The organism is Kribbella sp. NPDC049227, from assembly GCF_043197265.1.
In the GTDB taxonomy this organism is placed as follows: Bacteria; Actinomycetota; Actinomycetes; order Propionibacteriales; family Kribbellaceae; genus Kribbella.
This window is the reverse complement of the sequence record NZ_JBICST010000009.1, coordinates 1-55424: the sequence shown is the minus strand read 5'-3', so window position 1 is coordinate 55424 and position 55424 is coordinate 1. Positions and strand designations below refer to the sequence as shown.

Annotated in this window: 57 protein-coding genes and 1 riboswitch (1 of these 58 running past the window's edge); of the genes, 29 read left to right on the top strand and 28 right to left on the bottom strand. The window is 68.6% G+C overall.

Annotation, left to right across the window (positions count from 1 at the left end; genetic code table 11):
• The 4 genes in view from fdhF to fdhD are tightly spaced (each overlapping or abutting the next) and all read left to right on the top strand, a layout consistent with a single transcriptional unit that may run on beyond the window.
• Positions 1 to 917 carry the end of a formate dehydrogenase subunit alpha gene (fdhF, locus tag ACGFH6_RS36780; protein ID WP_393393753.1) on the top strand. Its footprint begins 1906 nt before the window's first position, so the window shows 917 of its 2823 coding nt (coding positions 1907-2823); the start codon falls outside the window, past its left edge; its stop codon occupies positions 915 to 917.
• On the top strand, positions 914 to 1132 hold the full coding sequence (locus ACGFH6_RS36775) for a formate dehydrogenase subunit delta (protein ID WP_393393750.1): 219 nt from the start codon (positions 914 to 916) through the stop codon (positions 1130 to 1132). The genes fdhF and ACGFH6_RS36775 overlap by 4 nt, the downstream gene beginning before the upstream one ends.
• Complete coding sequence (locus tag ACGFH6_RS36770) at positions 1129 to 2385, top strand: molybdopterin molybdotransferase MoeA (RefSeq protein WP_393393747.1); 1257 nt, start codon at positions 1129 to 1131, stop codon at positions 2383 to 2385. Before ACGFH6_RS36775 ends, ACGFH6_RS36770 begins: the two co-directional genes overlap by 4 nt.
• Positions 2373 to 3224 (top strand): formate dehydrogenase accessory sulfurtransferase FdhD, encoded by an 852-nt coding sequence (gene fdhD / locus ACGFH6_RS36765; protein WP_393393743.1) that lies wholly within the window; start codon positions 2373 to 2375, stop codon positions 3222 to 3224. Before ACGFH6_RS36770 ends, fdhD begins: the two co-directional genes overlap by 13 nt.
• On the opposite strand, the gene ACGFH6_RS36760 is transcribed toward fdhD, so the two are convergent.
• The 3 genes from ACGFH6_RS36760 to alr are packed head-to-tail and all read right to left on the bottom strand — an operon-like array spanning position 3167 to position 5924.
• Positions 3167 to 3829, bottom strand: coding sequence for a M15 family metallopeptidase (locus ACGFH6_RS36760; protein WP_393393740.1), 663 nt, complete (start codon positions 3827 to 3829; stop codon positions 3167 to 3169). The two genes, fdhD and ACGFH6_RS36760, sit on opposite strands and share 58 nt — an antisense overlap.
• Complete coding sequence (locus ACGFH6_RS36755) at positions 3826 to 4791, bottom strand: D-alanine--D-alanine ligase (protein ID WP_393393737.1); 966 nt, start codon at positions 4789 to 4791, stop codon at positions 3826 to 3828. The genes ACGFH6_RS36760 and ACGFH6_RS36755 overlap by 4 nt, the downstream gene beginning before the upstream one ends.
• The gene (gene alr, locus ACGFH6_RS36750; RefSeq protein WP_393393734.1) at positions 4788 to 5924 is read right to left on the bottom strand and encodes an alanine racemase; all 1137 of its coding nucleotides are present in this window, start codon (positions 5922 to 5924) and stop codon (positions 4788 to 4790) included. Before alr ends, ACGFH6_RS36755 begins: the two co-directional genes overlap by 4 nt.
• A gap of 131 nt (positions 5925 to 6055) precedes the next feature.
• On the opposite strand from alr, the gene ACGFH6_RS36745 reads away from it, so the two are divergent.
• Positions 6056 to 6598, top strand: coding sequence for a CGNR zinc finger domain-containing protein (locus ACGFH6_RS36745; protein WP_393393731.1), 543 nt, complete (start codon positions 6056 to 6058; stop codon positions 6596 to 6598).
• On the opposite strand, the gene ACGFH6_RS36740 is transcribed toward ACGFH6_RS36745, so the two are convergent.
• From ACGFH6_RS36740 to ACGFH6_RS36730, 3 genes are all read right to left on the bottom strand, one after another.
• On the bottom strand, positions 6542 to 7219 hold the full coding sequence (locus tag ACGFH6_RS36740; protein ID WP_393393729.1) for a GNAT family N-acetyltransferase: 678 nt from the start codon (positions 7217 to 7219) through the stop codon (positions 6542 to 6544). The two genes, ACGFH6_RS36745 and ACGFH6_RS36740, sit on opposite strands and share 57 nt — an antisense overlap.
• A 36-nt stretch (positions 7220 to 7255) precedes the next feature.
• Positions 7256 to 8395: an ROK family protein gene (locus tag ACGFH6_RS36735; protein WP_393393726.1), complete on the bottom strand. Its 1140-nt coding sequence runs from the start codon at positions 8393 to 8395 to the stop codon at positions 7256 to 7258.
• Positions 8396 to 8656: 261 nt separating this feature from the next.
• Positions 8657 to 9208, bottom strand: a complete 552-nt coding sequence (locus ACGFH6_RS36730; RefSeq protein WP_393393723.1) for a TetR family transcriptional regulator — start codon at positions 9206 to 9208, stop codon at positions 8657 to 8659.
• Between the two features lie 87 nt (positions 9209 to 9295).
• Here ACGFH6_RS36730 and ACGFH6_RS36725 point away from each other — a divergent pair, with 87 nt between their 5' ends.
• The gene (locus ACGFH6_RS36725) at positions 9296 to 10126 is read left to right on the top strand and encodes an oxidoreductase (protein WP_393393720.1); all 831 of its coding nucleotides are present in this window, start codon (positions 9296 to 9298) and stop codon (positions 10124 to 10126) included.
• A 2-nt stretch (positions 10127 to 10128) separates the two neighbouring features.
• Here ACGFH6_RS36725 and ACGFH6_RS36720 read toward each other — a convergent pair whose 3' ends face one another.
• Positions 10129 to 10833 (bottom strand): GAF and ANTAR domain-containing protein, encoded by a 705-nt coding sequence (locus ACGFH6_RS36720; RefSeq protein WP_393393717.1) that lies wholly within the window; start codon positions 10831 to 10833, stop codon positions 10129 to 10131.
• A 152-nt stretch (positions 10834 to 10985) separates the two neighbouring features.
• On the opposite strand from ACGFH6_RS36720, the gene nhaA reads away from it, so the two are divergent.
• Positions 10986 to 12869, top strand: a complete 1884-nt coding sequence (nhaA, locus tag ACGFH6_RS36715; protein WP_393393714.1) for a Na+/H+ antiporter NhaA — start codon at positions 10986 to 10988, stop codon at positions 12867 to 12869.
• A 94-nt stretch (positions 12870 to 12963) separates the two neighbouring features.
• Positions 12964 to 13431, top strand: a complete 468-nt coding sequence (locus ACGFH6_RS36710; protein ID WP_393393711.1) for a rhodanese-like domain-containing protein — start codon at positions 12964 to 12966, stop codon at positions 13429 to 13431.
• A 6-nt stretch (positions 13432 to 13437) separates the two neighbouring features.
• Here the strand turns inward: ACGFH6_RS36710 and ACGFH6_RS36705 are convergent, their stop codons facing one another.
• Genes ACGFH6_RS36705 through ACGFH6_RS36695 form a run of 3 tightly spaced genes read right to left on the bottom strand, consistent with a single transcriptional unit; the run spans position 13438 to position 15614 of the window.
• Positions 13438 to 13938 carry a tetratricopeptide repeat protein gene (locus ACGFH6_RS36705; RefSeq protein WP_393393708.1) on the bottom strand — a complete coding sequence of 167 codons (501 nt, stop codon included), beginning with the start codon at positions 13936 to 13938 and terminating at the stop codon, positions 13438 to 13440.
• 7 nt (positions 13939 to 13945) lie between these two features.
• Complete coding sequence (locus ACGFH6_RS36700; RefSeq protein ID WP_393393706.1) at positions 13946 to 14311, bottom strand: DUF1622 domain-containing protein; 366 nt, start codon at positions 14309 to 14311, stop codon at positions 13946 to 13948.
• Positions 14312 to 14327: 16 nt separating this feature from the next.
• On the bottom strand, positions 14328 to 15614 hold the full coding sequence (locus ACGFH6_RS36695; protein ID WP_393393704.1) for an FAD-binding oxidoreductase: 1287 nt from the start codon (positions 15612 to 15614) through the stop codon (positions 14328 to 14330).
• Positions 15615 to 15688: 74 nt separating this feature from the next.
• On the opposite strand from ACGFH6_RS36695, the gene ACGFH6_RS36690 reads away from it, so the two are divergent.
• Together ACGFH6_RS36690 and ACGFH6_RS36685 are read left to right on the top strand one after the other, a co-directional pair.
• Positions 15689 to 17098: a PLP-dependent aminotransferase family protein gene (locus tag ACGFH6_RS36690; RefSeq protein WP_393393702.1), complete on the top strand. Its 1410-nt coding sequence runs from the start codon at positions 15689 to 15691 to the stop codon at positions 17096 to 17098.
• Between the two features lie 52 nt (positions 17099 to 17150).
• On the top strand, positions 17151 to 17900 hold the full coding sequence (locus ACGFH6_RS36685) for a GNAT family N-acetyltransferase (protein ID WP_393393700.1): 750 nt from the start codon (positions 17151 to 17153) through the stop codon (positions 17898 to 17900).
• Here ACGFH6_RS36685 and ACGFH6_RS36680 read toward each other — a convergent pair.
• Positions 17890 to 18816, bottom strand: coding sequence for an MBL fold metallo-hydrolase (locus ACGFH6_RS36680; protein ID WP_393393697.1), 927 nt, complete (start codon positions 18814 to 18816; stop codon positions 17890 to 17892). The genes ACGFH6_RS36685 and ACGFH6_RS36680 overlap by 11 nt on opposite strands.
• 117 nt (positions 18817 to 18933) lie before the next feature.
• Between ACGFH6_RS36680 and ACGFH6_RS36675 the strand changes: the two genes are divergently transcribed.
• A complete protein-coding gene (locus tag ACGFH6_RS36675; protein ID WP_393393695.1) occupies positions 18934 to 19815 on the top strand; it encodes a LysR family transcriptional regulator in 882 nt (293 codons plus the stop codon).
• Positions 19812 to 20690, top strand: coding sequence for a serine hydrolase (locus ACGFH6_RS36670; protein ID WP_393393692.1), 879 nt, complete (start codon positions 19812 to 19814; stop codon positions 20688 to 20690). Before ACGFH6_RS36675 ends, ACGFH6_RS36670 begins: the two co-directional genes overlap by 4 nt.
• Positions 20691 to 20799: 109 nt before the next feature.
• Here ACGFH6_RS36670 and ACGFH6_RS36665 read toward each other — a convergent pair whose 3' ends face one another.
• A complete protein-coding gene (locus ACGFH6_RS36665; RefSeq protein WP_393393689.1) occupies positions 20800 to 21189 on the bottom strand; it encodes a RidA family protein in 390 nt (129 codons plus the stop codon).
• A gap of 29 nt (positions 21190 to 21218) precedes the next feature.
• Positions 21219 to 22250 (bottom strand): hypothetical protein, encoded by a 1032-nt coding sequence (locus tag ACGFH6_RS36660; protein WP_393393687.1) that lies wholly within the window; start codon positions 22248 to 22250, stop codon positions 21219 to 21221.
• A 119-nt stretch (positions 22251 to 22369) separates the two neighbouring features.
• Here ACGFH6_RS36660 and ACGFH6_RS36655 point away from each other — a divergent pair, with 119 nt between their 5' ends.
• On the top strand, positions 22370 to 24250 hold the full coding sequence (locus tag ACGFH6_RS36655) for a DUF6807 family protein (protein WP_393393685.1): 1881 nt from the start codon (positions 22370 to 22372) through the stop codon (positions 24248 to 24250).
• On the opposite strand, the gene ACGFH6_RS36650 is transcribed toward ACGFH6_RS36655, so the two are convergent.
• The 4 genes from ACGFH6_RS36650 to ACGFH6_RS36635 all read right to left on the bottom strand — a co-directional run bounded on the left by ACGFH6_RS36650 (position 24247) and on the right by ACGFH6_RS36635 (position 27125).
• Entirely contained in the window at positions 24247 to 25023 is a 777-nt protein-coding gene (locus tag ACGFH6_RS36650; protein WP_393393683.1) for a thiazole synthase, read from the bottom strand. The two genes, ACGFH6_RS36655 and ACGFH6_RS36650, sit on opposite strands and share 4 nt — an antisense overlap.
• Position 25024: 1 nt before the next feature.
• Positions 25025 to 25231, bottom strand: a complete 207-nt coding sequence (gene thiS, locus ACGFH6_RS36645) for a sulfur carrier protein ThiS (protein ID WP_360442968.1) — start codon at positions 25229 to 25231, stop codon at positions 25025 to 25027.
• Positions 25222 to 25338, bottom strand: a riboswitch (TPP riboswitch). (Overlaps the previous gene by 10 nt.)
• A gap of 35 nt (positions 25339 to 25373) precedes the next feature.
• On the bottom strand, positions 25374 to 25886 hold the full coding sequence (locus tag ACGFH6_RS36640) for a YceI family protein (RefSeq protein WP_393395083.1): 513 nt from the start codon (positions 25884 to 25886) through the stop codon (positions 25374 to 25376).
• Positions 25887 to 25931: 45 nt separating this feature from the next.
• Positions 25932 to 27125 (bottom strand): MFS transporter, encoded by a 1194-nt coding sequence (locus ACGFH6_RS36635; protein ID WP_393393680.1) that lies wholly within the window; start codon positions 27123 to 27125, stop codon positions 25932 to 25934.
• A 75-nt stretch (positions 27126 to 27200) separates the two neighbouring features.
• Between ACGFH6_RS36635 and ACGFH6_RS36630 the strand changes: the two genes are divergently transcribed.
• Positions 27201 to 28157 (top strand): DUF5937 family protein, encoded by a 957-nt coding sequence (locus tag ACGFH6_RS36630; RefSeq protein WP_393393677.1) that lies wholly within the window; start codon positions 27201 to 27203, stop codon positions 28155 to 28157.
• Between the two features lie 85 nt (positions 28158 to 28242).
• Here ACGFH6_RS36630 and ACGFH6_RS36625 read toward each other — a convergent pair whose 3' ends face one another.
• Positions 28243 to 28737, bottom strand: a complete 495-nt coding sequence (locus tag ACGFH6_RS36625) for a hypothetical protein (protein WP_360442980.1) — start codon at positions 28735 to 28737, stop codon at positions 28243 to 28245.
• Positions 28738 to 28832: 95 nt separating this feature from the next.
• Positions 28833 to 30236: a PLP-dependent aminotransferase family protein gene (locus tag ACGFH6_RS36620; protein WP_393393674.1), complete on the bottom strand. Its 1404-nt coding sequence runs from the start codon at positions 30234 to 30236 to the stop codon at positions 28833 to 28835.
• Between the two features lie 76 nt (positions 30237 to 30312).
• Between ACGFH6_RS36620 and ACGFH6_RS36615 the strand changes: the two genes are divergently transcribed.
• The 5 genes from ACGFH6_RS36615 to ACGFH6_RS36595 all read left to right on the top strand — a co-directional run bounded on the left by ACGFH6_RS36615 (position 30313) and on the right by ACGFH6_RS36595 (position 36673).
• Positions 30313 to 31059: a DinB family protein gene (locus ACGFH6_RS36615; protein WP_393393671.1), complete on the top strand. Its 747-nt coding sequence runs from the start codon at positions 30313 to 30315 to the stop codon at positions 31057 to 31059.
• A 44-nt stretch (positions 31060 to 31103) separates the two neighbouring features.
• The gene (locus tag ACGFH6_RS36610) at positions 31104 to 33845 is read left to right on the top strand and encodes an AAA family ATPase (protein WP_393393668.1); all 2742 of its coding nucleotides are present in this window, start codon (positions 31104 to 31106) and stop codon (positions 33843 to 33845) included.
• A gap of 168 nt (positions 33846 to 34013) precedes the next feature.
• Positions 34014 to 35282, top strand: coding sequence for an alpha/beta fold hydrolase (locus ACGFH6_RS36605; protein ID WP_393393665.1), 1269 nt, complete (start codon positions 34014 to 34016; stop codon positions 35280 to 35282).
• A 112-nt stretch (positions 35283 to 35394) separates the two neighbouring features.
• Positions 35395 to 36132, top strand: a complete 738-nt coding sequence (locus ACGFH6_RS36600) for a class I SAM-dependent methyltransferase (protein WP_393393660.1) — start codon at positions 35395 to 35397, stop codon at positions 36130 to 36132.
• A gap of 79 nt (positions 36133 to 36211) precedes the next feature.
• Positions 36212 to 36673, top strand: coding sequence for a VOC family protein (locus tag ACGFH6_RS36595; RefSeq protein ID WP_393393657.1), 462 nt, complete (start codon positions 36212 to 36214; stop codon positions 36671 to 36673).
• Between the two features lie 22 nt (positions 36674 to 36695).
• Here the strand turns inward: ACGFH6_RS36595 and ACGFH6_RS36590 are convergent, their stop codons facing one another.
• Together ACGFH6_RS36590 and ACGFH6_RS36585 are read right to left on the bottom strand one after the other, a co-directional pair.
• The gene (locus ACGFH6_RS36590; protein WP_393393655.1) at positions 36696 to 37484 is read right to left on the bottom strand and encodes a hypothetical protein; all 789 of its coding nucleotides are present in this window, start codon (positions 37482 to 37484) and stop codon (positions 36696 to 36698) included.
• A gap of 99 nt (positions 37485 to 37583) precedes the next feature.
• Positions 37584 to 38030 carry a hypothetical protein gene (locus ACGFH6_RS36585; protein ID WP_393393652.1) on the bottom strand — a complete coding sequence of 149 codons (447 nt, stop codon included), beginning with the start codon at positions 38028 to 38030 and terminating at the stop codon, positions 37584 to 37586.
• Positions 38031 to 38166: 136 nt separating this feature from the next.
• Between ACGFH6_RS36585 and ACGFH6_RS36580 the strand changes: the two genes are divergently transcribed.
• Positions 38167 to 38736 (top strand): dihydrofolate reductase family protein, encoded by a 570-nt coding sequence (locus ACGFH6_RS36580; protein WP_393393650.1) that lies wholly within the window; start codon positions 38167 to 38169, stop codon positions 38734 to 38736.
• A 314-nt stretch (positions 38737 to 39050) separates the two neighbouring features.
• Here the strand turns inward: ACGFH6_RS36580 and ACGFH6_RS36575 are convergent, their stop codons facing one another.
• Together ACGFH6_RS36575 and ACGFH6_RS36570 are read right to left on the bottom strand one after the other, a co-directional pair.
• Positions 39051 to 39674: a hypothetical protein gene (locus ACGFH6_RS36575; RefSeq protein ID WP_393393647.1), complete on the bottom strand. Its 624-nt coding sequence runs from the start codon at positions 39672 to 39674 to the stop codon at positions 39051 to 39053.
• 171 nt (positions 39675 to 39845) lie between these two features.
• Entirely contained in the window at positions 39846 to 41108 is a 1263-nt protein-coding gene (locus ACGFH6_RS36570; RefSeq protein WP_393393644.1) for an alpha/beta fold hydrolase, read from the bottom strand.
• 311 nt (positions 41109 to 41419) lie between these two features.
• Here ACGFH6_RS36570 and ACGFH6_RS36565 point away from each other — a divergent pair, with 311 nt between their 5' ends.
• A complete protein-coding gene (locus ACGFH6_RS36565; RefSeq protein ID WP_393393642.1) occupies positions 41420 to 42289 on the top strand; it encodes an LLM class flavin-dependent oxidoreductase in 870 nt (289 codons plus the stop codon).
• A gap of 13 nt (positions 42290 to 42302) precedes the next feature.
• Here the strand turns inward: ACGFH6_RS36565 and ACGFH6_RS36560 are convergent, their stop codons facing one another.
• Positions 42303 to 43082: a BTAD domain-containing putative transcriptional regulator gene (locus ACGFH6_RS36560; protein WP_393393640.1), complete on the bottom strand. Its 780-nt coding sequence runs from the start codon at positions 43080 to 43082 to the stop codon at positions 42303 to 42305.
• A 148-nt stretch (positions 43083 to 43230) separates the two neighbouring features.
• Complete coding sequence (locus tag ACGFH6_RS36555) at positions 43231 to 43458, bottom strand: hypothetical protein (protein WP_393393637.1); 228 nt, start codon at positions 43456 to 43458, stop codon at positions 43231 to 43233.
• Between the two features lie 226 nt (positions 43459 to 43684).
• Between ACGFH6_RS36555 and ACGFH6_RS36550 the strand changes: the two genes are divergently transcribed.
• From ACGFH6_RS36550 to ACGFH6_RS36530, 5 genes are all read left to right on the top strand, one after another.
• Positions 43685 to 43876 (top strand): hypothetical protein, encoded by a 192-nt coding sequence (locus tag ACGFH6_RS36550; RefSeq protein WP_131366020.1) that lies wholly within the window; start codon positions 43685 to 43687, stop codon positions 43874 to 43876.
• A gap of 74 nt (positions 43877 to 43950) precedes the next feature.
• Positions 43951 to 44148, top strand: coding sequence for a hypothetical protein (locus ACGFH6_RS36545; protein WP_360443025.1), 198 nt, complete (start codon positions 43951 to 43953; stop codon positions 44146 to 44148).
• Positions 44149 to 44212: 64 nt separating this feature from the next.
• A complete protein-coding gene (locus tag ACGFH6_RS36540; protein ID WP_393393632.1) occupies positions 44213 to 46522 on the top strand; it encodes a MinD/ParA family protein in 2310 nt (769 codons plus the stop codon).
• Positions 46519 to 47205 carry a hypothetical protein gene (locus ACGFH6_RS36535; protein WP_393393629.1) on the top strand — a complete coding sequence of 229 codons (687 nt, stop codon included), beginning with the start codon at positions 46519 to 46521 and terminating at the stop codon, positions 47203 to 47205. The genes ACGFH6_RS36540 and ACGFH6_RS36535 overlap by 4 nt, the downstream gene beginning before the upstream one ends.
• Positions 47206 to 47218: 13 nt before the next feature.
• Positions 47219 to 47629 carry a hypothetical protein gene (locus ACGFH6_RS36530; RefSeq protein WP_393393627.1) on the top strand — a complete coding sequence of 137 codons (411 nt, stop codon included), beginning with the start codon at positions 47219 to 47221 and terminating at the stop codon, positions 47627 to 47629.
• Here ACGFH6_RS36530 and fes read toward each other — a convergent pair.
• Together fes and ACGFH6_RS36520 are read right to left on the bottom strand one after the other, a co-directional pair.
• A complete protein-coding gene (fes, locus tag ACGFH6_RS36525) occupies positions 47614 to 48855 on the bottom strand; it encodes an enterochelin esterase (RefSeq protein WP_393393624.1) in 1242 nt (413 codons plus the stop codon). The genes ACGFH6_RS36530 and fes overlap by 16 nt on opposite strands.
• A gap of 96 nt (positions 48856 to 48951) precedes the next feature.
• Positions 48952 to 49911 (bottom strand): helix-turn-helix domain-containing protein, encoded by a 960-nt coding sequence (locus ACGFH6_RS36520; protein ID WP_393393621.1) that lies wholly within the window; start codon positions 49909 to 49911, stop codon positions 48952 to 48954.
• Positions 49912 to 49966: 55 nt separating this feature from the next.
• Between ACGFH6_RS36520 and ACGFH6_RS36515 the strand changes: the two genes are divergently transcribed.
• Positions 49967 to 51217: an MFS transporter gene (locus ACGFH6_RS36515; RefSeq protein WP_393393618.1), complete on the top strand. Its 1251-nt coding sequence runs from the start codon at positions 49967 to 49969 to the stop codon at positions 51215 to 51217.
• 95 nt (positions 51218 to 51312) lie between these two features.
• Entirely contained in the window at positions 51313 to 52266 is a 954-nt protein-coding gene (locus tag ACGFH6_RS36510) for a cyclase family protein (protein ID WP_393393615.1), read from the top strand.
• Between the two features lie 96 nt (positions 52267 to 52362).
• On the opposite strand, the gene ACGFH6_RS36505 is transcribed toward ACGFH6_RS36510, so the two are convergent.
• A complete protein-coding gene (locus ACGFH6_RS36505; RefSeq protein WP_393393612.1) occupies positions 52363 to 53337 on the bottom strand; it encodes a PrsW family glutamic-type intramembrane protease in 975 nt (324 codons plus the stop codon).
• Between the two features lie 202 nt (positions 53338 to 53539).
• On the opposite strand from ACGFH6_RS36505, the gene ACGFH6_RS36500 reads away from it, so the two are divergent.
• Positions 53540 to 54523: an aldo/keto reductase gene (locus ACGFH6_RS36500; RefSeq protein WP_393393609.1), complete on the top strand. Its 984-nt coding sequence runs from the start codon at positions 53540 to 53542 to the stop codon at positions 54521 to 54523.
• Positions 54524 to 55424 lie beyond the last annotated feature (901 nt).

Here is a 55424-nt window from a genome sequence, read left to right as displayed (position 1 = left end):
GGGGTCTGTTCGTGCAGGGTGAGGACATCGCGCAGTCCGACCCGAACACGCAGCATGTGTTCGCGGCGCTCGGTGCTCTGGACCTGCTCGTCGTCCAGGACCTGTTCGTCAACGAGACCGCGAAGTTCGCGCACGTGCTGTTGCCGGGGACATCGTTCCTGGAGAAGGACGGCACGTTCACGAACGCCGAACGGCGGATCAACCGAGTTCGTCCGATCATGGCCCCGGAGACCGGCAAGCAGGAATGGGAGATCATCTGCGAGATCGCCCAGGCGATGGGCTACCCGATGCACTATGACTCGGCGAGCCAGATCATGGACGAGATCGCGCAGACCACGCCGACGTTCATGGGCGTCTCGTTCAAGAAGCTGGACGAGGTCGGGTCGATCCAGTGGCCGTGCAACGTGGACTTCCCGAACGGGATGCCGATCATGCACGAGGAGGAGTTCACCCGCGGCAAGGGACGGTTCATGGAGACCGTGTACGTGCCGACGACGGAGCGGTCGACGCGGAAGTTCCCGCTGATCCTCACCACCGGGCGGATCCTGTCGCAATACAATGTCGGCGCCCAGACCCGTCGTACGGCGAATGTCGCCTGGCACCCGGAGGACATCCTGGAAATGCATCCGCACGACGCCGAGGTCCGCGGGATCGAGGACGGCGACCAGGTCGCGCTGTCGAGCCGGGTCGGACGGACGGAGCTGCGGGCCAAGCTGTCCGACCGGATGCCGGTCGGGGTCTGCTACACGACGTTCCACCACCCGGTCACCGGGGCGAACGTGATCACCACGGACAACTCCGACTGGGCCACGAACTGCCCGGAGTACAAGGTGACCGCGGTCCAGGTCGACCTGCTGCCCGACAAGGTGGACACCCGGGCCGAACGCGAGCCTGTCGTTGCCGGCGGCAACCAATGAGCGCCGGACTGCCCCCGCACGTCCGGCTGGCGAACGAGATCGCGGCCCAGTTCGCCCACCGCTCACCCACGGACGCCGCCACCGCGGTCGCCACCCACATGAACGCCGTCTGGGACCCGCGCATGAAGGCGGCCCTGATAGCCCACGTCCAATCCGGAGCCGAAGACCTGGACCCCATCGCCGCCCTGGCAGCCCAACAGCTGGCCACCAAGTGACCACAGACCATGACCCAGCCCTCCAAGAAGTTGGAGAGGACAGGGCTGCGGCATCGGATCCCGGCCGTTTGCTTCGGGCGCGGCGGGCTGAGGTTTCTTGGGATTTTGCTCGGCAGGTGGCTCATGCTGCGGGGACGCCACTGGGGGCGGTCTCGCGGAGTCTGAGTGACGCGGACGGGCTCACGCTGGCCGCGCCACTGGTTTCTACGGTTGCAGTACCGCCCGTGGATCGCTCGGCCATGGACGGGTTCGCGGTGCGGGGCACCGGACCCTGGCGCGTGGTCGGACAGGTAGGCATCGGGTGCGCCGACCCCGTGAGGTTGGAGGAGGGCGAGGCCTGCGGCATCGTGACGGGAGCCGCGGTGCCGGCGGACGCGACCTCGGTGATGCGGTCCGAGGACAGCGTGTTGCTCGGCGACCGCCTCGACGGCCCAGGTGAAGAAGGCAAGCACATCAGGCGGGCCGGAGAAGAATGCAAGGCCGGTGAACAACTCCTGCCGGCCGGCGTGACCGTCGACCCGGCCGTCCTCGGCCTCGCCGCAACCGTCGGGCTCAACCGCCTGACCGTCATCCCGAAACCCCGCGTAGCCGCCCTCGTCACCGGCGACGAACTCGTCCACCGCGGCCCGTCCGGACCGGGCCGGGTCCGCGACGCCATCGGCCCCATGCTCCCGGGCCTGATCACACGCGCCGGCGCCGTACCCGCACCGGTCAGGCACCTCCCCGACTCCGGCGCCGACCTGATCAACGCCCTCGACACAACAGACGCCGAGCTCATCCTCGTCTCCGGCTCGTCCGCCTCCGGCCCAGCCGACCACCTCCGCCCGGCGCTGTCCGCCCTCGGCGCCGAGCTGATCGTCGACGGCGTCGCCTGCCGCCCCGGCCACCCCCAAGCCCTTGCCCAGTTGCCCGACGGCCGCCTGGTCATCGGCCTCCCCGGCAACCCCTTCGCCGCCCTCGTCGCGTTCCTCACCCTCGGCGTCTCGGCCCTCCTCCGCATGCGCGGCCTCCCGCTCCCGAGCCTCACACTCACCCCCATCCCCGGCGGCCTCCAGTGCCACCCCCGCAGCACCCGCCTCGTCCCGGTCCGCCTCGAGCCGTACGGCGCCGTACCGGTTGGGCATGGCGGATCCGCAATGCTCCGAGGTCCAGCCGCAGCCGACGCACTGGCCGTTGTCGACCCCGGACCAGCCGAAGCGATCGCCGCAAGGCTGCTGCCGCTCGATCCAGGAGCACGCCCATGGGCCGTGTGATCGCACGCCGTCCGGTACTGCGTCTCGGCCCGGGAGGCGAGCGGAAGCGCCCGGACTCGATCGCCGTCGAGGAACCGCTGGAGATCCGCGTCGACGGCAAACCTCTCGCCGTCACCATGCGAACGCCCGGACACGACGTCGAGCTCGCACACGGGTTCCTGCACACCGAAGGTGTGATCGGCAGCGTCGACGACATCCGCGAAGCGCGGTACTGCGACTCCTTCGACGACGAAGGCCGCAACACCTACAACGTCCTCGACCTCGGCCTCGCGCCCGGCGTACCGCCGCCCCTCGCCGGTGTAGAGCGCAACTTCTACACCACCTCGTCCTGCGGCGTCTGCGGCAAGGCGTCCCTGGACGCGGTCCGGGTGAAGACACGGTTCTCTCCGGCAGACGATCCGATGACCGTGCCATTCGACGTACTGGCCGGACTGCCCGACGCGTTGCGGGCCAAGCAGCAGGTGTTCGACCGGACCGGCGGCCTGCACGCGGCCGGCCTGTTCACAGCAACCGGCGAGCTGCTGGTCGTCCGCGAGGATGTAGGCCGCCACAACGCCGTCGACAAGGTCGTCGGCTGGGCCGTCCTCGGCGGCATGATCCCGGCCACCGGCTGCATCCTGGTCGTCTCCGGGCGTACGTCGTTCGAGCTCGCGCAGAAGACTGTGATGGCAGGCATCCCGGTCCTCGCCGCCGTCTCCGCGCCGTCGTCCCTCGCAGTCGATCTGGCGGAGGAGGCCGGGATCACCCTGGCCGGCTTCATCCGCAACGGCAGTATGAACGTCTACACCCGCCCGGACCGCATCACGACCGCGGCCGAAAGGCTCACCTCACCAGCCTGAGCCGGTCCGTAGAGCGCCTCTCCGCGCTCTTCGAGGAATGCCCAGTAGCGGTCGCCGAAGGACCAGTGCCACCACTCGGTCGGGTAATTCACCAGCCCGGCAGCGGACAGTACGTCGGCCAGCAACGCCCGGTTGGTCCGCGCCTCCCTGCTGATGTTGGTCGCGTCGAAGAAGCACGCGCCGTTGCTCTGCTCGGGTGTCGCGTCGATCGGCGTACCCAGGTCGAGCGGGCCGTGTGCGCCGATCAGCGTGAGGTCGACCGCGGCGCCGGCAACATGGGGCGCCACCTCGACCGGGGACACGAACCGGCTCGCGAGCACGTGAACGTCGTGATCGGAGATGCCCGGGTGCAGCCGCTCGAGCTCAGCCCGGTAGCCGTCGTAGATCTCCTGCTGGCTCTCGATAGGCCGCAGCCCTTCCACCACGTGCAGCTGAATCCCTGCCGGTAGGAAGGTGTCCGCTACCGCCAGCCGGTCGGCCACGCTCTCGCGAGCGAACTGCTGGTTCGGCGTCGAGATGCCACGGGTGTAGAGGTCGACCAGCGGCTCGCCGGTCTCCACCACCGGGATCGTGGTGATCCGCTCGTCACTCAATAGGACGGTCATCCGTTCGCCACCGCCGTCCGCAGCAGGGTGTCGACCACGTCGGCGTAGCTCATCCCGGCCGCCGCCCACATCCGTGGGAACTGCGACGCCGGGGTGAACCCGGGGAACGTGTTGATCTCGTTGACCACCGGCTCGCCGTCGGCCGGGATGAAGAAGTCCACCCGGGCCAGCCCTTCACATCCCAGTACCTCGAACACCTCGATCGCCGTACGTCGCAGCCGCTCGGCCAACGCAGGATCCAGCGGCGCCGGTACGACGAAACGCGTGGCGCCGCTGTCGTACTTGGCTGTCGCGTTGAAGAACGGCTGGGACGGATCACTGTGGATCTCCAGCGCGGGCGCGGTGTCGACCCGGCCGTCGGGGAACTGCAGCACGGCCAGGTCGATCTCCCGGCCGACCATCTCCCGTTCGACGAGTACGTGCGGATCGAGGTCGGCGGCGTCCGCGATCGCGTGCGCCAGCGAGGCCAGGTCGGTCGCCCGAGTCACGCCGTAGCTGGAGCCGCCGTTGCCCGGCTTGACGAACACCGGGAAGTCGAGGCCGGCCGCTTTGATCGTCTGCATCGCGGCCTCGGTGTCGGTGAGATCCGGTCCGCTGAGTGTCACGCCCGGAGTGACCGCGATGCCGTGGGCCTTGAGGACCGCCTTGGTGAGGTGCTTGTCCAGACCGACCGCGCTCGCCGCGACGCCGCTGCCGACGTATGGGACCTGCAGTTGGTTGAGGAATCCCTGCAGGGTGCCGTCCTCGCCGCCTTCGCCGTGCAGGGCCGGGACGGTGACGTCGCAGGCCTGCAGGATCTCGATCGCCTCGTGCTGCCCGTCCACCCAGTTGCCCTTGGCATCGATCACCAGCGGGATCGCTGTATGGCCGAGGATCTCGACCGCCTTGGCGATACCTCTGCCGCTCGCCAGTGAGACCTGGTGTTCGGGGCTCGCGCCACCCATGACGACTGCGACCTTCATCGACTGCCTTCCTCGTAGCGTCGGGGCACCCGGGATCCGATGCCGCAGTAGATCTCGTGCGGGATCGTGCCGGCCCAACCGGCCCAGTCCCTGGCGGTCGGCTCACCCTGGGAGCCGTCGCCGAAGATGGTCACCGGTTCGCCCGGCTCGACCGCCAGGTCACCGGCGTCGACGACGAACTGGTCCATCGCGATCCGCCCGATCACGGGCATCCGGACGCCCCGGCAGAGAACACTCGCCTGACCGGCCGCGACCCGTGGGATGCCGTCGGCGTACCCGAGCGGCACCAGGGCGACCGTGGTGTCGCGCGGCGCGATGTAGTCGTGGCCGTACGAAACCCCTTCACCGGCGTGGATCCGGCGTACCTGGGCCAGCTTGCTCATCAGTCGCATCGCCGGCCGCAGCCCGATGCCCGTCTCGTCGATGCCGTACAGACCGGCGCCGATCCGGACCAGGTCGCAGTCCGGCGCGTCGAGTGTGATCGCACCGGCGGAGTTGGCCAGGTGTACGACGCTCGGCCGCAGACCGGCCCGTCGCGCGAGACTCACCCCGGTCCGCAGGAGCTGGAGCTGCCTCTGGCTTTGCACGGCGTCGGCGGAGTCGCCGTGCGAGAGGTGGGACCAGACCCCGCGGACCGTGACGGCGCCGAGCGCCTCGTAATGCGCCGCCGCACGGGTGAGTTCGATCCACTGGTCAGGTGCACTGCCGGCCCGGTGCAGTCCGGTGTCCAGCTTGAGGTGCACGCAGTGGACGGATGGGATCGAAGCGACGCGCTGGAGTTCGGCGATCGTCGAGACGCTCACATCCACGTCGACGTCGCCGAGCAGCATCAGCTCCGCGGCGTCGTACAGCCAGGTGAGAATCGGAGTGGTCAGTCCGCCCGCGCGCAACTGCAGCGCCTCGTCGGCGCGAGCCACACCGAGCCAGGTCGCCCCGGCCTCGACCGCAGCCCGGGCCACCGGTACGGCGCCGTGGCCGAAGGCATCCGCCTTCACCACCGCCATCACTTCCTGCGGGACGAGCCGCCGGAAGGTCCGGACGTTGTCGCGGACAGCCGAGAGGTCGACGACCGCCTCGGAAAGCCCGGCAATCCCACGTGTCGCCGGGCGGTGGCGAGACTGAACCAGGTTCATGACCGCCATTGTTGTTTCTGGCAACCATCAGGATCATCGGAGTAAGGAACGATGTTGCCCGGGCCGGGCGTACGACTCTGGTAGTACGAGTTGGCATGCCCTGGGCTGACCTGCCTCGTCATAATGGACGAGTGGAGGCCACCGATCACCTGAAGGCATCGCTCCTCGCGGCGATCGCGCTGGCGAACACCTTCGGCCCCGCCTGGCGTCAGGGACGGCCCGCGACCACACCCTCAACGGAAGCCGTTGCCAGTGTGCTGCGGCTGACCACCAACCGCATCGGCTCCCCGGACCCCGCGGAGTACGCCTCCGGCGGCAAGACCTTGTACGACGCCCTCAGCCGGCTGCCGGAGCTCGATCCCGCGGTCGAGCGGGTGAACAACTTACTCCGGGTAACCAAGGCCGCGCCGCAGCTCGTCCGGGACGAGGGCGCACCGTGGCACCTGCACTTCGCCGGTCCGGACGCGTCCGAGGCGACCGGTTGGCTGGCCGAGTTCGCCACCGCCGTCGCGATGTTGCTCGGCAGTGACGACGTCCATCGCCTTCGTCGGTGCGAGGCGGAGCGGTGCGAGGACCTCTTCCTGGACGCGACCAGGAACCGCACGCAGCGGTTCTGCTCAACGGCCTGCCAGAACCGCACCAAGGTCGCCGCGCACCGGGCCCGCACCGCCTGACCCGGTCGCCGTCACCATCGTTGCTTCGGGCAACCAGCCGAGCTTCGTGTAGAGGTGAACGCCTTCGGTGGTGGCCATCAGCAGCCCGGTCCGTGCGCCGTTGGCGATCGCTCGTCGGCTGAGGGCGCCCATCACCACGCTGCCGAGTCCGCGCCGCCGATGCGCCGGATCGGTGTGGATGTCATGCATCACCGCATCATTGTCGACAATCGCCACCAGGCCGCGCGCCGCCACCTCACCGTGGTGCAGCAGCCGCACGTATTCCAGTGATCCGTCGGTCTCCGTCGTCAGTTCGTACGACGTCGGTGGCTCCGGCTGCGGGTGATCGGCGAGATCGATCGACATCAAGACCTTCTGCTCGGCGAAGGTCTGCAATCCGGCCGCGCGGAGCCGCCGCGCGATCTCGTCGCCGTGCTGCGTGGTGACAGTCAGCCAGACACCCTCGGACGCCTGCGCTACCAGGTGGTCGACGACCGCAGGGTCGTCCGCGCGAGCGAACAGTTCCCGGTCGCGTCCGGGCAACCGCAGTACGACGGCGAACACCTCGTCGTACTCGATCGCCGGCTCGAGCCCACGGCATCGTCGCCAGCCGTCCACCCACCGCCTGAGGAGATCGTCCATGCGGAGGAGTGTAACTGTTTATCAAGCGATAGTCAGTTACTCACGTCCGAGCACGAAGGTCTGGATCGCGACCACCGCGCCGCCACGGGCCCACTCGCTGAAGTCGGCCGGCTGGAGCACCATCGGCAGTTCCACGCTGGACGGATGCCGGTCGGCGTGGAGCCCGGCGAGCAGGTCGTCGTGCGCTACGTCGGCCAGGCGGACGCCTTCGCCGCCGAGGACGACGAGTTCGGGCAGGGTGAAGTTCGCGGCAGCCGCGATCAGCCGGCCCAGCGCGCGGCCGGCCCGACTGATCACCTGGCTCGCGGCCGGATCACCTTTGGCTGCGAGGTCGAGGCATTCCTCGTAGTCGACGGACCGGCCGAGCGCGGTACCGACCTGTTCGGTGATGGCGCTGACTGTCAGCAGGCTGATCGCGCAGCCGCGGTGCCCGCGATCGCAGCGGGGTCCGTCCGGCAGCAGGGGGTAGTGGCCGATGGTGCCGATGCTCGTGTCAGGGCTGTCCACGATCCGATTGTGGACAATCAGCCCGTACCCGACCCCGGCGCCGATCGTCAGCAGCACGAAGCGGTCGATGCCGCGGCCCGCGCCGAACCAGTGGGTCGCCTCGGTCAACGCGACCAGGTCGTTCGCGATCACGACCGGCGTACTGGTGTGGGCGGCGAGGATCTCGCCGAACGGTACGTCGACCCAGTTCAGGTACGGCCCCCAGCGGACCTCGGAGCTGTTCGCCACCCGGCCGCCGAGAGCCACGCCGAGCCCGGTGATCGGCCCCGGCGCCTGGAGCGCGAGGTCGTCAGTCAGTGCGAGAACGAGCGCAGCCACTGCGGATGGCGTCGGATCGGTCAGCGGCCGCTCGGCACTCGCGATCACCTCGGCACGCAAAGTCGTGAGTACGCCGATCGCCGTGTCACCAGTGAGTTTGATGCCGACGAAGTGGTGTGCGCCGGGGTCGAGATCGAGCGGCTGCGACGGCCGGCCGACACGGGCGTCCGTCGGTCCTCCGGCGACCTCGACCAGCAGACCGGACTCCACCATTGGCTTGGTCAGCCGGGTCAGACTGCCCGGCGACAAGCCCACGCGGCGTGACAACTCGGCGCGCGACAGTGGCCCGTCGAGCAGGATCTCCAACGCGACCTGCCGCGACGGTCCGGTCAGCGGACGCCACTCACCCATTTCGACAGGGTAACCGCGCACGCTGGGGATGGACGCCGGGACGTGACCCGGTCCGCGGTTCTGGCCGCACAAGCCCCGGCGTCGAGATCAACCCAACGTCGTGTAGGTGTCCACACCCCTCGAAATGGTGAACGCACCGACGGCGTCGTACCCAATTCTTTACGAAGTATGCACCCACCCGGCTGGAAAAGATCGGGGACAACGCTGTCAGAAAAGTAACCCCGGCCAGGGCTCGCAGGACGGATAAAAACGTCGGGCGGATCAGCGGCCGCGGGTTGTCAGGCCGGGGAGGACCAGTGTGAGCCACCGGGATCGCACCGCCGGAGGCTGGTCGGTGGGGGCTGTGTTGATCAGCAGATAGAAGTCCTGGACCGTCACGTCGGCGTGCAGATCTCCGTCGTCCTTGGCGGCCTGGATCAGTTCCGCGAAGGCCGTGCCGGTGCGATCTTCGACGAGTTCGTCGGTCGGATAAGCGCCGAGCAGGCGGGCCGCCGCCTTCACCGCGTGGTCCGTGGCGGATGCCTCCAGTACGCGCTCGACCAGCCCGAGGATCTCGTCCATCGCCCTGGCGCCGCCGGCCGTTCGCTCCCGGGCCGCCTCGATGTCGTCGGCGACGCGATCCAGGTGCTCCGTGAGGACCGCGCTGACCAGGTCGGTCTTGTTCGGGAAGTGCCGGTACAGCGTGCCGACGGCCACCCCGGCGGCCGCGGCGATCTCGTCCATCCCGGCGTCCGGTCCGTGCAGGGTGATCTGGTCCCGGGCGGCGTCCAGGATCTTCGTCCGGTTCCGGACCGCGTCGGCGCGCGGGCTCATGGGCCTCCTCGGCTGGGCGTTGCAATATCGTGAACGCTGGTTCATGATAAGTGTGAACCAGCGTTCAGCTTATCCCCTGGGAGTGCCATGACAGCCAGGATCGCCCTCGTCACCGGCGCCTCGTCCGGTATCGGCGAGGCCACCGCGCGGAAACTGGACGCGCTCGGGTACGTCGTGTACGGCGCCGCCCGCCGCGTCGACCGGATGGAGAAGCTGGCCGCCGACGGCATCCGGACGATCGCCATGGACGTCACCGACGACGATTCGCTGCGCGCCGGGGTCGACCGCATCCTCAGTGAGACGGGGCGCATCGACGTACTGGTGAACAATGCCGGCTATGGGTCGTACGGCGCCGTCGAGGACGTGCCGCTGGACGAGGCGCGGTACCAGTTCGAGGTGAATGTGTTCGGTGCCGTCCGGCTGATCCAGCTGGTGCTGCCCGGGATGCGGGCGCAGCGGAGCGGCACGATCGTGAACATCAGCTCGATGGGCGGCCGGATCTACACACCGCTCGGTGGCTGGTACCACGGCACCAAGTTCGCACTGGAGGCACTCAGCGACTGCCTGCGCCTGGAGACCAAGTCCTTCGGCATCGACGTGGTCGTGATCGAGCCGGGCGCCATCCAGACCGAGTGGGGTGACATTGCCGCGAGCAACCTCCGCAAGGTCTCCGCCGACGGTCCTTATGCCAAACGAGCAGACGCCATGGCCGCGTCGATGAGCTCCGAAGCCAGCGCCCGCCGGAACTCCCCGCCCACAGTCATCGCCGACGCCATCGCCAAAGCCGTCACCGCCCGCCGTCCCCGAACCCGCTACACCGCTGGCTTCGGCGCCAAACCCCTGATCACGCTCCGCCGCGTCCTCCCGGACCGCGTCTTCGACGCGCTGATCAGCCGGCTGACCGGCGCCACGGTGTAGCGCTACCGCGGGAGTTTGCGGGTGTCGATCAGCTGCTGGGCGACGTCGCGGAGCTTGGTGTTGGTGTCCTGGGAGTAGCGCTTGAGGATGGCGAAGGCACGGTCGCCGTCGACGTCGAAGCGTTCCATCAGGATCCCCATCGCCTGACCGACGAGCTTGCGGGCGTCGACCGCCTGCGCCATCGACTCCTCGTGCCGGGCAGACGCGAGTGCGACGGAGGCGTGCCGCGCAAGGATGTGGGCGATCGCCTCGTCGTCCTCCGAGAACGCATCCGGGAACGGGCTGTAGAGCCCGAGCACACCGACGGTCGCACGAGCCGCCTCGCCGGTGGCCAGCGGTACGTCGAGCACGCTACGCACCCCAAGGGCAGCAACCTTCGCGGCCCACTCCGGCCAGCGGTCGTCGGCGGTGGTGGTGTCGCGGATCAGGACCGTGGATCGATTCCGCAACGCGGTGACCAACGGACCGTTCTGAGAACTGAGCTGCAGGTCGTACACGTCCCTGACGACCGGATCGGTGACCGCGGCGATCTCCGCCTGTGATCCACGGGAGTACAGCGCGACCCCGGCGTAGGTGCAGTTGAGCGCCTGGAGGGCGAACTGAACGACGGCATCGACCGTCTCGTCCACCCCCGGGGCGTCGTGCAGCTCGATCGCCAGACGCGCGAACGCGTCCGCCGACGTCGCGGCGAGATCCTGATCGGTCATCACAGGGACTCCAGTCGTGCGCGAGCCATCGGGCACCCCGTGGCTGGAGTGATCCTCAGGAGACATGATGCAGCCCCCTGGCCGGAAAATGTTAGCCGGACCCCGCACAGATTTTTCTGGGTCACTGGACCCAGAACGCTACAGTGAAGCCCATGACGGACTTCTCCGCTCTGCTGAGCGGCCAGACCAGCTGGCGGCGGGAGTTCGCGGCACCGATGCGTGCCTTTCTGCGGACCGAAGCGGGCAGCTCCGGAGTCCTCGCCGCGGCCATCGTGGTCGCGCTGCTGTGGGCCAATATCGCCCCCGAGCTGTACGACGATTTCTGGCGGACAGAACTGTCCGTCGGCCTCGGGGACAACGTCCTGAGTCTGGACCTGCGGGAGTGGATCAACAGCGGTCTGATGACGCTGTTCTTCCTCGTCGTCGGGCTGGAGGCGCGCCGCGAGTTCGACCTCGGTGACCTGCGCGAGCGCAGCCGGTTCGTCCTGCCGCTGCTGGCCGGCGTCACCGGCATGATCGTGCCGGTCCTGATCTATCTCGCCTTCAACCTGGGCGGCGACGGCGCGCACGGCTGGGGCGTCGCGATGTCGACCGACACCGCACTGGCGCTCGGGTTGCTGGCCCTGGTCGGCCGCGGCGTACCCGATCGGATCCGGATCTTCCTGCTGACAGTGTTCGTCGTCGACGACCTCCTCGCACTGGTCGTGATCGGCGTCGTCTACAGCGAGAACGTCGACCTGATGATGCTGGCGGCGGCGATCGTCGCGTTCGCCATCGTCCTGATCCTCGCCATCTACCGCGTCCGCATCGCCTGGCTGTACGTCGTACTCGGCGTGGTCATGTGGGCCGCGTTGCTGACGAGTGGCGTCGACCCCGTCGTCGCCGGACTCGCGATCGGGCTGACGGCGACGGCGTACACACCGGGACGTGAGGAACTCGAGCAGGCGACCGGGCTGGTCCGCCTGTTCCGTGAGCAGCCGACGCCCGAACTGGCGCGGTCCGCGACGGTCGGACTGACCGCGACGATCTCACCGAACGAGCGCCTGCAGTTCCTGTATCACCCGTGGACCAGCTACCTGATCGTCCCGTTGTTCGGCCTGGCCAACGCCGGCATCCCGATCGACCTGGACTTCCTCGGCCGCGCGTACACCGCGCCCATCACGCTCGGCATCCTGATCGGGTACGTCGTGGGCAAGCCGGTCGCGGTGACCGGTGTGTCCTGGCTGCTGGACCGCGCCACCGGCGGCCGCTTCCGCCCGCAGGTCGGCTGGGCGGGCGTGATCGGCAGCGGCACCATCGCCGGCATCGGCTTCACCGTGTCATTGCTGATAGCAACGATTGCCTTCGAGGGACAGGAGTTGGTGGAGGCCAAGCTCGGCCTGCTGTCGGCGGTGGTGGTGGCGTCTGTCCTCACCTGGCTGGTGTTCCGGACCGCGAAGCTGCTGTCGCCACCGAAGAAGGCGCTGGCGCTCCTCGGCGACGCGGAGCAGTTGGTCGACCTGATCGACCCGGTCGATCCCGAACGCGACCACATCCGCGGTCCGCAGGACGCGTCGGTGACGCTGGTCGAGTACGGCGACTTCGAGTGCCCCTACTGCGGAATGGCGGAGCCCATCGTCCGCGACCTGCTCCTGGACGACGACCTGCGATACGTGTGGCGTCACCTGCCGCTGAGTGACGTGCATGCGCGGGCACAGATCGCGGCCGAGGTCTCGGAGGCGGCGGCCGCCCAGGGTGCCTTCTGGGAGATGCACGACCTGCTGCTCGCGAACCAGGACAAGCTGCAGCCGGCCGACATGATCGGGTACGCCACTCAGCTCGGACTCGACACGGACCGGCTGCACGACGAGGTGAAGCGGCATGTGGCGGCAGCCCGGGTCGCGCAGGACGTGGAGTCGGCAGATCTGAGCGGTGTCTCCGGGACGCCGACGTTCTTCATCAACGGTCAACGTCACTATGGCGCGTACGACGTGGAGACGCTGAAGGCGGCGATCCATGTGGCCCGGGCGCGAGCGAAGATCAGCCGCCGGGACTGACTGGATCTTGTGGTACTAGGGCATTTCTGCCACTTTCGCGGGGTGGCGCGGATGCCTGACGCTGGTGGCTCCCATGAGCATTAAGGAGCCCGCCATGACCGTTCTGACCTCGGCTGTTCTGCAGACGCCCGCTGCCGGGCGCGACGACGCAGTCGCGCACTTCGCCGGCCGGTTGTCGTTCGAGGCCGACGTTTCCGACGTGGCCGCGGACATCGGTGTCGGGGCCCCCGGCTGGGTGCTGATCGACAGCCGCAGCCAGGAGAGCTGGGACCAGGGTCACGTGCCCGGCGCGGTCCACCTGCCGACCCGCGAGATCGCTGCCCGCGCGGCGTCCGTCGTACCCGACGGTGTGACGGTGGTGACGTACTGCTGGGGGCCAGGGTGCAACGGGGCGACCAAGGCGGCGCTGGAGTTCGCCAGGCTCGGGTATCCGGTGAAGGAGATGATCGGTGGGTTCGAGTACTGGACCCGGGAAGGGCTGCCGGTCGAGACGGCCGACGGCATCGAACGCCGGGCGACCGATCCGCTCACCGCACCGCTCGGGATCGCCTGCGCTTGCTGACCGGGCTCAGAGGCCGGCCAGGTAGTCCGCGTTGCCGCGGATGGCGGCCTCGTAGCGCTTGATCTCCGCGCTGTCCACGCGGTCGGCGATGACGAGCAGCAAGGACGCCAGTGCCTTGTCCTTCTGTCCGGCCGCGTGGAGGGTGAGTGCCTTGAACACCCGCAGCGAGTCCGACTCCGGGAACTCCGCGCAGGCCTTCTTGAACACGTCCAGCGAGTCGTCGAACCGGTCGAGGTTGCGCAGCGTGCTGCCGTACTGCAGCAGGCACTTGCGTCGTGTCTCCCCGCTCAACCCGGGCAGCGCGCGCTCGTAGTACTCGATCGCCTTCGCTTCCTGCCCGTCGGTGTCGTACGACCCGCCGACCTCGTACAGCACGTACGGGTTGCCCGGATGCTCGGTCAGCAACCGCTCGAAGAAGTCGATCGTCGGCTGCATGTTCGACCGGTCCCGCCGGGCGAACGCCTCCTCGATCGTCGCGGCCAGCTCCGGCGTCAGTTCTGTTGTCACCACTCCATCATGCCGCGTCCGGCGGGACCTCCGGCGTGCGGCGTTGCTGCCAGGGCCACGAGCCGGAGATCTCGACCTCGAGGGCGAAGCTGAGAACGGTGCGGATGAGGACGATCAGGCCCAGGACGAGGACGGACTGGGCCGAGGTGTCGACGATGATCGAGCGGATGATGTCGCCGACGATCAGGATCTCCAGGCCGAGGAGGATGACCCTGCCGAGGTTGACGCGCAGGCGCTGGTAGGTGTTCGTGCCGTGGTGCAGCACGTCGTACACGTAGCGGATCAGGACGACCGCGAGGCCGATCGCCATGATGACCACGCCGGCGCCCTCGATCACCCGCGCCACGTCGGCGAACACGGCCTCGAAGTCCACCGTCCACAAGTACCAGTCAGGCGGCCGCCGTGGTGGCTGCCTCGCCGGGCCGGATGTTCTGGTTCAGGTGGAAGACGTTGTCCGGGTCGTACGCCGTCTTGAGCGCGACCAGCCGGGCCAGCTTCGCCGGCGGGAACGCACGGCCGATCGGGTCACCGTTGAGCGTGTTCACGTAGGCCCCGTTCGCGTACGGCGCCAGCGTCGCGGCGTACTCACGCAGCTGGGCGATCCGTGCCTCGTCCTCCGCCGGGTCCTCCCACCGGGTCGCGGTGACGAACTCGAACAGCGTGTCCCGGTGACTGAACGCCGCGTCCTCATCCGGTACGTCGGCGATCGCACCGCCGTACGCCTGCAGGCTCGCTGCCACACCAGGTGTCTGCAACAACGCACGGATGGCCTCATCCGGCAACGCCTTGAAGTAGTGGCCCTTCCAGTAGCGGCGGTAGCGGTGTCCCTGCACGCTGTCGTCCCGACTCTGCAAGGTCAGGTACGGCATCTCCTCGATGGACTCATGCAGCACAGGACCCAGCGCACGGAACGCCGGCAGCAGGTTGTAGCCGCCTTTCCCGACCCACACATACCCGACGGTGACGGTGTCCGCCTTGATGGTCGCGGTGAACGTCGCCTCCCGCGGTGCGTTCGCGTTGAGTTCCCGCCAGCCCCGCAGGACATGGAAACCTGCCGATGCCGGATAGGTGAACTCGGCAACCAGCGCCCGCGTCCCGACCTGGTGCAGGCGGAACTCGAACGACGTGACGATCCCGAAGTTCCCGCCACCACCGCGCAGTCCCCAGAACAGCTCCGGGTTCTCCTCGGCACTCGCGCGAACCACCTCGCCGTCCGCCGTGACCACCTCGTACGACGCCACGTTGTCGCAGGCGAGACCGAACTGCCGGGCCAGCCAGCCCATCCCGCCGCCGAGGGTCAGGCCGCCGACGCCGGTGTGCGAGACGTTGCCCGCGGTCGTCGCCAGGCCGTGTTCCTGCGCGGCCCGGTCCAGCTCGCCCAGCAAGGCGCCACCCTGGATCCAGGCCAGTTGCCGCTCCGGATCGACCCGGACCGCGTTCATCGGCGTGAGGTCGATCATCAGGCCGCCGTCCGGTACGGCGAGACCGGCGATGTTGTGGCCGCCGCAGCGGACCCCGATCTCGAGTCCGGCCGTCCGCGCGAACCGGACCGCGGCCACCACGTCGGCGGTGTCGTGGCACCGGGCGATCACGGCGGGGCGACGGTCGACCATCGCGTTCCAGACGGTGCGGGCCTCGTCGTAGCCGGCGTCGCCGGCGCGTAGCAGGGTGGTCATCGTTCTGGCTCCTTCGCAGCGGGTTGTGTCCACCACCCTGACAGCGAAGCGGTACTCCGATAAGGTCCAGTTTCGTGAGCCGAATCAGGACCAGTTCGGGCGCCGGTGAGTTGTTGGTCGAGCTCCGCCGGGATGCCGGAGTGCCGCTGCACCAGCAGCTCGAAGGCGGGATCCGGGCTCGCATCCGCGAGGGCCTGCTGCGCGCGGACACCGTGATGCCATCGACCCGCGCGCTGGCGGACAACCTCGGGTTGTCACGTGGCGTCGTGGTCGAGGCCTATCAGCAGTTGGTCGCGGAGGGCTATCTGGTCAGCCGGGGTGGTGGCTACACGCAGGTCGCGCCGGTGGAGATCGTCGAGCCGGACGGCGCGGTCGCGACGCCGGCCGGGGAGCCGCGGATCGACTTCCGCTACAGCCGTCCGGACGTCTCGCAGTTCCCGCGCGCCGCGTGGCTCCGCTCGATCCGGCGGGTCCTGAACGAGACGCCGTACCAGAGCCTCGCCTATCTCGACGGGCGCGGCACGATCGAGCTGCGCACGGCACTCGCCGACTACCTCAATCGAGTCCGCGGTACGGCGGCCCGCCCGGAACACATGATGATCTGCAACGGCTTCGCGCAGGGATCGCGGTTGCTTCTGCAGGTCCTTGCCGAGCAGGGCTATCGCTGTCTGGCGGTCGAGGATCCGTCCGACAACGATCTGCGCGAGGTGGCTCGAGCGGCCGGTCTCGAGGCGGTCGGCGTACCGGTGCTGGAGTCGGGGATCGACGTGGACGCGCTCGATCGGTCGGGGGCGGACGTCGTCCTCGTGACGGCCGCGCACCAGTTCCCGACCGGCGCGGTCGCGTCGGCGGAGACGCGGGCGGCGCTGGTGGCGTGGGCCGCCGAGGGCGATCGGCTGGTCATCGAGGACGACTACGACGCGGAGTACCGCTACGACCGCGAGCCGATCGGTGCGATGCAGGGCCTCGCGCCGGACCGGGTCGCGTACGCCGGTACGGCGAGCAAGACGCTGGCGCCGGGGTTGCGGCTGGGCTGGCTGATCCTGCCGACCAGGCTGGTCGAGCCGATGTCACGGGCGAAGCTGATGGACGACCGCGGGTCGCCGGTGTTCGACCAGTTGGCGTTCGCGGACTTCGTGGCTCGCGGTGAGTTCGACCGGCATCTGCGCCGGATGCGGCCGCGGTACCGGTTGCTGCGGGACACGCTGGTCGACCGGCTCGCGGCGCGACTGCCCGAGCTGGTGCCGGTCGGGATCTCGGCCGGCCTGCATGTGATGACGTGGCTGCCACCGGATCTGACCGAGGCCGACGTCCAGGCGGCGGCGCTCGAACGCGGTCTCGGCGTCTATGGACTGACGCCGTACTGGGTCGCGTCGCCGGGACCGGCCGGACTGGTCTTCGGGTACGGCGGGCTGACCCAGAAGGCTGTTGTCGAGGGCATCGACCTGCTCGCGGACGCGATCGGGTCCTTACGCAGTCGATGAATAAACTTCCATTCGGTTGCAATTTGATCCGATTGGTTCTAGGCTCGGACGGGTGATAACCGCTGCTTGCATCGACAACCTGATGAACCAGGGCTGGCCCGCCGCGCACAGCACCGAGCTGGACGGCTGGCTGGTCCGACGCAACGACGGTGTCACCCTCCGAGCCAACTCGGTGCTGCCCGCGGGTGCGCCGTTCGACCTCGGAAAAGCCTTGGACTACGTGGAAAACCTGTACCAGGCTCACGGCATCACGCCGTCGTTCCAGATCAGCCCGGCGGCCCAGCCGACCGACCTGGACGCCCGGCTCGAGACGCGCGGCTACGAGGTCCGGAACCCGACGCTGGTGCAGTGCGCCGAGATCGCCGACGTACTCGCCAAGCTCCCCGGGCCGGACGCCGACGTGAATATTTCCTCGGTGCCCAGCGATCGCTGGATGAAGTGCTGGTGGGCTGTCGACGGTCGCGGCGGCGGTCCGGCCGAGCAGGCGTCCGCCCAGCAGATCCTCGAGCGCGGCCGTGCGCTCTACGCCGTCCTGCCAGGTGCGGCCGAGGACGCCAAGGCGATCGGCCGGCTCGCGCTCGTCGACGACTGGGCCGGCCTCTACTGCCTGGCCGTCGACGAAGGCTTCCGGCGCCAGGGCCTGGCCCGCGCCGTCATCCGCGCCTTGTTGCAGGAGGCAACGAACCGGGGTGTCGAGCGCGTCTTCCTGTGTGTCGTCGAGGCCAACACCGCGGCCCGGGCCCTCTACGACCGCCTCGGTTTCCGGACGGTCTCGCAGTACCACTACCGCGTCAGAGCGTGACCTTCGCCAGCAACTCCAGGACGACGAACTTCGCCCCGGTGCGCTCGACCGAGGTGCGCAGCGGGGTGAGGTCGGTCCACGGTACGGCCGGCTGATCGAGCGGCTTGCCGAAGTCGTCCCAGTGCGTCGCCAGCACCGTGTGCACCGGTTTGATCGTCCGGAGCAGCCGGTCGGTGATGCCGGGCTCGCCGCCGGGTGCGGCCAAAACCACGTCGACCTCGAGATCGCGCAGTGCGTTCGGGTCGAAGTTCGCCGTACTCAGACTGAGGATGCGCAGGCCGCCGATCGTGATCACGTACGCGAGTGTGCCGCCCTCGACCAGGTCCTCGATCACCCGCGGCCGGGGCGGTACGGCGTCGAGGCGGTAGCCCGCGAAGGCGTAGTCGTGCCGCTTCCCGCCACAGGAGTGCAGTGAGGGGAAGACCTCGACGGTGAAGCCGTCGAACGCCAGGTACTCACCGCCGCGCACGGGTGACAGCAGGTCCTTCGGCGTCCGCATCGCCCGCAGCAGGTTGACGTGCGACTGGGTGCCGAGGACCGTCGCCTGTGTCTTCCGCGCGACGTACGGTACGTCGGCCAGGTGGTCGTAGTGCCCGTGGTGCACGAGGATCGCGTCGGCCGCGGTGAGGTGGCGATCGATCACGGCCTCGTCGATCACCAGTTTGGTCTTGGGGTTCACGCCCTCCGGTGTGAACGTCCCGGTCTCGAAGCGGGTCAGCCACGGATCGGTCAGCACGATGTGCTCGGCGCACCGGATCTGCCACGCGTGGGTGCCGAGCCAGGTGAACTCGACCGGCGTCCGGTCCGTGGGTGCGCTCACTGCTGGTGCCGCTTCGCTGCGGGTGGCCATGGCGATGACTCCGGTGGCTCCGGCCGCGGCCGCGCCGGCCAGCATGCCTCGACGACTCACCTTCACGCTGTCTCCTCTCGTCGTACTGGGGCTTCAGTCAAGGCGATGGTGTCGGAGGTTGTCGAATATGCTCTTGCGCATGAATCGATTGTCTGGAGATATCGCCGCAGGTCAGCTGGGTCAATGCTGACCGAGCGGCATCTGCAGATCTTCATCGCGCTGGCCGAGGAGCACCACTTCGGCGACGCCGCCCGGGTCGTCGGCATCACCCAGCCGCCGCTGTCGCAGGGGCTGCGCCGGCTGGAGGCGCTGGTGGGCGCCAAGCTGTTCGAGCGCGGGCAGGGCCGGGTCGAACTGACGCCGGCCGGCGCGGCGCTGCTGCCGTACGCGCGCCGCGCGCTGACCTCGATCGAGGAACTGCGTCAGGCCGCGGTGTCGCGTGATCCAGAAGGTCCCGAAATCCGGCTCGGGCTGGCGCCGGAGGTCCCGCCGTCGGCCGGCGCCGCCGTGGCCGCGGCTTGCGGTGCAGCGATTCCGGGGAGCCGGGTGACTGTGGTTTCCGCGCCGACCAGTTCGCTCGTGGGTCAGGTGTCCGCGGGCCGGTTGACGTTGGCCGCCGTACTGCATCCCGCCGTACTCGACGGGCTCGAGGCTGGGCCGGTGACGTTGCTGCCGACGTGGGCCCTCGCGCCGAAGGCACTCGGTGCGAACGACGGGGAGGAGGTCGCGCTCCGGCGGTTGACCGGGGTGCCGATCGCCGTCCGGCCGCGGGCCGAGGCGCCGGCGGCTCGGGATCTGTTCCTGGACACGCTCGCGCTGCATCGGCCGGACGGCGGCACGGTCGTGGTCACCGACGAGCGGGCCGGGCTCGCGATGGCGGCCGCGGGCCAGGCGATCGTGGTGACCGCCGACCCTTCGCTCACGGCGCCCGGGGTCGGCAGGCATCGCCTTGTCGACAATCCGCTGCCGGTCCGTCTTCGCCTGGTGTGGTCCAGGACGCGTACGCCGTTCCTCCGCCCGGCGGACGTGATGGCTCAGTTGACCGATGCGATGGTGGCGTCGTGAGCGCCCGGATCCGCGCGGTCTTCGAGGACGCCGGCGTTCGCGGCTGGATGCACGCGGTCGCGCTCGACTCGCCGGATTCGACGGTCGAGGTCGAGGTCGACGCGGACACCGTCGTCCCGATGGCGTCGGTCTACAAGGTGCCGTTGCTCGCGGGCTTCTGCCGGCTGGTCGATCTGGGCGAGGTGGATCCGCGGCGGCAGCTGACACTGGACCCGTCGACGCGGACACCAGGACCGACCGGGGTGTCGATCCTGGCGGACCCGGTGACGATGTCGCTGCGGGACCTGGCGGTGTCGATGATGACCGTGTCCGACAACGCCTCCGCCGATGCGCTGCTGGACGTGGTCGGTCTGCAGCGGCTGGCGGAGCTCCTGGAGTCCTTCGGCTTGAAGCGAACCTGGGTACGACGGGGGACCGCGGGCAACCTGCGTGACCTGCAACGCCGGACCGGGGCGGACGATCCGGACGCGGCGCTCGCCGTACTGGCCGACAACGATCGGACCGATCCGGTAGGTGTCTATGAGGCGGCGAACGGGTCGGCGAGCAGCCCGCGCGACCTGACGACACTGCTGCGGCGGTTGTGGACGGGGGAGCTGCTCTCGGAGGAGCAGACGGCGTTCGTCCGGACGACGATGCATCGGCAACTGTTCATGCACCGGCTGGCGTCCGGCTTCCCGCACGACGGCGTACGCGTCGCGGGGAAGACCGGGACGTTCGGAGCCTTGCGGCATGAGGTCGGGGTGGTCACCCTGCCGGGCGGTGCTGCCTACGCGATCGCCGTGTTCACGCTTGCTGCTCGCGGCGACTTCCGCCAGCCCCGGGTCGACGCCGCGATCGGCGAGGCCGCGCGCGTCGCCGTCGATCTGCTCCGTTAGGTTCCGTGCAGCTCGACAGGAGGTGTCCACTCAATTCGACGACCGGGCACACCCGACGAGCCTGACCAGGTCGTGCCGCGGTCGATACCTCCTGTCGAACTGCACACTGCTAGACGATCGCGTAGGCCTCGACCTCGAGCAGGGCGTCGGGGCTGAAGAGTGCGACGACCTGGACGGCCGTGCTCGCGGGCGGGTTGGTGGTGTCGACGTAGGCGTCGCGCGCGGCGCGGATCGCCGGCAGGTAAGCGATGTCGGTGACGAAGAAGTTCAGCTTGACCACGTCGGCGAAGGTGGCGCCGGCGGCCTTCAGGCACGCGTCCAGGTTCGCGAACACCTGCCGCGCCTGGGCAGCCGGGTCGCCGACGCCGACGAACGCGCCGTCTCCGTCCAGCGCGACCTGCCCCGCGATCGCGACCCACTGTCCGGGCCCGGTCACGACATGGCTGTAACCGTTGCCCGGGGCAACACCTTCCGGTTGTGGGTGTGAGAGCTTGCTCAAGGGTTCCTCCAGAGTCGGGTCGTCCGCACTCAGGTATACAACGCCTTGGTGAGGAAGTCGCCGACGATTCGCTGCATCCCGGCGTCGAACCGGTGCCGGCCGGGGAGCCAGACGCCTTCGTAGCTGCCGGGGCCGTAGTGGAAGTGTTCGGTGAGTTCGCGGTCGGCGTCGTGCATGCCGGCCGGGCTGAACAGTTCGTCGTCCTCGGCGTACACGACGAGTTGCTGGTGGCGGGCGCGGCCGGCGGCGAGGGTCGGGTGATCGAGGTGCCGGGCCAGGCCGGGCGTCGAGAACAGCCACGAGTGGACGTCGACGTACGACGGAATGAGCCCGGCGAAGGTGGTCATCATGCAGACCACGGCCGACGCCTCGATGCCGGGATCGAGAGCGGTGAGGATCGCGGCGCGGCCACCACCGCCGGACAGGCCGAAGACGCCGACCTTTTCCACGCCGTCGATTCCGCGCAACACACTGAGCGCGGTCAGGTCGTCGTACGCGACCATGCCGGCCAGCGACGTACCGAGAATCCCGGCCGCCTTCGCCACCGTGTGCTCGTGCACGGACGCGGCGACGTCGTACGACTCGTCGTCCTCGGCCGGCAGCTCGAAGCGGCGGGAACCCCAGGCGAAGGTGTCGTGACACAGCACCACGAAGCCCGCGCGGGCGAGCACACCGGCGGCGGCCTGGCCCTCGTACAGGTCCTCGCGGACCCTGACCGCGACCCGGCTGGGCCGCGGTACGTCGACCAGCCGCTCGGCACCGATCGACTTCACCCCGGCATGGCAGTGCAGACCGAGCAGGCCCGCCCGCGGCGCTCGCCCGGCCGGCCGGAGCAACCACGCACGCGTCGGCGGCCCGAACGGCGTGGTCCACTCGAGTTCACGGGTGTGGACGCCATCGGTCTGCCACTCGTCCACGGTCCGCACGGCAGGCGCGGCGCCGGGCTCCGGTACGCCGAGCAGTCCGGCGACCTTGGTGGTCAGTTCGTCCCCGGTCAGTGGCAGGGTGTCCCGGACGAAGTCCGGCCAGTCGTCGTACCCGCCCAGTGCGCTGGGTCTCACGCCACCTCACAGGGTTGAGAAACCGGTTTCTTTCCTGAGAAGGTAACACAGTGGCCGAGGCTCGAATAGGCTTCGGAAGGCGGTTTCCCAACCGGGCGGGCACGAACGGAAGACGGCGCATGGGCAGGACACCGAAGGACTCGATCACGATCGCCGATGTCGCGCGGGCGGCGGAGGTGTCCCGGGCGACCGTCTCGCGGGTGATGAACGGGCGCCTGACCGTCGCTCCGGACATCGCCGAACGCGTTCGCGCCGCCGCCGACCGGTTGAACTACCGGCCCAGCGATCTGGCCCGCAGCCTGTCGCTCGGTCGCACCGACATGGTCGCGCTGGTCGTCCCCGATCTGGCCAACCCGCTGTTCCAGCAGGTCCTGCGCGGCATCACGAACGCCTCGGCCGCGGCCGGCTACCGGGTGCTGGTCGCCGAGACCGACGAGGACCCGGCCGCCGAGGCGGGGATCGCCCTGGCGGCGCGTCGACGCTGCGACGCGTTGATCATGGTGTCGCCGCGCCTCGACGAGGAGAGCCTGCTCGAACTGCTGCCGCAGGTCCAGCCGGTGATCCTGGTCAACCGGCCAGGCCCGGCGGAGGTCGCCAGCGTCGCGGTCGACTACGGCCGCGCGGTGCGGATCGTGGTGAACCACCTGGTCGGTCTCGGGCACCGCCGGCTCGCGTTCCTGGCCGGTCCGCCGGCCAGTTCGTCCAACCAGGCCCGGCTGCGGTCGCTGGACATCGCGCAGCGGGAGATCCCGGATCTCGAGATCGTCCGGCTGGACTGCGGCTGGTCGATCGAGGACGGGTACGCCGCGGTCGAGCGGGTGCTGGAGTCGCGCGCGACGGCCGTTGTCGCGTTCAACGATCTGGTCGCGTTCGGGTTGCTTGCCCGGCTCAACGAAGTGGGCGTCGCCGTACCGGCCGATGTGTCGGTCGCCGGGATGGACGACATCGGGTTGTCGCGGTTCGCCGTCCCTTCGCTGACGACGGTGCGGGTCCCGCAGCAGGAGCTGGGGGAGCTGGCCTGGCGTCGGTTGTACGCCGCGATCTCCGGTGTGGATGCCGAGGTGGACGGCGTACCGGACCTTCGGCTGGCGGTGCGGGCGAGCACGGGGCCGGTGCCGCAGGCAACGCAGCTGACCGGGGACGCTCCGGGTGAGAGGGTCGGGTGGCAGCAGCAAGGGGACAGGTTCGTGCTCGGCGGTGATTCCGTGCCGCTCGCGCACTACGAGTTCGGGCGGCGAATGCCGCAGGTGCATTCGCCTCGGCCGTACCTGCACCCCGTGCGGACGCTCGGCGGTCACCCGCTCACCGAGGTCAGCCCGGTCGATCACCGGCACCACTACGGCGTCTCGCTGGCCGTTGCCGGAGTCAACGGTACGTCGCACTGGGGCGGACGAACCTTCCTCCCGGACCGCGGACCGACGCTGCTCCCGAACCACGGTCAGCAACGCAGCCGCGGCGTCGCCGTCGACGGCAACGCCCTGACCGACGAGGTCACCTGGTACGACGAACAGGGCCGCCCGCAACTCGCGGAGCGCAGGCTCCTCCGCGGAGCACTGGCCGAGGGCGGCTGGCGGCTCGACTGGGAGAGCGTCTTCACCGCCCGCTACGGCCCGGTCCGCATCGACAGCCCGGCCACCACCGGCCGCGCCGGCGCCGGGTACGGCGGCATCTTCTGGCGTCTTCCAACGGTCGAAACCACAACCGTCCTCAGCGATTCCGGCGAGGGGACCGACGCCGCCTACGGATCGACCAGCCGCTGGCTGGCCTTCATCCAGCAACGCGCCGACGCGTTCACCACACTGCTTCTGTTCCAGCCCGGTGACGTTCGCCCGTGGTTCCTCCGCTCCAAGGATTACGTCGGTGCCGGTCCTGCCCTGGCCTGGGACGGTCCCCTGGACCTGCAGCCAGAGCAGGCGGTCTCGTTCTCCCTGAGTGCACTGCTCCTCGACCACCCGGTGGACCTGTCCCAAGCACGCACCCTGATGGGACGCCTGCTCTAGGAGAGGGACGCGATACCCGTCACTGGGGAGGATGCGAGGGCGGAGTGCCAGCGGCGCGGGACCCGGCCGGCCAGGCGGGCGGCGCGGCCGGCGGCGACCGCGTCGCGCATCGCGCCCGCCATCAGGGCAGGCTTCTCCGCGCGCGTGACCGGGGTGGCGAGCATGACCGCGTCACACCCGAGCTCCATGGCCAGCGCCGCGTCGCTCGCCGTACCGATTCCGGCGTCGACGATCACCGGGACGTTCGCGGCCTCGGCGATCAGCGCGAGGTTGTGTGGGTTGCGGATCCCGAGCGCGGAACCGATGGGTGCCGCCAACGGCATCACCGCCGCACATCCCGCCTGCTCGAGGCGGCGGGCGAGGATCGGGTCGTCGTTCGTGTACGGGAGCACGATGAAACCGTCGGCCACCAAGGTGTCCACGGCATCCAGCAACTCGACCGGGTCCGGCATCAGCAAGTGGTCGTCGGCAACGACCTCGACCTTGATCAGGTCGGTCCGCAAGGCCTCCCGGGCCATCCGCGCCGTGAGCACCGCCTCCGCGGCGGTGTGGCAGCCGGCCGTGTTCGGCAGCACCTCGATACCGTGCTTCGCCAGTACGTCGAGGACCGAGCCCTCGTGGCCGGTGCCGAGCCGGCGCATCGCGACCGTGGTCAGTTGGGTGCCGGAGGCAAGCAATGCCTCCTCCATCACTTCCAGGTTGGCCGAACCGCCCGTGCCCATGATGAGACGCGAGGTGTACGCCCGCCCGCCGAGCTCCAGTGGGTCGTCCATGTCAGCCTCCCTGGACCGCGCTGACGATCTCGACCCGGTCGCCCGGCTTGAGCGTGGTACCGGCCCACTCGCTGCGCGTGAGCACGGTCTGGTTGACCGCGACCGCGATCCCGGTGGTGCGGTCGGAGTACTCCTGGATCAGGTCGGCAACGGACTTCCCCGGTGCGACCGTGGTCTCTGTACCGTTCACCCAGACGGATTCCTGCATCGCTTCCTCCCTACGCCGGAATTACCCGATTCAGGTTCAGCGGTCGGCGACGCCGTACACAGTCGCCCTCTCAGCCCGCTCCGGTGCGAGCTCCCGCGGCAGTTCGACACTAACCACCAAAGGCGATCGAGACAACCCAGGGTCAGGAGATGCGGGTCGCCCTCAGGTCGAGGTGGAGGTCCAGTTTCTGGGCGACCATGAGGTTGGTGGCCGCGTTCCAGTTGACCGACCAGCGTTTGCGCAGCAGTGGAAGGGATCCGGTGAAGGCGACGCCGTCGTCGGTGCCGGTCAGCTCCAGCGGTACGACGACCGGCCGGGTGGCGCCACGGATCGTGAGATTCCCCGTCACCGTGAACGTCGTCACACCCGTCCGGCTCACCTTCGTGGACCTGAACTTGATCGACGGAAACGTCTCCGCGTCGAGGAAATGCTCACGCAACGCGGCATCCCGCCGCCGGTCGCCGGTCTGGATGCTGTCCGCCTGAATCGTCAGATCCGCCGTGGACCGCCCCGGATCCTCCCCATCCAGGCGAAGTACCCCACTGAACACCTCGAACTGCCCAGGAACCCGGGGCCCGACCGTATGCCGCGCCGTGAACCCCAACCTCGACCGCGCCGCATCCACCGCGTAGTCCCCGGTCAATTCCCTCAACATCGTCGTCGTAGTCATACAGGTACGACGAGACCGCCATCCGAACTGTCAGGCTTCAGGACCAGGCTTCAGGACCAGGCGGAGAAGGGCGAGGCTTGCGAGTGCGGCGACGAAGGCCGGGACCGCCCACCAGCCGAGGGCGTGGTAGAGGCGTACGGCGGTCCAGGAGCCGAGGCTGCCGGCGGAGTAGGCGCAGACCATGTACGCCGTGTTCATCGCGCTGCGCCGGCCGGGGTCGAGTTGGTACATCCGGGTGACGTTCGCGACCATCCCCGACTGCATCGACACATCGAGGACGAGTACGCCGGCCACGAGGAGCGTGAGTCCCAGCGCACCACCGGCGTACGCACCCAGCATGAGTGCGGCGGCGAGAACTGTTCCGACCAGGATCCAGGCCGTCACGGCGTCCGGCGTACGGCGATCGACGATGCGACCGGTCCACGGGACGACGGCCATGGTGGCGATCGCGACCAGACTGATCCAGCCGAGCGCGCCGGCTCCGAGGCCGAACGAATCCTGCAGGACGAGGACCAGGGTCGCCCAGGTGCCGGTGAAGCCCGCGAACGTGCAGGCCTGGTAGAACGCCGATCGACGCAGCCCGCTGCGCAATCTCAGTTGGTCGAAGGGCCGGCGCAGGTACTGCGGGAACTCCGCCGGCTCGACGTACACCGGCACGGGCAGCCGGGTCCACGCGACCGCGGCGCACACCAGCGCCAGTACGGCGGCACCCAGGTAGGCGTACCGCCAGGAGTACTCCTCGCCCAGGAACCCGGCGATCGCGCGCGACAGGATCATCCCGGGGATGCCCACGCTGAGCAGGATGCTGTTGATGCTGCCCAATCGCCGCGACCCGGTCATTCCCGCGACGTACGGACCGATGACCGGCGATGCCACCGTCGCACAGCCCATCAGGAACGACGCGATCACCAGGACCGGCAACGACGGTGCCGCCGCGGCTGCGAGCGCAAAGACCGCGACACCGGCGAACAAGATGGTCAGCAGCCGTCGCTGCGCCCCGGTGTCACCCAGCGGTACGACGGTCAGGATGCCAACGGCGTACCCGGCCTGCGGCGCGGTCACGACCAGCGCCGCGTCCGACAGCGGTACGTGCAGCGACGCCGCGACGGATGGCAGCAGCGCCTGCGGGAAGTAGACAGTCCCGACGCCGACAGCCGAACACACGGCCAGTACGCCGAGCAACGTCGTACGCGGTCGTGCGTCGACGGCAACCTCGGTACTCATGCCCCGACTGTTGCCGGGCATCACGGCGACCTGAGAACGATTTAGGATCGGGCTACATCAACTAAGGGGACAGACGTGCTCACCTATGAGCTGACCTCGCGGGACCTCGAGGACGTCCGGTTCGCGATCTCACCGGCGGCCGAGACCGTGCTGTCGCTGCGGGCGCTGCAGGACCCCGGCCGGTTCCCGCTGCAGTTGCCGTGGGTGCGGGCGGTCCAGCCGTTGCTCGAAACGCTCGACTGGGACGTGCTGCGCTGGCTGGTCAACCACAGGATGGGGAGCCCGGACTTCCTCACGCCGCGTCCGACCTCGCCTCTGACGCAGATCAAGGAAGAGCTCGACGTCATCGGCGCGGTCGACCTGGAGACGTTCGAGCGGCAGTTGATCGCGGTGAACGGTGAGCTTCCCGCTGCGCTGGCCGGACCGGATGGGGTGGCGAAGGTGGTTGATGCGCTGCGCGAGTACTGGCAGACGGTGATCGCGCCGTACTGGAACCGGATGCGTACGCTCCTGTCCGCCGACATCAGCTACCGCGGCCATGTCGTCACCCAGCGAGGAACGGGCGCGATGCTGAACGAACTCGGGCCGGCCATCAGCTACCGCGACGGCCTGCTCCGGGTCGACCGCGTGAGCGACCCCAGCCGGACCGAGAGCGTCGCCGGCCGCGGCCTCGTACTCCAGCCGACCCTCTTCGGCCCGCACGCCGTCATCCCGTTCGACATCGGCGCCGAACCGCTCCTCGGCTACCCGCCCCGCGGCCAGGCCAACCTCTGGTCCGTCGTCGACCCACCGTCACGGCGCGACCTGGCCCAACTCATCGGCACCGCCCGAGCCCGCATCCTCGAACTCCTCACCCACCCCCGCACCACCACCGACGTCGCCGCCGAACTCAAGGTCACCCCCTCCGCCGTCAGCCAGCAGCTCCAACTCCTCCGCCGTACCGGCCTGGTAGAACCCCAACGCACCGGCAAACAGGTCCTCTACAAACCCACCCAACTAGCCGCGCTCCTCACGGGCACCGAGCCCGACTGACCGGAGCGCGGCTGGATGGCGGGTTGTGTGCCGGCTGGCGGGCTGTTGCGCGCCAGCGGTGAAACAACCCGCCACTGGGGCCCGGCTAGCGCTTCGAGCGGCAGACCTCGCCCTTGATCTGGGTGACGAAGTGGTCCACCTCCCAGTGCTGGCCGAGGTAGGCGTAGCCGGTCGCGCCTTCGTAGCGCCCGGTGCCGCCGGTGAACTGCTGGGTGCCGCCGGCGTGACCGGATCCTGTGGTCGTGTTGACGTTCCCGATGCTCGTCTCGAGTGCGGTGAGCGTCGCCCCGTCCTCGAAGGTGTAGGTGAGCGCGCCGGTGACCGGCCGCTGGTCGGGTGCCGTCGCCGGCGGCTCGCCGCGCGAGCCGAGGATGAACACGGTCGTCCCGTCGAAGCCGTGCTTGCCGCGGACGAAGCCGGCCACGCACACCTGGGTCGGTGGCGGGCACCCCACGTCGACGACCTTGTCGTAGATCGTCGCTTCGACCTGCTCGCAGCGGGGGGACGCGTTGGCCAGGGATGTGCCGGCGATGACGCCGGCACAGGCGATGGCGATTGCGGCGATGCGCAGGGATCTCATCAGGCCTCCTGTGATGGATGTCCGCGGCAGCCTAGGAACGGTGCCGGTCCGGTGGCGGGGCCGATTCGAGCTGTTCTGCGCCAGTCCAATCTCGATCAGATAACGCGGCGCAGCGCGGCCAGCGCCTCCGGGATCAGGTCGGCCGGGACAGCGCCGTACCCGAAGACGAAACCGTTCGGTCCGGGACGATCGATGCCCCACCGCGAGATCGTCCCGAGGTTCACTCCCGCGGTGAGGGCGCGTGCGGCGAGCACGGTGTCACTCGGTTGCCCGGAGGTCAGCAATGCGGCCATGTGCGTCCCGCCGCTGGACTCGATCGGCTCGAGGACATCGGCGAAGTCCGCACGCAGAGTTCCGGTCAGCAGGTCGTGAAGTCGTTCGTACGAGCGCCGCATCCGCCGGATGTAGCGGGCCAGGTCGCCCTCCTCGATGAAGGCTGCGAGGGCGGCCTGCACGTGGCCGGCGGTGCCGTAGTCGGCGACGAACTTCGCGCGGCGGGCAGCTTCACCCAGCGTTGCCGGTACGCCCAGGAACCCGACCCGGAGTGCCGGCAACAGTGTCTTAGAGAAGGAACCGACGTACAGGACTCGACCCTCCTCGTCGGTTGCCTGCAGGGGAGTGAGCGGACGTCCAGTGAAGCGGAACTCCGAGTCGTAGTCGTCCTCGACGATCGCCGCGTCGTGCTCGGCAGCCCACGCGAGCAGCGCAGTACGGCGTGACTCGGACAGCGGCATACCGAGCGGAAACTGGTGCGACGGCGTCACGTACACCAACCGTGTCTCGGCCGGAAGCCGATCGACAACCAGCCCCTCGCCGTCGACGGGCACCCCGACGACGCGGGCTCCATGCGCGAGGAATCCGCGGTACGCCGGCAGGTAGCCGGGATCCTCGATGGCCACCGTGTCGCCTGGTTCGAGCAGAACGCGCGCGGCGATATCGAACGCCTGCTGCGCACCAGTCGTGATGACCAGTTGCTCCGGCGCGATCCTGACACCGCGGCTGACGACCAGATGCCGCGCGAGCGCATCACGCAGCCGGGCCGAGCCCGCCGGGTCGGCGTAGTTCACGTCGGTCCGAGTGCGCAGTTGATCGTTGATCAACGCCCGCCAGCGCGCGAACGGGAACTGGGTCCGCCCGGGGATACCAGGCGCGAAGTCGAACTCGGCATACACGGTGAGATCCGGTACGGCGAACTGCGCGGCACTCCAGATCGCCCGCGGTCGCAGCGGAGACGCGGGCGGCGCGGGGGTGGCGGGGACACGTTCCCCGGTGACGAACGTTCCGATCCCGGCCCGCGAGCGGATCAAGCCATGCGCGGCGAGCCGCTCGTACGCCGCCACCACTGTCGCCCGCGACACGGACAACCGTTCCGCGAGCTCCCGCGACGACGGCAGCACGGTCCCCGCTGGTAGGGCGTCGGTTCGGATCCGTTCGTGCAGCTGTGCGTAGATCTGCTCGGCCAGCCCGCCCTCCCTGCCCAGGTGCAGATGCAGATCCATGTCCGCATTCTCGCCATTGCCCGGCTCAACGGCTAACCTCTCGCCAGCGGAAGCCGGCGCTCGACGAGGAGACGTTATGGCAACTTTCACCCAGTCCGACGACCTGCGGGGCGCGGAGTTCGTCGAGGCGGATCTGCACGGTGCACGGTTCGTGGAGTCCGACCTGTCCGGCGTCGTGATGCGCGGCGTCGACGTGGGGAAGGCCGACATCGACGCGCCGTGGCTGCCCAACGGCGAGAGCTTCTTCCGAGTGAACGGTATCGACGTGATCCCGTACGTCGAGGCCGAGCTCGACCGTCGCTTTCCCGGCCGCGAGCTCCGGCGCGCCGGGGATCCGGACGGTCTGCGCGAGGCCTGGGCCGCACTCGAGCGCACGTGGGCGGCGACAGTGGACCGCGCCGCGACGATGCCGGCGGGCACGGTCGACGTGTCGGTGGACGGCGAGTGGTCGTTCGCCCAGACGCTCCGCCACCTGGTTCGCGCCACGGACATGTGGCTCGGCCGCGGGATCCGCGAGCTCGAACAACCGTTCCACCCCATCGGTCAGGCGGACAGCGCCAGCAAGGACGAGGACACGTCGCAACCCACGACGACCGAACCGTCGTACGCCGAGGTACTCGAGGTGCGCGCGGGTCGCGTCGCGATGGTGCGCGACTTCCTCACCACGGTCACTCCCGACACACTGGCGGAGGCGCGCAAGAACCCGCACGCTTCCGACTACCCCGAGACCGTCCTGTCCTGCCTCCACGTGATCCTCGAAGAAGAATGGGAACACCACCGCTACGCCGTACGCGACCTCGACACCATCGAGGCCCGCGGCTGAGGAAGCCGCCGCTGGGCGTTCGCGTGCGGTAGTACGGTGAGCAGGTGCTGTACGGCCGCGAGCGGGAGCGGGCCGAGCTCGCAACGCTCGTGGAGCGGGCGCGGGCGGGACGCGCAGGGGTGCTGGTTGTGCTGGGGGAGCCGGGGGTCGGCAAGTCTGCGCTGATGCATGATCTTGTCCTGGCGCAGCGGGCGGTTCCGGATGCTGACGCGCTACGGGTGTTGCGTACCACCGGTGTGGAATCCGAGTCGCCGATGCCGTTCGCTGCATTGCACCGATTGCTGCGTCCCGTGGTCGACTACGAGCGGCTACCGGTTCCTCAGGCACGTGCGCTGCGGTTGGCGTTCGGGCTTGAAGACGGGCCACCGGTCGAACCGTTCCTGGTCGGGATGGCCACGCTGTCAGTCCTGACCGACGCAGCCGAGGGCGGCACTCTCCTGTGCGTGATCGACGACGCGCAGTGGCTCGATTCCGCGTCAACGGATGCGTTGTTGTTCGCGGCTCGTCAACTGGACGCTGACCCGGTCGCGATGGTGTTCGCTGCCCGCTCCACCGCAGGCGACGCGGACTTCAGTCCGCAGGGCCTGTCCGTGCTCGAGCTCGGTGGTCTCGAGGAGGGAGCAGCCCGTCAACTGCTGGACCAGCGCAGCCCGGACGTTCTGCAGGACGAGGTCGTCGATCGGCTGGTTCGCGACAGTGGCGGGAACCCGCTCGCGTTGTTGGAGCTGCCAACCACTCTGAGTCCGGCCCAGTTGTACGGCGCGGCGCCGATGCCGCAGCGAGTGACGCTGACCGCGGGCCTGGAGCGCGCCTTCGTCGACCGGTGCCGCCGCCTGAGCGACGACGTACAGACTCTGCTGTTGGTGGCGGCGGCGGACGACACCGGCCGGGTTGACATCGTGCGGGGAGCGGCGAGCCGTCTGGGTGCGCAGCTAGGTGCGTGGGAGGACGCCGAGCGGGCCGGTCTGCTGACTGTCACCGGTGACGCCGTTGCCGTGCGACACCCGCTGGTTCGCTCCGCGGTGTATCAGGCGGCCACCAGCCTCGCGTGCCGCCGTGCGCACCTGGCACTGTCGGATGCACTGCGCGACGATGACCCGGACCGAGCGACCTGGCATGCTGCCGCGGCGGCCGAAGGGCCTGACGAAGGGCTGGCCGAGGCTCTGTACCAGGTGGGCGGCCGCGCTGAGCAGCGTGGCGGGTACGTCGCGGCCGCTGCCGCGTTCGAGCGAGCTGCCGCGTTGACGGTCGACGGGCCTGCGCGCGCGGTGCGCTTGTTCGCGGCCGCCCGGAACGCGTGGGCCTGCGGGCAGGCGGTTCGTGCCCGGGCGCTGTCCGCCTCGGCCCGGCAGCTCGCCGGCGATGGTTTGCTGCGAGCCGACATCGACCGGCTGCGAGCGCGTATCGAGGTCAACGTGGGTTCTGCCAGCGATGCGCATCGCATCTTTGTCCAGGCTGCGCGCGCCGCCATGGACCTGGATCCGAGCAGGGCCTTGGAGATGGCGGTCGCGGCCGCACTCACGCGCGCGTACGGCGGGGACAGCGGGGCAACCCTTGCCGACGGCACCGAAACTCGCTTGCTGACCGCGGCCTCGGCTGACCTGCCGCGCACTCGGTGCCTGCAACTGCTCCTCGGTGCCCTGAGCGCCTCGGCTGCCGGTGATTGGTCGGAGGCGGCGGCCACCCTCGACCGGGCCGTGCAGGCTGGGCGCCAGGTCGAAGACCTCGACGTACTGGGCAACCTCGGCAACACGGCCCTCAGCCTCGGCGACGATGAGGCTGCGCACTTCTTCTACGCAACCATGGTGTCCAGCGCTCGCGAAAGCGGTGCGGGCATGGGGGTGATCTATGGGCTGGAACGGCTCGCGTTCGCCCAACTCCTCGCCGGCCGATGGGCCGTGCTGCGCAGTTCGGTCGACGAAGCACTCACCTTGGCGCGTGGAGTCGGCCAGCCCACGCTGACTGCCGCACCACTGGCGTGGCTGACCCTGCTCGCTGCGTTGGCCGGCACCGACGACTACGACCACCACCTCGGACAACTCGACGCAGTGGTCGCGGCGCACTCGTTGGGGATCCTGACCGATCCCGTGCATGACCTCATGCGGTGGGCCAAGGGCACCAGGGCCACTGCCGAGGGAGACTCTGTCGCGGCGCTGCACCACTTGGGCGCGATGCGTCTACCGGTGCTCCAGCGGATGGCCGCGGTGGACCGCATTGGAGCGGCGGCGCGAGCCGGCGATCCTGTGCTCGCACGGGCCTGGGTGGACGAACTCGCGCCGTTCGCCACTGCGACACACCGTCCCTGGGCACTGGCCGCTGTGGACCTCGGGCGGGCGCTCTGCGCGGACCCCGCGCCGGCGGCAGAGCTGTACGAGAAAGCCCTGGGCCACTACCGGCATGCGGTCCGGCCCTACGACCAGGCCAGAACACACCTGCTGTACGGCGAGTTCCTGCGTCGCACCAATCGTCGCGTCGACGCACGCAACCATCTGCGGTCCGCGTTGGAAACCTTCACCGACCTTGGCGCGCAGCCGCTGGCCGCCCGCGCCGCGCAGGAACTGCGGGCGTCGGGGGAGACCGCTCGCAAACGTGACGCATCCACGCTGCTGCGGCTCACACCCATGGAGACGAAGATCGCCCAACTGGTCAGCACGGGACTGTCGAACAAGGACGTCGCCGCCCAGTGCTGGGTCTCCCCACGCACAGTGGCGTTTCACCTGCGGAACGTCTTCGCCAAAGTGGGGGTCAGCTCGCGCGGAGAGCTCGCTCAACTCGGGCTCAGTTGATCGAACCCGGTCATTTGGCCGGCGCGAGGCCCTGGCCTGACGAGGACGGTGGAAACACCACCGAACCTCACTCAGGAGCGCGACATCATGACTACACAGACCCACCCGCATTACCCGGCGTCACCGTCCACCGGCCCTCGGAGGCGAAGGGCAAGCGTTGGTTGGATCGTGGCCGGCTCGTTGGCCGGCGGACTGTTCGCCGCCCTGCTGCTCGTCGCTGCCCCATTCATCGCGCCGGAGCAGAGCGAGCTCACCGGCGCAGTCCTGTGCGGGTTCGCACTCGGCTGGGCCATGTTGGCCGTGCTGTCAGTGCGGTTCACCGATCAGCCACAACGCTGGGCCGCGGCTCCCGCAGTATTCATGGGATTGAGTGGTCTCGTCCTCGTCACGTTCGGCTCCTCGGCGTACGACGTACTTCGCTGGATCTGGCCTCCGACGCTGTTGGCGTTGGCGGTCTGGATGATCGTTCGCATCCGTCGGCAGCTTCGGAGCCCGAGCAGGCGCTGGCTGCTCTACCCCGTGATCGCGATGCTGGCTCTTGCCTCGATCGGCGGCGGCTACGAGACCCTGCGGGAAGCCGCGGATGCCACGGCGTACCCGATGCCCGGTCAGTTGATCGACGTGGGCGGACACAGCCTGCACCTGAGCTGCACCGGCTCGGGCACTCCCACGGTCGTGCTCGAAGCGGGCGGTGGCGAGATGTCTTCGAATCTCGGGTGGATCGCGCCGGCCGTCGCACGTGATACCCGGGTCTGCGTCTACGACCGTGCGGGCCGCGGATGGAGCGAGCCTGCCGACACGGCCCAGGACGGCATGCAGGTAGCGACCGACCTGCACACGTTGCTTGAGCGTGGACACGTCCCGGGTCCCTACGTGCTGGCGGGCCATTCGTTCGGCGGCCTCTACGTGCTCACCTTCGCCGCTCGCTACCCCGCCGACGTCTCCGGAATGGTGCTGGTCGACTCCACCGCACCCGCGACGGCGGCGACACCTCGGGCAGCATCGTCCGGGGACGTCATGGGTCGTGTCTCCGCACTGGTCTCGGTCTCGGCTCGAGTTGGTCTTGCCCGCCTGTACGGCCAGGTTTCCTTCGGCAGCCTCCCGCCGCGTTCCCGGGACGAGGTACGCGCCAGCGGCGCGACCGAGAGCACTCTTCGCAGCACGATCGACGAGTACGTCCAGGCGGCCGCCTCGGTGCAGCAGGCAGCATCTCTCCGTGACTTTGCCGGCAAGCCCTTGGTCGTCCTGACCGCCGGCACCGGATCCGATGCCGCGTGGTTTGCAGCACAGGACCACCTGGCCACCTTGTCGACCAACAGCGTGCACCGCGTCATCGATGGTGCTACCCACGAGGCACTGGTCGCGGACGAACAGTACGCCGCCACCACCACACAAGGAATCCTCGATGTCGTCTCATCGGTCCGCAGCGCCAGGTGACTGTCAGCTTTTCCGCGGGCCGACTTCCGGTCCGCGGAAAATGACCATGAATTGTGAGGAGGCTCGTGCCAGGATGCTCGGCATGTCTGGTCGCGCGTTGAGCTTCGGAGCAATGGCAGAAGCGTACGAACGGTTCCGGCCGGGATATCCCGTCGAGCTTTTCGACCTGGTGACGACGTACGCCGGTCAGCCGGTCCGGACTGCGCTCGAGATTGGTGCTGGTACCGGCAAAGCAACCCGCCTCTTTGCTGAACAAGGGGTCGCGGTCACCGCGACCGAGCCCGACAACGCCATGCTCACCGAGTTGCGCAAGCATGTGCCGGCGAACGTCACGCCGGTGCGAGCAGCCTTCGAGGATCTGAGATCAGGGGAGCGCTACGGGCTTGTCTATGCGGCCGCGGCGCTGCACTGGACGAACCCAGAGGGCCGGTGGTCGCGCATCGCCGGGCTGCTGGAGCCGGGTGGGGTCTTCGCGTCGTTCGGTGGACCGGTTGGGCTTGCTGATCCGGCGGTGGAGGAGGCGGTTCGCGCGGCCCGGGCGCCGTTCTTGGAGAGCGACGACATTCCGTCTCCCGATGGAACGCCGCCGGAGCAGGCCATGCAGTGGCCGGGTACGGAGCTCCAACAGTCTGAGTGGTTCAGCGACGTTCAGCAACAGGTGATCGAGCGGCGCTGGACGATGAGTGCGAGTGACTACGTCGGCCTGTTGTCGACGATCTCGGCGTACCTCGAATTGCCGGCCGCAGTCCAGGAACAAGCCTTTCACCACATCCTGCAGGTCCTCCCGGACACGGTCGAGATCGCCGCCGACCTCACCGTCCACCTCGCCCGCCGCCACTCCGAGCCGTAGTACTCCAGGAGCGGACAGGAACTGTCCGTTGGTTGCGCCAGAGTGGGCGGATGAGAACCGCTGTGAAGGGAGCAGGCCGATGAGCCGCGAATTCCAGGTCACCTTCGACGCCCACGATCCGCGGGCGCTGTCGTTCTTCTGGCGCGACGTGCTGGGTTACGTTCACCCCGGCCCGCCCGGTGTCGAACTGCCCGAGGGCGCCGACCCGCTGGCGGCGTGGGACGAGTTCCTCGAGCGCGTCGGCGTACCGGTCGATCAGCGCAACACGCGCTCGGCCCTCGAAGACCCGGATGGTGACGGTCCACGGCTGTTCTTCCAGCAAGTGCCCGAGGGCAAGGTCGCCAAGAATCGCGTCCACCTCGACGTCCGCGCGGCCCCCGGTCTTGAGGGCGACGAACGGATGGCAGCCCTGGAGTCGGAATGCGCCCGCCTGGTCGCTCTGGGAGCCCACCGAGTACGCCGCTTCGACCCCGAGCCACCACTGGCCCTCGGCACCATCACGATGACCGACCCCGAAGGCAACGAATTCTGCCTGGACTGATCCAGCCAACGGCGACACGCTCCTAGCCGCCGCCGGCCGCGGGTGGTAGGTCCATCGACGCCCGTAGCTCCGTCAACGGTGTGTAGGGGACGGTGATGATGCCGCGGGTGGGTCGGTCGAGGTCGAAGGTGACTAGTAGGAGGAGGGTTACGAAGACGGCGGCGAGTGTGACGGGGAGGAGGCCGCGGCCGAGGACGGTGAGGTAGCGGCCGAGTAGTGCGAGTGCTACGGATGCGCCGACGACTTCGAGGATGAGGACGGAGGTGGGGACGCGGTTGCCGAGGGCGGCGACGCGGGAGGTTTGGCTGTCGATCATGGTGTTGAGGCTGTCGACGTACAGGCGTGGGGCGGTGGCGGTGGGGGCGTGTTGGAGTGAGTCGTCGGCCAGTGCCCAGAGTTGGCGTTGGATGGTCTGGCCGTCGGCGATGACGCGTCGGGCTTGGGGGGAGCCGGGGCGGGTGGTCGACAGGCGGATCTCGAGGTCGGTGTAGCGCTTGAGGAGTTCCAGTGATTGGCTGCGGACGGGTTCTGGCAGGGTTTGTGCGCGGAGGTAGGTGGTGCCGATGGCGTTGGTTTCGGTGACGAGTTCGACGCGTCGGGTTTCGTAGCGGCCGACGGCCATGGTGAGTCCGAAGGCGAGGATGAGGGCGACGAATCCGAGGAGGGCGGCTTGGATGACTCCGATGGGTTCGCGCCAGGGTTCGTGGTGGCCGCGGAGCCGGCGGCCGATGAGTACGCCGAGGGTGCAGGATCCGAGCACGATGACGAGCAGGGTGACGGCGAGTAGCAGGCTGGGCAGGGCGAAGAACATCCGTACCCCCAAACAAGGCGGTCTCGCTGGACACGCCTCGAGTGTGGTCCCGGCGAATACGCCGCGACATCCTCCAGGCCGGATGGACCGAGAACAGCTTCAGATGCCCTGAACGAACGCGCTCCGAATGCTGTCCCCGTACGCATCGTCCGCAAGCGCGTCCAGGTGCGCCTGCCCCAGTTCGAAGTGCCGACGAGCGTTGGTGTCATCGCCGAGGCGTCGGTAGTCCACGGCCAGGTTCAGATGGAGGGACGGCAGGAGGGCACTCTTGCCGCCAGGATTGCCTCTCTCGATGGCTCGTTCGTCGGTCAGTTCATCCATGAACGCGAGCGCTCGGAGGTCCCATGCAAGCTCGTCTTCGGGGCTCTCCTGCACATCCGCCAGCGAATGAGCAAGGAAGACCTTGGCGAACGCATCGTCTCCACTCTCAACACCAGCGACCAGCGACTCCATGAGCGCCTTCGCCTCAAGTGAGCGGCCTTGTTCGCGCAGGGCAATCCCCTCGCGAATGGTCGCGTACGCGGTCGACTCGGGCGGGCTGGTCATACGGGTCCTCTGATCGCGCTCACTGGGACGGATGCAACTTGATGTGGCCGGGATGTCGAGACCGGCGGGGCGGCTCCGTCTCAGTGGTAAATGCGGTCAGCGTGACCGCACCATCGTACGGATCGGAAGGACAGTCATGCGAAAGCTCATAGTCCAGCAGTGGGTCACTGTCGACAACATCGCGGCCGAGGAGGACGGTGGCCTCAGCTTCGTGTCGGGAGAACCGTTCGATGACGAAGTCACCGACGACCCCTTCAAGAACAACCTGATGGGGTTCATCGACTCGGTCGACACGATGATTCTCGGCGCGAACACCTACGCCCAGTCCAAGGACTACTGGCCGTACGCCGAGGATCAGGGCAAGTACGGCGAGAAGCTCAACAACCTCACCAAGTTCGTCGCGTCGTCGACGCTGGACGACGCTCCCTGGGGCGACTTTCCCGCCGCGACCGTGACGTGCGACCCGGTCGCCACCATCCGAGAGCTCAAGGAGCAGAGCGGCAAGGACATCTGGCTGTGGGGGAGTTTGAGGCTCATGCACTCACTGCTGGAGACCGGCGTCGTCGACGAGATCCGGATGCTGGTCTGCCCGGCGTCACGCGGCAAGGGAACGCGCGTTTTCGAGGATCGTCGGGACCTGACGTTGGCCGAGGCCACCTCGTTCGACAACGGCGTGGCACTTCTGCGCTACGAGATCAAGAAATAGGCGGAAAGTCCGCACTGTCGAAGAGCCGGACGCCGGCGATGCTGCTCGTTCGGGCATCGGCCGGCGTCCGCTCTTCAGCGACTGAATGCCCCACGCCGTCAGACTTTCATGGCACGAACCGTGGCAGGCCGGCGCAGCCCGGGTCATTCGCCCGGGCGCGCGTAGGCCAGCGGTCCCCGCTTGTTCGCTGTGAGCCGTTACCTGCGGCGGGACACACGCCGCGCTGTGCGGCGCCCGGTCCGGCGCGCGACCCTGCGTGATCCAAGCATCGGGTTCTCCTCCTCCCTGTGCGATGGCGAACGACGGCCGCGCGGTCAGCTGACGGCGCCCGCAGTTTCCATCTCGTGCAGTTCCTTGGCTTCCTCAGCCGATACCAGCCCGATCTCGATGAGGTCCAGTGGGCTGATGAAGCCGTCGCTGATGCGGAACCCCCCGGCCCGGGCAATGGCATCCCGGAGCGGCACGGCCCAGTGGTGCTCCAGCAGGATGAGCGCCGCGGCGGAGTCGTTCGGGATCTCCTCGAGCACATCCCAGGCGTCCTCGCCGGTGAACACGCCTACACCGCCCTGCTCGGCAGCCGCTTCGGCGCCGGCTTCGGCGCCGGCTTCCATGCCTTCCTCGCCCTCGAAGCCCAGACCGACCAGCGCCCCGATCTTGCTGCCCAGCTCAATTGCTTCCTGCTCGGACAGGTTGCTGAGATGCTCGGCCTCCAGGTCGCCGTCCGCGGTCTTGTAGACCGCCAACGAGTCGATCACACGGACGGTGTCGCTCGCCCGGAGCCGTTCGAGCTCGGCGATGATCTCACCGTGGAACTCAGGGTGCCTGAACCCCAGCACGATGAGCTGTACTGGCCCGATTGCCATGTTCCACTCTCCCTCTCCTCGCCTGAGCACCCGCTCACAGCCGCAAAACCGGCTCGGGTCGCGGTCCGTGAGCACTGTCAGGAGGAATCAATTGGCTCCACCCACACTGGTGCGCGCGTCAGGTTTGCGCGTCATCCAGGACGGATGAGCGGCCTCGCCACTGCTCCCAACACACCGGCCGCGACCGCACCGACCGCACCGGAGTCGTCACCCTCAGGCTCTCTCCGGCTCAACCGTCGGTGCGGCCTAGGTGGCGCAGACGGGGGCTGGTGTGGACTGTTTGGTGAGGAGGAACTGGTCCGTCGCATCGCGGGCGCAGTCGGAGGTGTAGTAGGAGGTGTGGCCGTCACCGATTCGCGACAGCACGCTGCTGCCACGGATCTGGTCGGCCAGACCGAAGGCCCACTGGTAGGAGACGGACGGGTCGTGCGTCGAGTGAACGATCAGTGTGGGCACGCCCTTCACATCGAGGCTGCGCTGCGGATTGGCGACCTTGAAGGGATAGCCGATGCACAAGCCGCCCAGCCAGAACTCCGACCCACCCTGCAGGTGAGGCGCCAACTGCCGGGCCATCTCGATCCGCTGCTGCATCTGGGCGAAGGTGTGGATGTCGGCCACGTAGTCACCGCAGTGATTCGCTATCTGGGCGAAGAGGTTGTCGGTGGGACCCTGAGGCGGTGGGAAAGCGAAGAACTCGGCCTGCCCGGCTATGGCTCGACGGAGCACCTCGGAGAACACGGGCCAGGACAGCTCGCCCACGATCACGTTGGGCGTCTTCGCGAGGAGCCAGGTCGGAGTGTTCATCCGGATGTCGTCGCCGGTCACCGGGCGCAGGGCTCCCTCGACCGGGATCGGATTCTGGTCGGCGCTCTTGACGAGTTGGTCGTAGAGGGCAGCGACATCCTGCCCACGCAGTACGCAGTCGGCAGCGGTGTCACACCATTCGACGAACCGGTCGAACGCCTCCTCGACGGTCTTGGTCGCATCGGCGGTCAGCTGCGTTTCCGGGCTGCTGTGGTCCAGGGCCGCGTCCAGGACCATGGCTCGCGTGCGCTTCGGGTACAGCTGGGCGTACTGCGCGCCGACCTGCGTGCCGTAGGACAGGCCCAACCAGTTCACCTTCGAGACGCCGAGGGCGATGCGGACCGCCTCGTGGTCGCGGGCGACGCTGACGGTGTCTGCGTGCAGGAACAGTGGTCCGGTCTGCCGCAGGCAGCTCTTCGCGAGCGCGCGATTGTGCGCGACCGTCGCGTCGAACTCCCGCTGCGTTCGCGGGAAGAACGTGTAGTCGGGCGTCAGTGCCGGCACGCCACACCTGATCGGGGTGCTTGCGCCGACGCCTCTCGGATCGAGGCCGACGATGTCGAAGCGAGCTCGGAGCGTGGCGGAGAAGAAGGTATCGGCTTCAATGACGTACTTGACGGCACCGTCTCCCGGGCCACCGGGGTTGAAGAACAGCGTGCCGATCCGGTGTGCAGGATCATCCGCGGGGCGGCGTGCCACCGCCACAGTGATCTTCGCACCCTTCGGAGCCGACCAGTCCGCAGGTACCTGCAGCGTGCCGCACCGGACCACAGCCGATCCGGGACAAGGCTTGAAGTCGATGCGGTACGGCGATGTTGCGGTATCGGACTGTGCCGCCGACAAGAACGTCGTCGAAAGAAGTAGCCCTGAACTCAGGACAGCTAGCACTTTGCGAATTCGTCGGATGTTCATCGGAATCCCCACCCCCGCGTTCGACCCTCCTCGCCACCCACGACAGAGTCAATACAAAGGTGCAGTCTGGTTAAGGCCCCGAACATCTGAACCAGGGAGCTCTCATGGATGTTGGTATCGGTCTGCCGTCCACGATTCCGGGTATTCGCGCCCGGCTGATCCTGGATTGGGCGCAGGCTGCCGAGCAGGCCGGGTTTTCCACCCTGGGGACGCTCGACCGGCTGGTGTACGGGAATCTGGACGCAATACCCGCGCTGGCCGCCGCGGCGGCGGTGACCAGCCGGATCGGTCTGACGACAGCCATCATGATCGGCCCGTTCCGGGGCAACGGCGCCTTGCTGGCCAAGCAACTGGCCACCGTGGATCGCCTCTCCGACGGCCGGTTGACGGTTGGCATCGCGGTCGGAGGACGGCCGGACGACTTCGAGGCGACGGCAACGCCGTACGAGAAGCGTGGAAAGGCGTTCGACGCGGAACTCGCGGAGATGCGGGCGGTGTGGGCCGGTGAGTCGCGGGGGTACGCCGGTGCGATCGGGCCGGCCCCGGTACAACCAGGCGGTCCGCCGCTGCTCATCGGTGGTGGCTCTCCCGCCGCCTTCCGCCGGATGACGCAGTACGGCGCCGGCTGGATCCTCGGCGCGGGCGGTCCGGACGCCTTCGCGGCGGCAGCTGACACGGCCAGGGGTGCCTGGCGCGAGGCGGGACGTGAAGGCGAGCCGCGGCTGGCCGCCATCGGCTACGTGAGCCTCGGCGACGACGCCGAGGAGCACGCACGGCGCTACCTCGGCGACTACTACAGCTTCGCCGGTCCGTACGCCGAGCGGATCATCGCCAACGCCCTCACCACCCGGCAAGCAGTCGCGGACGCCGTCACCGGCTTCGCCGCCGCAGGCTGCGAAGAGCTGATCCTGTTCCCCGCCAACCCCGACCTCCACCAGATCGACCTGATCGCCGCCGCGACCGGCCTGATCTGAAGACCGACCGGGTTCAGCGGGTTCGGGCTACCTTGCGGGAGGCAACGGCCAGGTAGGGGCTCACGACCTCGCGGAACAGGTCGCTCGGTGGGAGGCCCAGTTCGCGGTCGAGCATGTCCCGGAATCGCTGGTAATGGTTGATGGCCTCAACGAGGTCGCCGTTGTCCAGGTGGATCTCGACGATCGTGCGGTGCGCGCTCTCGTGCAGCGGCTCGATGCTGATCGCGGCCCGCGCGGCCTGGAGGGCCTCATGGGTACGTCGTTGCCGTCGGCGCCGGTTCGCGAGGGCGTCGAGCGCGCCCAGCCGCAGGTACTGCAGTCGTTCGCGGGCGGCCAGCACCCAGTCGTCGTACCACCCAGGAAGTAGTTCCGAGGAGTGCAGTACGACGAGAGCGGCGTCCTCGGCCTCGTCGGTGGCCCGGTCGGGGTCGTCGCGGATCAGCAACTCGGCGCCGTCGAGGAAACGGTCGACGTCCACGACGACGTCGACCGCCAGAGACAGGGACGAGTCGCCGATCTCGAGCACCGGCGGTATGCCGGCATGCCGGTGCCGCAGCCGCCACAGGACCGCGCGAAGACGGGCGGCCGCGACCATGTCGGTGCAGTCCGGCCACAGCGTCGCGGCCGTCTGGGTCCGTGCGCAGCGGCCGTTGAGGGCGAGGAGCGCGATGAGGTGCTGCGGACCCGCCGGCAGATCGATCGGTCCCACCTTCTCGGCCGGCTGGTCGCCAACGGTCAGGAGCCAGTCGCCGAGCAACTGAAGTCGAAGATCGCTCTCTAACAACGTCCGCACCGCACGGCCTCCCCCTCGGGGTGCGACGGCGCGCGTCAGTCGAGCCTGCCCCCCGGCTGTGTTGCTCGAAGATGTCCCCGCTGTGGGTGACGGCTGAACCACCAACCGCAACGCACTCTCTGAAACATGGGACAGGAATGGCCGGATGTCAAGACTGACCGCCCGTTCGGCCGACGAACTCTTCGAGCCAGGCGCGGACCTCGCGGTAGACAGCCTCCGGCGAGGTCACCACCGAGGTCGTCTCGGCGTCGGCGCCCAGATCGGGCCGCTGGGTGATGCGCGCCTTGATCCCGGCCTCGTCGGTCGGCTCCCGCCAGACCCGGATCACCAGTGCCGCCGCGTCGGGCACGGGCTCGGACTGCGCGTGATCGGTCATGATCCACTCCCCCGGGAGTCATCCGACCGGCTGCCTGGTGTCGTGCGGGCTCGGACCACCGGGAGACTCACGATGAGCCCAACGATCCCCGAAGTAGGCCGTTACGTCGACCACTGTCTTCCTGACAACGCTGTGACAACGCCGGGACAACGCTGTGACAACACCCTGAGCATGCTGCCAGGCATCCACTGGCTGTGAGCACCGAACACGGCGGAGGGGGTGACTCATGAACGAGAAACTGACGGCGGTCGAACTCGACCTGGAGGAGATCCAGGTACTGCCGGAGCGGGAGGCGTTGGGTGGTTTCAACTACGCCAACATCTACGCGTCCAACACGGCGGTCGCGCTGAACGCGGCGTCGTACTGGTCGGTGGCGAAGGCCGCGGCCATTCAGACGATTGTGGTCAAGCAGCACTAGGCCGGCCGAATCGGGTGTGCGGGCGGCGATGACCGAGTGCGCCGCTCGCACGCCGCAGGAACGAGGGGGTTTCGATGACGGATCTCGGCAGGATCTCGGGTACGGACGTCGCCGGCCAGTCGGCCGAGCTGCTGCCCACGCGCGAGGCACTGGCACTGATCAACATCACCAACATCACGGCCGTCAATCTGGCGATCGCGGTGAATGCGGGGACGATCGGCTCGACCGCCACGGCCGCCGCACTGCAGCACCTGGCTGCGTTCCAGCGTTAGCTCCATCGGCGCACGGAACTGGCGGGGGGCCCGCGCCCCCCGCACTGGGGGGACAAACCGCATCGTGACAACGACAGAAGACCACCTCCGCGCGGTCCCGGTGCGCGGCGGACCCAGACCGAGCCGGGTGGGCGGCGTACGCCTGCTCGGGCGGTACGAGGGGTCCGGGTTCCGGGAAGAGCGCTATCTGGTCGAACGGTCCGACCGGCAGATGGTCCTGCTGACCAAGCTGCTGTACCTGATCGTGGAGAACGCCGACGGGCACTCGTCGACCGATCTGCTGGCCGACCGGGTGAGCCGCGCGTACGGTCACCGTCTCGATCCCGACGACCTGGTCCGCCTGATCAACGACAAGCTCGGTCCCTCCGGCCTGGTCGCGCTCTGGAACGGCGCGCCGGTGGGACAGGAGAAGGCGGATCCCCTGCTCGCGTTGAGCCTACGCGGCGTGCTGCTGCCGGCCGGTGCGGTCCGGACGATCGCACGGATCTTCGCGCCGCTGTTCCACCGGCCCGTGATCTTCGCGGTCCTGGCGGCCGTGATCGCCTTCGACATCTGGGTGCTCACCACCCTGTCGGCCTCGGACGTCTTCTCGTCCCTCGTCGATCCGGCCGGGGTGCTGGCCGTCCTGATTTTGTTGCTACTGGCAACGCTCTTCCACGAGTTCGGTCACGCGGCCGGCTGCCGGTACGGCGGCGCCAAGCCCGGACAGATCGGCGTCGGGCTCTATCTCTGGATCCCTGCCTTCTACACGAACGTGACCAGCGCCTACCGGCTCAACCGGGCCGGCCGGCTGCGGACCGATCTGGGTGGCGTCTACTTCAACGCGGTCTACATCGTGGTCGCGGCCGGGATGTACCTGTGGACCGGTTGGGCCCCACTGCTCGCGGTGATCGCGCTGTCCCACCTGGAGATCATCCAGCAACTGCTGCCGGTGGTTCGGTTCGACGGCTACTACATTCTGGGCGACCTGGCCGGCGTACCGAATCTCTTCGGGCACGTCCGGCCCATTCTGCGGAGCCTTCTGCCTGGCCGCCGGAACGATTCCGGTGTGGCGACGCTGCGGTTCCGGACCCGGATCGTGGTCACGACCTGGGTGCTGGTCACCGTCCCGGTCCTGCTCATCGGTCTGGGACTCATGACCTGGAACGCCCCTGGCTACCTCGCCGGGTTCTGGGATCGCGCGAGTGAGTTGTGGGCCGGCGTACGAACACTCGCCGCGGCCGGCCAGATCGGCGCGGCGGCGCTCTCGCTGCTGTCCCTGCTGGCGATCGCTCTCCCGATCGTCGGTCTGAGCGTCGTACTCGTCCGATCCCTGCTCCACGTCGTACGCGCGGTTCGAACCCGGCAGACCCCGCCGTCGCCGGCCGAGGAGGAACCGATGGACCACATCAGCGGGGCGAGCGGTGCTGCCCTGTTCACCGAGGACAAGATGCTCCGCCGGCGGATGACGCCGCCTCGGAACGGATGGCGGCACGGCCTGTACTTCGTCTCGAGCGGCCGGATCAACGTCGGCCCCAGCCTCGCCGAACAGCGCGAACTGGAGCGGATCGACCGAGTCCGTGCGGCCGTGCGCGGACCGCGCAGAGTGGTCACCTTGAGCCGTAAAGGCGGCGCCGGGAAGACCACGACCACTCTGATGCTGGGTCACACGCTCGCGATGCACCGCGGCGACCGGGTGGTCGCGCTCGACGCGAACCCTGACGCGGGCTCGCTCATCTATCGGGTCCGCCGCGAGTCCCCGGCCACGGTGACCAACCTCCTCGGCGAGCGCGATCTGATCACGAAGTACGCCGATCTGCGCGAGTACACCTCGCAGGCACCGAGCCGGCTCGAGGTGATCGCGTCCGACGACGACCCGACCATCAGCCAGGCGCTCGGCGACCGGGACTACCGCACTGTGCTCGACCTGCTCACCCAGCACTACAACCTGATCCTCGTCGATACCGGCACCGGCATCCTGGACGGCGCCATTCAGGGCATCCTGCGTGAGGCCGACCAGATCGTCGTCGTGATGCCACCCGCACTCGACGGTGCCCGGGTCGCGGCCGGGACGCTGGACTGGCTGGACCAGCACGGGCACGCCGACCTGGTGTCGTCCGCGGTCGCCGTGATCAACACGACGAGAGGCAAGCCGCGCTGGCTCCAGCTCGACGAGATCGAGAACCACTTCAACAGTCGCTGCGCCGGCACCGTCCGCATCCCGTGGGACCCGGCGCTCGACAGCGGAGCAGCGGTCGACCTCGACGACTTGCGCTCCGCGACCCGCGATGCCTACCTGGAACTGGCCGAACTGGTCGCCGGCGGATTCACCACGAACCGCTGGAGTCCCGTCTCGGTGGTTGACCCGTCCCTGACAGGCGAAGGAGCCTCATGACCATCAGCCGGCGACTCCAAACCATCACGATGATCGCGTCCCTCGTCCTGGGCGCGACCGGTACCGCAAGCCTCCTCACGTTCCGGAGCGGCCAGGACTTCGACCTGGTCGCGTCCGCCAACCCCGCGACACCAGGCAGCTCGGACACCGACCGGACCGCCATGTTCGAACGTGCCCGGGGCAAGCGAGCCCAGGCCGATGCCGTGGCCACCGCATCGGCCACCTGCGACTCGTGCAGCGCCAACGCTTCGGCAGTGCAGGTCATCTACGTGAACAAGGCGAAGAAGCGTACGGCGGACAACGTCGCGAACGCCTGGTCGAGTTGCAGCAACTGCCGAGCGACCAGCGTGTCCGTGCAGATCGTCGTGGTCCGGCCCGGTACGTCGGTCACCGCTCGAAACCGTGCCTTCGCGGTCAACGCGGCCTGTTCCGGCTGCACGACCTCGGCCGTCGCGGTGCAGATCGTAGTTGTCACGAGCAAGCACCGCGCGTTCTCGCGACACGGCCGGCAACAGCTCGAAGCGATGGCGCGAGAACTCGAGGCTCAGCTCTCGACCGGCAGCAAGGCGGCGCGCCTGACCGCGACGAAGAACAGCAGCGGTCTGACCGATATCGAAGCGTTGGTCCGCAAGGAGCTGAAGCCGACCAGCCTGAAGCCACAACTGAGCGTCAAGACCGGATGACCGGAGGTCCCCGATGTCTGCCCGCCGATGGACCGCTCTCGCGGTCGCACTCGTGGTCCCGCTGGTGCTGACCGGCTGCGAACCGATCAAGACCACGCCCGGCGCCGGCACAGGCGCCGGCGGCAGCAGCAGCGGGAGCGCCAAGGGCAAGGGGAAAACCACCACGCAGTCGGGTGCGACCGTCCGGATCACGGCGTCGAAGAAGACCTGCTGGGCGGGGCGGATCGGCGCGACGAGCAAGAAGGGCTGTGGATCCGCCACGTTCCAGGTCAAGGCTTCGAATGGCTCCTACACCGTCAACCTGCACAAGACGAAGGGCTCCGACGGCCTCAGCGTCGTACTGGTGGTCAACGGCAAGAAGGTCGACAGCGGCAAGATCAGCAGCAGCTCGACCGTCGTCGCGATCAGCTACGCCGGCAACTGACGCGTGGCCGAAAGAATGGTGAGTGCGTCGGCGAGCGAGCCGCGCCAGCAGACGTAGTCATGGCCGCCGTTGTACTCCGTGTACGTCAGGTCGTAGCCCTTGCTGCGCAGGATGGTTCGGAAGTGGCGGTTCGCGACCACCATGGACGGGCCGTCGTCGGGGGTCGAACCGCGCTCTTGCAGGCCGACCTCGAGATAGAACCGCACGGGCTGTCGTTCGGCCTCGGCGTACTGGCGGGTGAGCCACTCGTGTTCGTGGTCGTCGTCGGGGCTCCACCAGAACGATCCCGACTGCGAGATCACGTTGCCGAAGATGTCCGGGCGATTGAGCCCCGCGAACGCGGCGGCCTGACCGCCATGGCTCTGACCCGCCACGATCGTCCGCGCGGGATCGGTCGTGATCCGGTACTGCTCACGGACCCAGGGCAGCAGTTCGTTGGACAGGTACTCCAGGAAGGGTCCGCCGCAGGGGAGTTCGCGGTTGCGGACTTCCTGACTCAGGCTGTCGACGAGGACGGCCACCATCGGTGGGATGCGGCCGTCGTCGATGAGGTTGTCCAGGATCGTGGGGAAGGGAATCGGGCCGCGTACGACGTCGCCGTCGAACAGCACGAGCAGCGGATACGGTTCGTCGTCCGGTCGATAACCGGGCGGGGTGTAGATCCAGATGCGACGCTCGTTGCCGAGGATCTCGCTGCGGTGCAGCTGCTGGACGAGCTCGCCTGCGTTGCCGTCGGACCTCGGAGCGAGCCACGGCTGCGCTGGCGCAGCCGGTAGCTCGATCAACGACACCACAGTCTCGTCAGAGCCAAGGAATTCGTCCTCGGGATAGACGAACGTCGCCGGGTTGAGTGGATCGGTGAACCAGTGCGCCGTACGTTCCTGCCAGTCCTCCGCCTTGGACGCCGCACTGTCCACGTCATCGACGGCCAGACGGTAGGTGCAGCGCAGATCGGCGCGGACCCGGCAGGTGAGATACCAGACGTCGGTGCCGTCCAAGTGGTGCATCAGGTTGTCTGGTGCATCCCATCCTGCCGGCCCGCCGAACACCGAGACGCCGGCGACAGGTTCGCTCGACCGGTAGAGAAAAGTCAGCCAGACATCGTGCTCGTCATCCAGCACAGGCTCCACCAGAGGCGCACCCTGCTCGCTGACTTCGGCCCAGAACTCCTCAGTTCCGGCCGGCTCAAGTTTCTGCAGACGTGGGCTGTCGATCTCGTCGGCCATGCATCATCCCTTCGGCGTCGTCCCACCGTAGGACAATCCCGGCCCACCGACCCCTCGACCGAGCGTCGCCCTCAGTTCACAACAGAAGATCGAGAGTTATGCGCCGCGGACCAGGCGGTCGCCGAGGTCTGAGCGGCGGTAGAGGACGGAGCGGCCGTGCCGTGCTGAGATGAGGAGACCGGCTGCGCGCAGTGCACGCAGATGCTGGTTGACCGCGGTCGGCGTGACGTCCAGGCGCACAGCGAGCTCGGTCGACGACGTCGGCGTCTCGAGGAGTGCCATCAGCCGAGCGCGGACGCGGCCGATCAGGCCGACCAGGGCAGTGGCCGGCGTGTTCGTCTCGGTCTCCCAAAGCGTTGCGAGGCCGCGTGCCGGGTACATGATGTGCGGTGGCTCGTCGGGGGAGATGGGCGCCGTCGCCCGCCTGCTGAACAGCGAGGGGGCGAGCGTGAGGCCGCGGCCGGCGGTGGAGGTGCGGTACGAGAGGTCGCTGCGCAGCAGCACGTACACAACGGTCCCCTCGAGGCGAACATGCCGGTCGAGGTCGGCGAACATCACTGCGAGGCCGGATTGCGCTGTGACCCGGCCGCGGTAGACGACGTCGGCCTCGAGCACGGTCCGCATGCGTTGCCAGTGCGGCTCGAAACATGCCTCCCAGTAGTCTCGGAGCGCCGCCAGGACACGGCTGAGTACCCTGTCCGGCCGGCCTCGAAGTACCGCGGGCAGCGCGGCCGGGTGGACCTCTGCCAGATCCGCCCGTACGACGCCGCCCGGTGTGCCGGTCAGGGCCGCGAACTCGTCGTCGATCCTGCCGAGCGGGGTGTACGGCCGCGGGGTGAGGAAGTCCGGCGTCCACAGCGATTCGTTCGTCAGGGCGCGGAGCAGCTCCAGGTCGAGCCTGGCGCGCGCCGCCTCGGTGGCTCGCAGCCAGGGCAGCTGCAGCGGGAACCGGCCCGGATCGCGCAGCGTCCGCAGCGACAGGACCAGCTCGTTCAGCGGCGAGATCGCGAAGCGCACCTCGCCGAGGTCGTTGCCGACGAGCTCGTACTCGATCATGAAGCAATACGCTACATCGATGGTGTCGCCGAGCACCGGATGCGACAACTGACGCGTGCCCGCACTCCTCCACGATCCCGTCGAACGCGCGCTCGCCTCCGCCGTGGCCGCCTTGTCACTCTCCCGGGGGATGTTCTTCGCGGTCAGCGCGCTGTACTTCACCCGCGGGGTGGGACTGTCTGCGGCTGCCGTCGGGATCGGCCTGGCCGTCGCCGGAGGAGTCGGCGTCCTGGCGTCGTACGCCGGTGGGTGGCTGAGCGACCGGTGTGGCGCCGATCGGCTGCAGCAGTGGGCCCTCGCCGCGAACGGCCTCGCGCTGCTGGGGTACGCCCTGGCCCGCGACCTTGGCACCTTTGTGCTCGTCGCGGCCTGCGTCTCCGGCTCCCGCGGCCTGCAGAGCACTGCCCAGATGACGCTGCTCGCCCGATGGTTCGTCGGCCCGGAGCGGGTTGTTGTCCGCGCTCGGCTGCGGGTGGTGATGAACGTCGGTATCGGCATCGGCACCCTGCTTGCCGGACTGGCCCTGATCGTCGACACGGCAACGGCGTACCGCCTGACTGTGGTCGTGGTCGGCGCCGTCACAATCCTCGGCACGATCCCACTGGCCGGTCTGCGCCGGAGAGTATCCGGGCTGGCCGAGCGAATGGACGCCTCCGCGGGCGCCGAGGCGCCACGCGGACCTTCGCCTCTCAAAGATCGGACGTACGTCGTCTCGACCGTTCTCAACGCCGTACTCGCCATCCACTTCGGGCTGACGTCGGTCGGCATACCGCTGTGGGTGGCGGATCACACCGAGGCTCCGACCGTCGTGGTGTCGGCGCTCCTCGTGGTCAACACCGCCTACGTGGCGCTCTTCCAGGTCCGCGCGTCCCGCGGCACCCAGGACCTGCGCACGGCCGGACGATCGGCGCGTCGAGCCGGCCTGCTCCTGCTCCTCGCCTGCCTGCTCTTCGCCCTCGCAGGTCACCTCGGCGCCGCTGCGGCGACCGGCGTCCTCGTGCTCGGCGCGCTCGCCTCCTCCGCAGGCGAGACGCGCGGCGAAGCCGGGAGCTGGGGGATGGCGTTCGAGCTCGCCGACCCTGCCCGCGCCGGCGCCTACCAGGGGCTCAGCCAGACCGGCCTCGCGCTCGCCCTGATGCTCAGCCCGGCAGTCGTCACCACAACCGCTATCGACCACGGCACAGCGGGCTGGATCGCGCTCGGTGCGCTGTTCGCGGCCACCGGCACCACAATCGCGGTCGTCGCGAACCGCGCCGCGGCGAGCAGAGCCAGGACCGCCGTTACTCCCAGCGCAAGCCACAGTTGACCATCGCCCACTCCTCGGGCCCCACGTTGTAGTGTCATGCCAGTTCAGCAGGCCTTGGTGCCTCGAACCGCGTGACCGGAGGAGTCGATGCTGGGATGACGGCAGAGCGATCGATGCCCACTCAGGACGACGTATTCGGGTACTTCGACTCGCTGTCGAACTGGGGACGGTGGGGCGACGACGACGAGCTCGGCACTCTGAACCTCATCACCGACGACGTTCGGCTGGCGGCGGCACGGGCCGTGCGCCACGGCAGGAGCGTGTCGTGCGGATGGGAGGTCGCCGTACCGGAAGAAATGGAGCGGTCGACGACGTCGTGCCCGTGCGCCGCCGACATGCCGGGCGCCGAGCACATGCCGGAGCACTTCCGCAACGACCGGCGCTGGGGCTTCTCGAACGAGCGGCTCGGCATCTTCTTCCACGGCAACACGATCACCCACCTGGATTCGCCGTGCCACATCTTCTGGGACGGCACGATGTACAACGGGCGGTCGCATTCGCTGGTCGACGCCGAGACGGGGTCAGCGTGGGCGGCGGTCACGGCGGCGGCGAACGGGATCGTCACGCGGGGTGTCCTGCTGGACATCGCGACGGTCCGCGATGTGCCGTGGCTGGAACCGGGTGAGGGTGTGTTTCCCGAGGATCTCGAGGAGGCCGAGCGTCGCCAGGGTGTGCAGGTGCGATCCGGCGACGCCGTACTCCTGCGGACCGGCTATGGCCGCGCTCGACACGAGGCCGGTGCGGCCGGCGGTTTCACGCAGGCCGGCTGGCACGCGTCCTGCCTGCCGTGGCTGCATGAACGGGAGGTCGCGCTGATCGGCGCTGACACCCCCCAGGACGTTCAGCCGTCGGGGTACGACGACGTCCTGATGCCGGTTCACGCCGTGAGCCTCGTCGCGATGGGCCTGTGGATGCTCGACAACTGCGACCTGGAGGCGTGCGCGACAACAGCCGCCGAGCTCGGCCAATGGGACTTCCAACTAGCACTCGCCCCCATCCGCCTCGCCGCCACCTCCGGCAGCCCCGTCAACCCCATCGCCGCCTTCTGACCGCAGACCTCCCGGCTAACGCTGGCGGCCGGCTTCACCGTCGGCAAGTCGGCCAGTCCTCGTCACCGGACACTCGGGTGCTCTGACAGGCTGCGTTCACGGTTGGCGGTCTGGTGCGTTGATTGGCGGGCCCGCCGCGGGTGCGCTGGCGGCGGCATGTCTGGCGTGGCGCCAGCTGTGGATGACCCAGACCACCCCCAGGAGGGCGATGACGGCCAGGGCGCCGTCGTACGTCCCCTGGAAGACCCACTGCTCTCGTTGGGTCGGGGAACTCTCCCAGTAGGTGCCGTCCGGCCAATCGGCGATCCATCCGTTGCCGGTGAGTCCCTGGGTGATCCAGATTCCCCAGCCGTACGACGCGTCCCACGCTCCATGGAGCGCCGAGACGCCCAGGAACGTCCAGATCACTCGCGGAGTAACGCGGAACCCGCCCTTGGGTGGTGCGGCAGCGGCGAAGAGAGCACCGCCGAGCAGCGCGGTCCAGGTCAGGTGGCCGAAGGGTGCGAGCATGGCTCGCGACACCTCGGTTTGCAGAATGCTCAGCTCGGGATGGTCATTGGTGTGCTGAATGTATGCCCAGAAGGCGTACCCCGTGCTCTCGAAGGCGGCGAAGCCGGCACCGACCGTGGCCCCCAGGACCATTCCACCGTGCACTGTCCGTTGGGGGACCCGCCAAGCGACTGCCACCAGCACCGCACCCTTCGAGATTTCCTCGATCGCGCCGACGCCGAAGAAGCCGAGCGCGTTCCCCACCGGCCCGGCCCCGGTCGGCAGCAGGTAGATCTCCGTCACGGCGGACACGACCACCCCGATCGTCCCGGCCGCGAGGAACCCCTTGAGGACCACGTTGGTGGTCAGGCGACAGTCGTCCAGACGAGCCAGCGCGAAGGTCACGACCGTGACCGGCACCAGAAAGCTGCCGATCAGGAACAGGGTCGGAATCAGGATCGCGTCCCCGGTGAGCGCCGTCACGCCGGCCGCCAGCACCCAGACCAGCGCGCCGGCCACCAGCACCGCGACCCACGCGCGCTTCCCAGGAGCGATCGGCAACCTCAACGATTGATCGGCCACGGCAGAACGCTGACAGCCAAACCCCCAAGCCGCCTCCTCCCAAGAGGGTGATTCCTCCCGCACCACCCCGCAACCGACTCCGCGATCCCCTTCCGCCGCTCACGGAGCAGGAGCGGTGATGACTCCGGCCACGCGACGCACCGAACCCGCCCAGGTCCTGGACTTGACTTGGAGTGCGCTCTAGGTCCTAGCGTTCGACGGCATGAAGACACGACCTCTTGGACGCTCCGGAATTCAGATCAGCGCCCTCGGCTTGGGCGCTTGGTCCATCGCTGGGCCGATCACGAGGGACGGAAAGCCGGTCTCGTGGGGCGAGGTCGACGACGACGAGTCGGTCCGCGCCATTCATCACGCCCTCGAGCTGGGCGTGACGTTCTTCGACACCGCCGATGCATACGGCGCTGGGCACAGTGAGCGTGTCCTCGGACGAGCTCTTGGTGGCCGGCGGGACCAGGTGGTCATCGCGACGAAGTTCGGTCACCTCTACGACGAATCCCGGCGCACGCTCGCCGGTACCGACACCTCACCCGATTACATACGCCGGGCCTGCGAGGCGTCGCTGCAGCGGCTGGACACCGACTACATCGACCTCTACCAGCTGCACTGCGGCACCGACTCCGACGGGGAGAGTCTGGCGATCCGTGATGTGCTCGAGGAGCTTGTCGAGGCGGGCAAGATCCGGGCGTACGGCTGGAGTACGGACGACGTCGCGCAGGCCGAGCTCTTCTCGGGCGGGGACCATTGCACCGCGGTACAGCACGACATGAACCTGCTCCAGGATGCCCCCGACATGATCGCCAGCTGCGAGAAGCACGGCCTGGCTAGCATCAACCGCGGCCCTCTGGCGCGCGGTCTGCTCACCGGGAAGTACACGGCCGACTCACGCTTGCCCGACGGCGACCTGCGCTCACGGAACTTTCCCTGGATGCTGCACTTCGTCGACGGCAAGCCGAACCCCGACTCACTCGCCAAACTCGACGCCGTCCGCGAGATCCTGCGCAGCGACGGCCGGTCACTCGCGCAGGGAGCGCTCGCCTGGATCTGGGCACGCAGCGACTGCACCATTCCGATTCCGGGCTTCAAGACCATCGCACAGGTCGAAGACAACGCCGGCGCCCTGGCATACGGTCCGCTCACCCCAGACCAAATGACCGAGATCGAAACCCTACTGAGCCGACCAAGCTGACTGCCTGTAGAAGTCGCAGGCCCAACTGACTGCCCTACCGAAGGAGCCTCCGAGAGCGCCACGGATGGTTCCGCCGGCCACTCCCTGTTGCTGAGCGAGCTGCTTGATGGGCGACAGTGACGTCCCTTTCCGCCAGCAACCCGGACTCGATGGCAGCACTTGGTCTGGTCGCGATCACCTCGTAGGCCGCCCACGGCGAGCGCCAGACCCGTTCACTCTCGCCGAGCTGTTGTCGATGGCTCGGCATGCGGTGTTCGGTGAACGACCGTCTATCGCAATGGTGACGGCAGCGACGGAGCTCGGCGTAGTACGAGCCGAGGGCATCGGCATCGACTGCGCCGACCTCAACGTGCCCGATCAGCGGTGCAATGTGGTTCCGCACGTACGTGCGGTAGGTGCGCCGTGTGGTCCCCTCCAGCTCGGCCAGCTCTAGGCGCCACTCGATCAGCTGGCTCAGACTCGAGCTGGTCCGAGCTGCCGACGTTCGTCGACCTGGCTCCGCAGTCGCCGAATGGCGCCCCCGGCAACTTCTGCCGCATTCGGCGTGTTGCCCGAGATGTCCCGCGGAGGTAGTGGCGGCGTTTCGTGTCCGGATCGATGCCGGCGTAGACGACAACCCGGAGCCCGCCGCCGGGCACCTCCTCCACAGAGCCGCGGGCGCGCTGGCGCCCCTTCGCGGCCTCTGCCATGGCCGTCAGCGCAGCGACTCGCACCACGCTTGCTCCCACTACACCGAATGTGGTGGCGACACCCGTTCTTCAGGAAGACCCGAATCACTTGCTAGAGGCGATTCCGGATTGGTAGGCCTGAGCACCTTCGGTTGATGGGTGACGGATCTGCTTCGGTAGATCGTTGACACTCAGGTTTGTAGTTTATGGCGACGTTGGCCGCCGGGGACGGA

Coding starts and splice junctions, on each gene's coding strand:
- ACGFH6_RS36775 (WP_393393750.1), top strand. CDS start 914: ATGAGCGCCGGACTGCCCCCGCACGTCCGGCTGGCGAACGAGATCGCG.
- fdhD (WP_393393743.1), top strand. CDS start 2,373: ATGGGCCGTGTGATCGCACGCCGTCCGGTACTGCGTCTCGGCCCGGGA.
- ACGFH6_RS36760 (WP_393393740.1), bottom strand. CDS start 3,829: ATGACCGTCCTATTGAGTGACGAGCGGATCACCACGATCCCGGTGGTG.
- ACGFH6_RS36755 (WP_393393737.1), bottom strand. CDS start 4,791: ATGAAGGTCGCAGTCGTCATGGGTGGCGCGAGCCCCGAACACCAGGTC.
- alr (WP_393393734.1), bottom strand. CDS start 5,924: ATGAACCTGGTTCAGTCTCGCCACCGCCCGGCGACACGTGGGATTGCC.
- ACGFH6_RS36740 (WP_393393729.1), bottom strand. CDS start 7,219: ATGGACGATCTCCTCAGGCGGTGGGTGGACGGCTGGCGACGATGCCGT.
- ACGFH6_RS36735 (WP_393393726.1), bottom strand. CDS start 8,395: ATGGGTGAGTGGCGTCCGCTGACCGGACCGTCGCGGCAGGTCGCGTTG.
- ACGFH6_RS36730 (WP_393393723.1), bottom strand. CDS start 9,208: ATGAGCCCGCGCGCCGACGCGGTCCGGAACCGGACGAAGATCCTGGAC.
- ACGFH6_RS36725 (WP_393393720.1), top strand. CDS start 9,296: ATGACAGCCAGGATCGCCCTCGTCACCGGCGCCTCGTCCGGTATCGGC.
- ACGFH6_RS36720 (WP_393393717.1), bottom strand. CDS start 10,833: ATGACCGATCAGGATCTCGCCGCGACGTCGGCGGACGCGTTCGCGCGT.
- nhaA (WP_393393714.1), top strand. CDS start 10,986: ATGACGGACTTCTCCGCTCTGCTGAGCGGCCAGACCAGCTGGCGGCGG.
- ACGFH6_RS36710 (WP_393393711.1), top strand. CDS start 12,964: ATGACCGTTCTGACCTCGGCTGTTCTGCAGACGCCCGCTGCCGGGCGC.
- ACGFH6_RS36695 (WP_393393704.1), bottom strand. CDS start 15,614: ATGACCACCCTGCTACGCGCCGGCGACGCCGGCTACGACGAGGCCCGC.
- ACGFH6_RS36675 (WP_393393695.1), top strand. CDS start 18,934: ATGCTGACCGAGCGGCATCTGCAGATCTTCATCGCGCTGGCCGAGGAG.
- ACGFH6_RS36655 (WP_393393685.1), top strand. CDS start 22,370: ATGGGCAGGACACCGAAGGACTCGATCACGATCGCCGATGTCGCGCGG.
- ACGFH6_RS36650 (WP_393393683.1), bottom strand. CDS start 25,023: ATGGACGACCCACTGGAGCTCGGCGGGCGGGCGTACACCTCGCGTCTC.
- thiS (WP_360442968.1), bottom strand. CDS start 25,231: ATGCAGGAATCCGTCTGGGTGAACGGTACAGAGACCACGGTCGCACCG.
- ACGFH6_RS36640 (WP_393395083.1), bottom strand. CDS start 25,886: ATGTTGAGGGAATTGACCGGGGACTACGCGGTGGATGCGGCGCGGTCG.
- ACGFH6_RS36635 (WP_393393680.1), bottom strand. CDS start 27,125: ATGAGTACCGAGGTTGCCGTCGACGCACGACCGCGTACGACGTTGCTC.
- ACGFH6_RS36625 (WP_360442980.1), bottom strand. CDS start 28,737: ATGAGATCCCTGCGCATCGCCGCAATCGCCATCGCCTGTGCCGGCGTC.
- ACGFH6_RS36620 (WP_393393674.1), bottom strand. CDS start 30,236: ATGGATCTGCATCTGCACCTGGGCAGGGAGGGCGGGCTGGCCGAGCAG.
- ACGFH6_RS36615 (WP_393393671.1), top strand. CDS start 30,313: ATGGCAACTTTCACCCAGTCCGACGACCTGCGGGGCGCGGAGTTCGTC.
- ACGFH6_RS36600 (WP_393393660.1), top strand. CDS start 35,395: ATGGCAGAAGCGTACGAACGGTTCCGGCCGGGATATCCCGTCGAGCTT.
- ACGFH6_RS36595 (WP_393393657.1), top strand. CDS start 36,212: ATGAGCCGCGAATTCCAGGTCACCTTCGACGCCCACGATCCGCGGGCG.
- ACGFH6_RS36590 (WP_393393655.1), bottom strand. CDS start 37,484: ATGTTCTTCGCCCTGCCCAGCCTGCTACTCGCCGTCACCCTGCTCGTC.
- ACGFH6_RS36585 (WP_393393652.1), bottom strand. CDS start 38,030: ATGACCAGCCCGCCCGAGTCGACCGCGTACGCGACCATTCGCGAGGGG.
- ACGFH6_RS36580 (WP_393393650.1), top strand. CDS start 38,167: ATGCGAAAGCTCATAGTCCAGCAGTGGGTCACTGTCGACAACATCGCG.
- ACGFH6_RS36565 (WP_393393642.1), top strand. CDS start 41,420: ATGGATGTTGGTATCGGTCTGCCGTCCACGATTCCGGGTATTCGCGCC.
- ACGFH6_RS36555 (WP_393393637.1), bottom strand. CDS start 43,458: ATGACCGATCACGCGCAGTCCGAGCCCGTGCCCGACGCGGCGGCACTG.
- ACGFH6_RS36550 (WP_131366020.1), top strand. CDS start 43,685: ATGAACGAGAAACTGACGGCGGTCGAACTCGACCTGGAGGAGATCCAG.
- ACGFH6_RS36545 (WP_360443025.1), top strand. CDS start 43,951: ATGACGGATCTCGGCAGGATCTCGGGTACGGACGTCGCCGGCCAGTCG.
- ACGFH6_RS36535 (WP_393393629.1), top strand. CDS start 46,519: ATGACCATCAGCCGGCGACTCCAAACCATCACGATGATCGCGTCCCTC.
- ACGFH6_RS36530 (WP_393393627.1), top strand. CDS start 47,219: ATGTCTGCCCGCCGATGGACCGCTCTCGCGGTCGCACTCGTGGTCCCG.
- fes (WP_393393624.1), bottom strand. CDS start 48,855: ATGGCCGACGAGATCGACAGCCCACGTCTGCAGAAACTTGAGCCGGCC.
- ACGFH6_RS36520 (WP_393393621.1), bottom strand. CDS start 49,911: ATGATCGAGTACGAGCTCGTCGGCAACGACCTCGGCGAGGTGCGCTTC.
- ACGFH6_RS36510 (WP_393393615.1), top strand. CDS start 51,313: ATGACGGCAGAGCGATCGATGCCCACTCAGGACGACGTATTCGGGTAC.
- ACGFH6_RS36500 (WP_393393609.1), top strand. CDS start 53,540: ATGAAGACACGACCTCTTGGACGCTCCGGAATTCAGATCAGCGCCCTC.